Origin of the sequence: Salinisphaera sp. G21_0, assembly GCF_017744115.1 — a bacterium.
GTDB lineage: Bacteria > Pseudomonadota > Gammaproteobacteria > Pseudomonadales > Endozoicomonadaceae > Endozoicomonas.
Map to the genome: position 1 here is coordinate 1 of NZ_JAGHQW010000032.1, position 57,671 is coordinate 57,671.

Sequence of the window (57,671 nt, forward strand, 5' to 3'; positions counted from 1 at the left end):
AAATCATCAATATCACAGAATACACTAGTCATAGACATGGAGCCTCCGGTTAGCTGTCTATGGACTGGTATCCGAAAGATAGCTATTGATCAGGGGCTCCTTGTCTTTTTTGCATCGAACTCACGTTACATTACAGGGCATCCCAAATTTCCGCTGGATTGTTGTCAGATGCGCTATCTCAGATGATAGTGAAACTCACTCTCTGAATATAAAGTAATTTATCGATTTATAATTCAAATAAGGAGTTATCTTATGATTAATGTAAATGGAGCCCGTCATCCTGCTGTTGACCAAAGCGCACAAGCAGAACCAAACAGGGAGGCAAGTCTTGGCCGATTCCTGAAGAGGTCCGTAACAAGAATACATGTCAGCAACATTTTCTGGGATGTTGATACTTATAAACAAGAATCTTCATTAAGTAAGTCTTTTTCATTATTTAATATGAGGATAGGACTTGCATTTGCTGTTTCCGCTATCTCTTATCGTGTTGCGAAATCTATGTTAGATAGTAATGCAGATATTGCGTGCGCAACCCTGGCTGGGTTGTTTGTTGGCAGTCAGATGGGTTTATCGACCGCAAAAGCGTTTTTTGAGGAATATGATCGATTAGAGGCTGAAGCAGCGAAGCGAATGCAGTAGTGACTTCTCAGCCTCTTCGGGACTCTATCGAGGGTTCAAATATCTCCAGTAACGATAAAAACGTAGGGAATCCTCCACAAACAGATGAACAATGTGTGCCTGATAACACTGTTCGCCAAAGAGCAAATCACCCTGGTGGGGTTCAAACAACCTGACAATCAATAGTGTCTGGAAAAACTGTTGAGCTATCGAATGAAATGGGTGTCTCATACTGGGCACAACTAAAGACTTTGGAGCATAGGATTTACGTCCCGGAGCCAAAATACCCAAACAAGAAAGGCGACCAAACGCAGCTATGATTTCCATGTGACAAAAGAATCACCTGAAGTACGTAGAGCATTTGTCAAAAAGTCTTCTCATCGGCTCCGGAGTGATTGAAGCAGCATGTAAAACACTGGTTACTCAGCGCATGAAATGTTCGGGAATGCGGTGGAGAAATCCGGGAGGCCAGGTGATTCTGACACTCAGGTCTTTAATCCAGGGCGACTGGTTTGATAAGGGCTGGCAGCTTCTGTCGGTCACCTATCGAGCCAAGATCAGCGGTCATAACGACAATGTCATCCCATTTCCTAATAAAATAGATCCAAAGTAATTTTTAGTATGAGACTTTCACCCAATCTTTTGAAAATGCCCAGTCTATTGCCGGTGTTTTGCCGGTCACTATAACGCAATAACCGCAGAACTTATTTAACCAAGCCCTGCGCATCCAATAAGAAGCATTTCTATGGTTTTCAGGGGCATCTACTGGTTGAGGCACGAGGCATTCCTGTTGGTTTTACGCTGACTGCTGCTAATATAGATGAGCGTGATGCGGCGTATGACATGATGGAGATCATTGCAGGTCTCTTGCTGGGTGATAATGGATATATACGGCCTGAGTTCAAGAATGATTGCCAGGAAGTGGGTATCGACTTGCAGACGCCACTACGCAAAAACATGAAAGATGAAAGACCGAAGTCGTTTGTGAAATTGATCATGCGAGTGCGACGCAGGATTGAAACCGTTATTGGCCAGCTTGCAGAACGATTTGAGATGGAAAAATGCCGCTGTCGTGATATGTGGCATATGACATCACGTATAGCCAGAAAGCTGCTGGCCCATAATATTGGGTCATATCTCAATATCAGTGCAGGTAAAGCGCCTATTCAGTTCGAGAACCTGATAGCTGCAGCTTAAAAAATAGTGAAATTTTGTTTTTGTGCTACTTTCGATATTTATATTGGACTTACCCCCATCCAAGGATGAAAACCGTTAAGTCGAACATCGCGTTAAAATGAATAAAATTAGTCGTATCTTCGAATTAGTGAATGATCATAAAGAACTCTTACTCGTATTTTACGTATTAAGACAGCGGAGTATTACACTATGAATAACGTTTCTTCCGCTCAACCTGCCACCTTTAATAGCCTCAGTGAAGATCCTGCCATTATTTATTTTGACAAATCTGTCCCCGGTGCCTGTTTGGTAGAGACCAGGTGCGGGCACATCTTTGAGCAGAAAAACATTTTCAAATCGTTTGATGGCAAGACACTTGAAGACAGGGTTTGTGCTGTATGCAATAATAAAAACCCTCTTCCCCTCAAGGTAATTCTCGGTCGTTGCGATGATGCTGACCGTTACTGCCGAAACCCCGCCCTGGAGGCTGCCTGTACAGGTAATACAACAGACCTTGAGGCAATACTGACTGACGACCCTGAGGCCGTGCGGAAAAAATTCAATGATCCTGAGTATGGCCACGAGGTTACCTTGCTGCACGCTGCCGTCGATTCTATACAGCTCTCTGTGGTCAAACTCCTGTTGAGGTTTAAGGCAGATGTCAATGCCTACATTCAATACAAGCCGGAATTACGGGGCTTCACCCCCCTGATGCTCGCTATTGAAAATGGTAATGAGCATACGGAAATAGTTGATCTGCTGGTACAGCGGGGGGCTGACGTCAATGCAATAATGAGCGATTCCGGTGAGATGCTAACCGAGCCACCCATACTTAATGCTATCCAGATGGGAGACATCGAAACTGTTAAATTTTTGGTGAGCAATGGGGCGAAGGTTGATGGAGACCTGAGCGGTGATAAATTTAACGGCTTTACACCCCTGATGATGGCTGCCCAGGAAGGCCACGTCGACATCGTTAAATATCTGTTGAAGAAGGGATCAAACGCCAATGAAGCCCAATACGATGCGGGCGAAAACGATGGCCGTACCCCCTTGCTGATGGCCGCCATATATGGACACACCAATGTCGGAAAAATTCTGGTAGAGCATGGGGCTGATGTTGATGCTGTCATAAGTGGAGCTGGTGATATACAGGGAGGCACATCCCTGATAACTGCTGCCTGCTGTGGCAATGAAGAGTTTGTCAAATTTCTGCTAGATAAAAAAGCCAACCTCAATGCCGCCATGGGTGCCGAAGCAAAGAAAGGCTGTACAGCGCTGTGGTATGCCAGCCACTACGGATATAAGACGATAGTCCAAGCACTCCTGGAGGCCGGCGCGGACCCCAATCCTGTTGAAAAACCTGATGATGCAAGCCGCCAATGTCGTACAGCCTACATGGCGGCGATGGATAATGAGCACGAAGAAGTTGCCAAACTCCTGCTTGATCATGGGGCAACGACACTCCCTCCCAATACTCCCTCCCAATAACAGTTATAATCCTACGCCGCACCCGCATGATTAATTTTACAAACGATTTGGGTCTTTCATATTTTTTCTCAGTGGTGTCTGTAAGTCGATCCCCAGTTCCCGGCAATCTTCCTTAAACGGTGGTCATCTTATCACCCAACAAGAGACCAGCAATAATTTCCATCATGTCATACGCAGCATCGCGCTCATCGACATTGGCCGCAGTAAGAGGGAATCCTCTGGGATGCCCCGTGCTTCAACCAGCAATTGCCCCTGAAAGCCATAGAAGTGCTTTTTCTTGGAAGCGCAGTAACCATCGTCCGCTTCTCTTTTGAAGACTTTACTCCTGGGAGCCCTTGTACGAACAACTACTTAAATACCCTTCAAAAAGCACAAAGATAAAGTAATAAGTGTTTTTGCTCTCGTTGGGAATTCAAATCGATAAGGGTGAACTGAAAAACTATCCTGACGAAAAATCTCAACGGGTGTAAATCTGATGAATCGTTTATCAGAAACGGGTAGCTTGTCAGGTTCTGGTCACTGTGCTGATGAGGCAACAGCGATAGCAGTCAATCAGAAAGGTATCCTGTCAAAGTTTAAAGTTTCAGACGCAGGTAAAGATATTCTCGATGCCATTTTGCATTTCAAGCATAACAAGGCGGATATTCCTGCAGTTGCTGCTGTAGATGCCTATAAATCACTGAGTGATCGAGAAGTTGGGTTATTTGAAAATGTATTAGACAACTACCTGCCCCATTTTTTAAGTAAGCAAGACAATACCGTGACTCAACATCAACAGAGTTTTTTTGTGAATTTTTCCCAGTATCAGTTGCTTTTGAAGTTAGAAAACATGGTGTAGATAACCATTATCGACTGGCCGGGCGTGGAAATGCTTTTGGACTCGATCCCCCGGACAGTCTTAAGTCTGACAGTCTCCAGCAGACTCTTGGGTAGACATTCCGCGAGGTCGGTAAAATTGAACTAATTCTGGTCTGACTGGTCAAAAGAAGGAAATAACAATTAATATAAAGGATTATATTATGAACCCGTCCACTTCCGTCCAGCTGAGCTGGCTAGAAAACATTCAGTACAACTACAAAACTTCAGGATTGTGTAAAGCCCTGTTCGCTGTCTTCTGCTTCTCCGGCTGCTCCAGAACCATCTCAGAGGCCGCGGCCCGGAATTACATCAACGCTTTTCCTGATTCCGGGCTGAAACTGGTTCTAATCAGAAAAATTGCCAGCAGGACTGTGACTCTTAGTCCTGCAGGCAACTTGCATGTCCCGGTCAAGTCACAGTCTTTGGTCAACAGAGGTCAGCTATCAGAACAGCAGAGGCTGGATCAATTGCAGGAGAACATGGTAAAACTTGAGGAGTTGGCAACAGACTATCTTGAACTCGTCCGTAATGTATCTGAAATCCCATTATACTCTGAAATTGTAGCCGAAGAACTATCAGCTATTGATAATGGCCATAATGTCCCCTCTGCCGAAAAAATCATCAGCGATTTGAAATCCTGGAGTGAGGTGTTGAAATTAGGATCTGACAACAATGTTATTGACTCATCACAAGTGATCACTGATGAATTAGCAGCACAGGCCCTGACCCAATTCAGATCCAGATTTAAAAAATTGAAATTCCAACCGAAAGCAGGTGAAATCCTGAAAAATCTCAATCATCAAGTTGCCGGGTTGATGCCTCACATCAGATCGAATACCAAAGCTTATCAAAACACAAAATGTATTTCTCATGCTGAGGAGAGAGTCATTGCTACGGGTAAAGAATTAAAGCAGCTAATAGACGATGGCCATTACGTTCTTGACAGGGTACTTTCCATGACACAAGGCAATGAAGATTATCAGGAATTAAAAAAGAAATTGGACTCCCGAATACAAAATATTTTGTCTATGCAAAGTTAAACAGCAGGCTTGCTCTTTTAATGCCATATCATGCTGGAAGATTCTCCGGAACAGAATGTTCCGGAGAATTTTCCAGTTTGATAGGGCAAGGATGTTATTCGTATTACTACTGAAGCTACACCATCCCATGGTCATTACGTATCCGCTCAGAAGCATATTTGATAACTTTCGGATCAATATCCATCGCCATTTTAAAAAAAGCTGTGTCATCTTTCAGGGTGTCAGAGAGAGCTTCAGACATGTAATAAGATTCACCACATTTTACCAACCCAAGCATTATTGTCGGATCATCACCGTAAGGCCGCCAATCTAAAAACGAAAGGTAACGCATGTTTAAATCCAATAGTTGTAACATGGCATTTCTGAGTATTTTTTTGCCACTCATGGCCTGAACCATGTTGAAAAATAGTTCTTGGCAGGCGTTAGCCGCGGCCCTGAGCACTTCAGGATCATCCCAGAACTTCTCATCGGCATGCTGTAATGCCTCCGGGGTGTGGGTAGCAGCATTCAAAACAACCTCTTTGTCCTGCTTTAGTTCACTGGGCAAATATTCAAGCAACAGTCCATTTAATTTGACCAGTGGTAACATCAGTTGCTTATCACTCAGCCAGTCCGTCTTTGCTTTGACCAGGGGGATCATTACTTGCGGACGTAAAATAAGAAGAAGCTTGATGCATTCCTGATTATGGGTGAAATCATCATCAGAAAGTTCAGGCAACTCATGGCTAAACTGAGGCACGCGGGTGGCAGCAAACCTGATGAGTTTGCTTTGTGGCCCCTCACCCAAAAGCGTGCACAGTAGATCAGGTATATCCTTACCCTCGCATGAAAACCCGATACTAAAAAGGCTGCACTTTAAAATCCACTGACTATCGACTTTATCCAGACTATCTATATGAAACTTAATCCCGGTAAAGTTATCAAAAGATGGCATGCCAGGCGTTGGTCTGTAAAAACGTATATCTTCATTATTACTGTTATTTAACAGGTTTATTGCCATGAGCAATTGATCCCGCAGCCGGTTTATAGAGGGCACCCTGTTAATTTCACAGACGATTTCTCCAATTGATTCATTAATTGCAATATTGCAGCTTTGCCCGGGATGTGAGCTTGCCACTGCATTCATCAGTAACGCCAGATTAAAAAAACGCTTGCATTTCCCATCCCGCCCTTTGGGGTTCGAGGATGTTACCCACCTGGAGTTGAAGTCATCAACCATCCTGACCTTCAGGGTTCTGCCTTTGCCACCGGGTCCATCCGCCATTACCTCAATGACCCCTTTATGATAATTAATTTGGGTATTGATAATGCACACACCGTCCATATTCAACACAGTATTGTCCGAGCCAAATCCCTCAAGAGCTGCTGCACATTCATCTGTGAATATGTCAACGCTGTTCGGTGACGGGAAATGAACCATGGTCAACTTTTTGGATTTTTTAATTGTTTCTCCCTGCCCGGAAGCTACGGCAATATCACCGAGCATATCCACAAACCATTGGTGAATCAGAAAGACGATATCGTGAATGGAATCCACTTCATCCGCTTGCCTTGGCAAACTCAGCTGCAGCAACGAATCCCGTAATGCCACGCAGTCCATTCGCCACTGACGGAAACAGACCGGGTCAGGCAGCAGTTCCTGCGCGGTAGTCAGCCCAGCGGTTACTGCTACCAGTTGTGTTGCCACACGTTGCTGTATTTGGTTAACCCGACCTTTCAATACCTCCAGGCTGTCCAGGGCAGTAGTGATTTTATCGGTGGCATCTTCCCCTTTTGCGCCGGTGAGCAGATATTGTTCATAACCGAGCAACAACGCGTTAGTATCTGCCAGTAAATGGGCAATCTCTTCTTCCAGCTTCAGCAATACCTCTGCCCGCTGGGGCGACATGCTTAACAGCAGATTATTATCCGGTGACAGACACTGGTTCAACAGACGATCACGGCTGAAATAGTGGAGTAACAGGCCATTTAACCGGTTCAACTCCCGGAATTGCTCATCAACCCTCATTGGACTGTGCTCTGCTGGCTGCCATTGGTCGGTATAGGCGATAGCGGTACTGAAATCACCGCTGACTGCCGGCAACATACTCTCTGCAAACTGTTCATACTGGCTGCCGGCCAGTAAAAAAGCGCCGGGCTGTTGGTCAAACTGGCCACAAACCAGAGTCACTTGCTGTCCCTCAAGACCTTCACCCGCAGCCTCGTCAGTACCGGTAATAACACAGGGTTTACCGGCCTGGAGCAGGCTAATGGCCACATGGTCGCCACTGCCTCCCTGCTGGAAAACAAAGCCGCCTGCCTTAGCCAGAACCTCTGGTGCCAGCATCCACAGTTCACAGTGTGGTGCCATAATAATGGCTCCCTGGGGGATGTGACGGCTGGACTCACCGGGCTGTAACCGGATCAACGGCCCCTGGCACAGCCCTTCACTCACCAGCCTGCCAGAACAGATAAACTCCGCAGGCCTGGCGGCGGAAAATTGCCTGCCCCCGCAAAGGCGTGTCATTGGGCGAACCTGAAGGATGACCACTTCGCCCTGGTGGTTAATGGCAAACTCAACGTCCACCGGACAACCGAGCAGGTTTTCCAGCTGTTCAATATAGTTATAAAGCTGCCTAACTGAAGACTCTGGCAGTGTTTGCGACTGCCCGTCAGCAATGGGTGCCAGTCTTTCTGCAGCAGTGTTGTTGCCCTGCGGGTCCAGTACAAACGTATTGGTAACATTGCCTGCCGTGTAAACAGGGGTGATGTTATGACCACGGGATATGGTGCATCGGTGCGGGGTAATACCAAATTGACCGGCAACTGCTCCTTTGGGTTGTCCGGGCACAAACTCAATTTGTATTCTTTTATCTTTAAGGTCGGTATAGCTCATTGCCACACCGCCAAACCGGCAGTCCACACAGTGTTGCATGATCAGGGCCATCGGGGCGGGCATGGACGAGGCGCAAACCTCCGGGCGATAACCGGAAGCCAGCACCTTCAGACAGGTGCGAACAATATCATCCTCACCGTGCACCAGTGATTCGTACTTGCCGGCCTGGGCGTCACCGTAGCCATCTTCTCTGGCACCGGAACTGCGTACGATAATTTTCTGCTCCGGCTGATCCTGGCACAGCTCTTCAAACAGTTGCTGCATGCTCCTGGCCGTCGGGTGGTCCTTAACCAGCTGATAGAAGGTTTCCCCGGCAATAAAAGTCGATAATGCCGCCAGTTGTTGCTCGCGGAGTTGTTGGTCAGCAGTGGCATTAACCAGCGTTTTCAGCTCATGCAAACTGGTGGTACTGCCGGAACAGCGTGACTGAATACCCGGTATTATCCGGGCCACAGTGGCAACACTGACAGGCAGGTTTTCCAAAGCCTGTGTCTGTGCAATCTCCAGACAACGGAAATCAGGTACCGGAATACCGTGTTCCTGCATGTGTTTCAGAAACATGCCTTTGCCACCGTACCTCGCCCGGTAGCCTGGCTCAGGTTGGCTTTGCCTGCCCAAGACACTTTCTGCCCGATCGGTAGAAGCATTATCGGTATTATTGGTATCAGGCTGTGCAGAAACACTATGTTGACTCTCAGTACCTGCCGAGCTGCTTTCAGGGCTGTTTTGGACAGCTCGCTGCACAAATGCGCCATCATTTCCCGGATTATGGGTATTTGTCGCCAAAGGCTCTGGCTTTGATTTTACTGGGACAATAGTCTCTGGCTGGGTCAAAAACCGAACTTTTTTGGGGGCAGGGGCAGCCGGTTTACAGGATGATGACTGGGCTGTTACCTGAGGCATGGGTGGTGTCTGAGTGCTTTCCGGGTCAGGCCGTGGTGTTGGAGTCTGAACTTGCAAGTTGCCTGTAGGACTATGAGTCACCGTCCTGCTGGCAATTTTTCTGGTTAGAGCCGGTGTCAGCCCGGAATCAGGAAAGGTTTTGATATAATTCTGGGCCGCGTGCACTGAGATGAGATGGTTCTGGATTTTCCGGAGAAGCAGAAGACAGCGAACAGGGCGCTACACAAGCCTGCAGTGTTGTAGTTGTAACGAATGTTTTCTAGCCAGCTCAGCTGGACAGAGGAAGACGGGATCATAATAAAATCCTTTTAGTAAATTATTTTACGTATTTGACCAGTCAGACCAGAATTAGTTCATTTTTACCGACCCCAGAATTTCTACCCAAGAGTCGGCTGTACGCGGCAACGGCTCCTGTGTTGCTTTTATGCCCCGGGCTATTTCCGGTCAGCTTTCTCGCGTCCGGGGGAACGAGTCCAAAAGCATTTCCACGCTCCATCAGTTGTTAATGGTTATCTAAACCATGTTTTCTAACTTCAAAAGCAACTGATGCTGGGAAAAATTCACAAAAAAATCCTGTTGATGTTGATTCACGGTATTTTTTTGACCAACTTATCGAAACTGGGCGGATGAAGGATCCGAAAGGCTGAATGAGCGTCTTGAAATTGATGTAATCAGCACTTCCCATGACCTTGATCATTGCTGTTCAGAAATGCTCTGGTATGGTGACGGCACCATTGCCACCCAATAACCATGGGTTGCAGAGCCTGGCCCATCGCCTGCGTTGAAGTTTCTTACCATAGTTCAGGTTATAACTCGTCAATTTGCCTTGTCCCACAGGCCACAATGACTTGCCCGCACTTATTGTTAGCAGGTGGTAATGGCAAGTGGTTAACCAGATGAAATCATATTTTCCATTTGGCTAATTACTTATGAGTGTTCAAATAGAGGAGTCGTTATGAATACCCTGGATATGACACAACCCCCGGGAAGATCACCGGTACAGGGTACTGGTCCGGTGGTTACCCGCAAGCCGGTTTATCAGAATTCTTTGCCCCCGTGTAATCACACCTGCCCGGCGGGAAATGATATCCAGGGTGCTTTGGCACTGGCTCAGGAAGGGCGCTTTGAACAAGCCTGGCGTACATTCATGAACAAACAACCCGCTACCGGGAACCCATGGCCGGATCTGTTACCACCCCTGTGAAGACGGCTGCAGTCGTGTGCAAGTGGACGACGCTGTAAGTATTCATTCCATCGAGCGATTCCTGGGGGATATGGCCATTGAGCAGAACTGGCCTATGCCGACGCCCAAAAGCGAGACCGGGAAAAAGGTTCTGGTTATCGGTGCCGGTCCTTCCGGTCTGAGTGCCGCTTATCATTTGCGCCTGCTAGGAGGCTGTCCGAGAATAGACTGCCCTACTGCGGTGGCAGCAAATTGGTCTAAAAAGTCGGAAATTTTCTGCCATCCTCGCTACGGGCGCTATTCTCGGTCAGCCTCCTAGGGCATACCGTTGAAATACGTGAAGCCGCACCGATTGTCGGTGGCATGATGCAGTTTACCTGGCCATTGGTGCGCATATTGGCAAGCAGGTTGATATTCCTGCCCGTGACGCTGGCAAAGTGCTGGATGCGGTCAGCTTCCTGCGGGAAACCGGTGTGGGCGAAAAGCCTGTGCTGGGTCTCGTCGGGTAGCAGTATACGGCGGTGGTAATACGGCGATGGATGCCGCACGCGCGGTAAAAAGAATGGGTGAGGATGAGGCCATGATCATCTATCGCCGGGACCGTGATCATATGCCCGCCCACCGTTTTGAAGCGGATGAAGCCGAAGCAGAAGGTGTCAATATTCATTGGTTGCGAACCATCCAGAATATTGAAGGGAGTGAATTTAACGTTGAGATTATGGAGATAGGTGATGATGGTCGTCCACATCCAACCGGCCGCTTTGAAACGCTGGCGGTGGATTCCCTGATTCTGGCCCTGGGTCAGGATGTGGAAAGAGATGCTGGACAGAGTACCCGGTCTGGAATTTGATCGCTGGGGCTCACTGACCGTTGATGAGCAAATGATGACCGGCTGTGCAGGTATTTTTGCCGGTGGTGATATGGTGCCGTCTGATCGTACTGCCACCATTGCGGTGGGGCATGGCAAGAAAGCCGCCCGCTTTATGGATAGCTGGCTAACCGGTAAAAAAGTGAATGAGATCACCGTAAAACACCTGGTGGACTTTGACGGATTGCATCTCTGGTACCTACCCGGGCCGATCATCAGCATGAGCATGCGCTCAGCGTGGCGCAGCGTAATGACTTCAGTGAAGTGGGTCATGGTCTCAGTGAGGCCCAGGTTCGTTTCGAGGCCAGTCGCTGTTTCTCCTGCGGTAACTGCTTTGAGTGTGATGGCTGTTTCGGGGCCTGCCCGGAAGGTGCCATTACCAGGCTGGGTAATGGTGAGGGCTACCAGGTTAACCATGAACTCTGTACCGGCTGCATGGCCTGCTACCGTCAGTGTCCATGCCATGCCATCGAGATGCAGGCCATGCCACAAAACGTCTTACAGCCCGACATGGCAACTCAAATGGAGGTACGGTAATGTCTCAGCCTAAAGAACAGCCTGTTCGTGTCACCATTGATGGTAATGAGGCGGCTGCTTATGTTGCGTATCGGACCAACGAAGTCTGTGCCATCTATCCTATTACTCCGTCGTCCAATATGGCGGAGCAGGCGATGCTGGAGCTGGAGTCTTTCCGGGAACTGCTGGGTGCTGATCTTGTGGATGCCATCATCCATGCACCTCAGTTGAATGACACTGATGTACAAAATAAGCGTGAGCGACTGCAGGACTGCAGCAGGTGCGGGAAAAACTTGTAGAAGTAAAAACACCAGCAGCACAAAGCCTCAAGGTTGTGCTCGACCGTTTGTTGAAACGTGTCGTCTGGATTGTTGGCGGTGACGGCTGGGCTTACGACATTGGCTCTGGCGGCCTTGATCATGTGCTGGCCAGTGGCCGTAATGTCAATGTGCTGGTAATGGACACCGAAGTCTATTCCAATACTGGCGGTCAGGCGTCAAAATCCACGCCGATGGGTGCAGTGGCAAAATTTGCGGTGGCAGGTAAACGGTCCGCCAAGAAAGATGTTGCGCTGCAGGCCATTGCCTATGGCAATGTTTATGTGGCCCGGATTGCCATGGGGGCCAGCCCGCAGCAGACACTGCAGGCCATTCGTGAGGCTGAAGCCTGGCCCGGGCCTTCACTGGTGATCGCCTATTCGCACTGTATTGCCCATGGCATTAACATGACCCACGGTATGGAGCAGCAGCGACTGGCCGTACGCTCTGGCCATTGGCCTCTGTTCCGTTACAACCCTGGTCGTACAGAGCACCATGAGAACCCGTTTGAACTGGACTCGCTCAGGCCCAGTGTGCCTCTGACGGATTATATCCGTGGTGAGGTTCGCTATCGGGCCCTGAATATTGCCTGCCCGGATGAAGCGGAGGCGATTCTTGACGAGGCCCAGAAAGTGATCAACCGGAAGTGGGGCGTCTATGAGGAAATGGCAACACACAATGCCATGGACTTTGTCCCTGAGAAGGCGTCGGCTGTTCATTAATAGAGTGACCACAGAGACACAGAGTTAATCCATCGTTCCTTCTGGAACGAGGCTCAGGGTGCAGAAATAGCACCCGGTAGTCTGATGTCTCTGTGGTGATTGAGGAGAAAAGATGATGGATTTGACCACCAACTATATGGGGTTAAGCCTTAAAAATCCGTTAATAGCGGCAGCTAGTCCATTGACGTCTACATTGAAAAGCATCCAGCGTCTGGAAAAGGCCGGTATTGCTGCTGTGGTTCTGCCTTCCCTGTTTGAAGAGCAGATTCGCCGGGAACAGGAAGAGGAAGAACGGATTGCCCTGTCCAGGGATGACCTGTTTCCGGAAGTCACCTCTTTTCTGCCTGCAGGCCTGACCCTGGAACGTGGTTCGCAGGCATATCTGGACACCATTCATAAAGTTAAGGCAGAGGTGGGTATCCCGGTGATTGCCAGCCTGAATGGTTGCTCGGAGGGCGGTTGGATGGATTATGCCCGACAGATTGAGCAGGCTGGAGCGGATGGTATTGAGCTGCATATTTATTACAATCCACCCTCGCTGGAGATCACCGGACGTCAGGTTGAGGACGTCTATCTGGACGTCGTAAGAAGTGTAAAAAACAGTGTCACGATTCCGGTTGCCCTGAAAATTGACCCATTCTTCAGTGCCTTCGGCAATATGGCCAGACAGTTTGATGAGATTGGCGTTGATGCCCTGGTGATGTTCAACCGGATGCTGCAGCCGGACTTTAATCTCAACAATATGCAGGTTGAAACCAGCTGGCCTATCAGCAAAGCCGGAGAGATCGGTATTCCACTGCGCTGGATCAGTGTGCTGCACGGCAAGATCAATGCCTCTCTGGCGGCCACATCCGGGGCCTACGACCATGAAGACATTATCAAATATCTGCTCGGTGGTGCGGATACGGTGATGCTGGCTTCTGCACTGATCCGCAATGGGGCGGACTATGTGTCTGTGCTGTTAAAAGGCCTGGAAGTGTGGCTGAAACAGCGGGATTTTGTCGGGCTGAATGACATGCGCGGACTGATGAGCCAGTGCTCTGTGGCCAACCCGGAAGCCTTTGAACGGGCCAACTACATTCGTACCGTGGATGGAGCGAGGAAGCACTGACCTGTTGCCTCGTTCCCATGCTTTGATGGTGTTGCAATAGGTGTAATAAGCTCTGAACCACAAAAGGGTGCCTTTATTGATTTGCCTGGCATTGCTCAGGCAAGCTCAGAAAAAGCCTTGAACCTTTGTGGTTCCTTTATTAAGTAGTTAACCAAATTAAAATAGCCAGATAATCCACAGGCTAAATGCTGGATATAACATATACTGAACAGACCTCAATGCTCAATAGGTTGTAGTTTATGATCTGGAAGACTCTGTTTCCCATATTCATAATGAGCTGTGCGCTGTTGGATGTTAATTGTCTGGCTGCTGAGCCAATTAATGATAATAAATCAGATGATTGCTTTTTGAAAAACAAGGTCTTTAACATTGTTGTTGGTGAAGAGTACAGTGTACCCATTCGATTCGGTACATTGGAAGCTAACAACATTAAGAGAGACTCTGTGCATTTCGGAATGAAGGGCAACGATTTGCACTATGCCTTCACTCTTACCCTTAACCTGACAGATCCTGAACACTCAAAAAGGCTGTACTATGAGGTAAAAAACCTGATTCCCGCAGTCAGCAAAACGTTGCCCGAACCCAGGTTTACCAGAAATAGTGTTGATATCATTGGGTCCTGTGATCAAGAGCATTTTGTGATTGTAATGCCCCAGGCAGGCAATGAATTTTCTTTTCTCAGGAAAGCGCAGGAAATGAGTACGCCTCATGGTTCAGGGCTTATGGTGGAAGGGCATCTTGTTTCACCGCACGTTCCCGACGATTCTTCTGGATCTCCGGATAAAAAATTAAGAGTAAGCTTCAGCTCTTTTGCTGACAGGCTGATGGAAAAAAAGCTGAGTCACCTGGAAGAGCAGCCTGAGGTTCCTGCGGTTATTGTTGAGCTCGAGGAGGGTGAGTTGGCTCAGGAATTATTGGATATGAAAAGTGATGAATATTATCACTCCGCAAAAATGTATGAAGAGACCTATGCAAAAGTCACCAGGAAAGATCATCAAGGGTTAAAGGGTATTGACAGGCAAATTAACGATTTGGAAAAGGCGCATATCAACCTTTACAAACAGATTGAAGATATATTGAGGGATTTTCAAAACCAGATAGAGCAGATCAGGTTAAGATGATCAACCTGGCGCTTCATGGCATGGACAGTGACAATCGCTGGTCTTTCCTTCGCCAATCAGGCCTTCGATAATGACCTTCAGTTGTTCCATTGCCGCTGCTTCATCGCTCCCTTCAATGGTCAAAGTGATCATGTCGTTTTTGGTGATACCGGCAGACATGAGCTTCATCAGGCTTTTGGCATCAGCCTTGTGTCCCTTGTTATCAACGGTGACCGTACTGGCAAACCCTTGGCACGCTTTGACAAATACAGCGCCAGGGCGAGTGTGCAGGCCGTTTTCATTAGTTACTATGATTTGCGCAGTTTGCATGGTTTCCGGCAAAAATATCAGCTTGAGTGAGTTTGACCCGATGCATCTATCGAAAGAGGCTAACTGCTTAATGCTCCCATAAAATAGTTTTCATGTTAATGATCCCTGTCATTTTTGATGAATATGCTGGTGGTAAAACTGAGTGTTTTATGGCAAGTCCAAAACCATCTGCTACGCTCTCTATTCCAATAACAACAGGTGGATATATGGCTCATAACAGACATAGTGATGATCTATGGGACGCATGGAAATCAGTGTCAGGAATACACAAGACGGCATTCAAAGGCTGTTCCTGCACAGCGTTAAACATGAACAAGCCATTGAATCGCTTCGGCAAGATGTCAGCTCACTTCGGCAAGATGTCAGTTCACTTCAGCAGGATGTCAGTTCACTTCAGCAGGATGTCAGTTCACTTCAGCAGGATGTCAGTTCACTTCAGCAGGATGTCAGCTCACTTCAGCAGGATGTCAGCTCACTTCAGCAGGATGTCAGCTCACTTCAGCAGGATGTCAGCTCACTTCAGCAGGATGTTGGAACGTTACGCCAAGAAACCCGTGAACGCTTTGACAAGATAGAAGACACTCTTGCCATCATTGTGAACCACCTGCAGAAGTAACAGACACATAACGATGGCTTCCACAGGGCCCTGCCTGTAATGAAGCTACCGCCAAATTAGCTTGTTTGAATAAGTGGTTAAGCAGTTTTTCATCCTTGTGGGAGATGACATTAACTGTTGCAGGATCTTTCCCGGGCCGGGCTCCTGCTTTGTGCAATGTTTCGATTAAGGAATCCATACTTGTTTGATCGAGCTTTTGAAGCTAAAGCCATAGGCACCGTTACTGTCCGGCTGTCCGAGAAAAGCCAGCCCTTGTTTCATCGGTGCAGGTAACGACGAATCGGGTGACATTTTTCCGGTAAAGGTATAACGGCCATTGGTACTCAGCTTAAAATCGCCATAGCTGTTCATGATGGATGATTTCTGTGTCACCCTGGCGATCAGGTTTCGGTTCTGGCAGCTTAATTGTGCGGTTGAGTTCCCCAGATCAAACTGGCCAAAGGGCGAGGTTAACCCACTGTTTGTGAGTGCTGCATTACCATTAATATTCACACACCCTTTGTCGTTTAAAATAAGCTCATCCAGTTCCAGCAGGACATTTCCTTGTAATTCACCGGGAATGTTGCCGCCTGTCGTGTATTGTAAAGATGCGACTAGCCACGGCGCAGTGGTATCCAGTACGACATTATTCAGTGTCAGCGTCTGTCGGTTAATCACAACCGTTCCCTGGCCTTCAACAGGGGATGCTGCATTGCCCAGCTCCACCGAAACCTGAACCTCACCTTTCAGGAGCGAGACGGGTTCAATCTGCCAGCGGATGGCTGGCAGCGCCAGCGGTTTTCGAGACACCGCCAGCGTGACACTTTCGGCGGCTCCAGACCATGGAGTACCGGTAATTCCAGACATGTTGACGGGGAGTTGCCTGGTTGGCAGGTACTGCCAAACGGCTGCCGCCGACATATTGGCGATCAGAAAGCCGCTGTAGCTGACCAGACCAAGCGTCGAAAGCAGTATAACCTTACCTGTTTTTCCCTGTTTCATATTCTGCTCAACCACGTTCAAGTTGCAGGCGACGTACTTCAACAAAACCACTGGTATCCGTGGCTTCCAGTTGTATGCTGGCCACCTTGATCCGGTGCTGTTGTTCCAATGTTGTCAGCCAGCCTATCAGTTTATCGAAGCGGGCATTGGCCAGATCAATATCCAGCGTTTCGTCCTGGCCGTTGGCTCGCTGAACCCGCTGGATTACCAGCTGATATCTGCCCGCCAATTGATGGACGGTCTGGTCCATGGGCATATTGCTGACAGGGCGGGCAGTGGCACCTGAAGCTCTCAAGCTGAGGACCTGCTCCGCCTGCTGTTGTATCTGCGTCAGCTGTGCGCGGCTGGCAGCCACTTTCTTCTCTGCCAGTGCCTGTTGTTCAGCAAGCGGTGTCATCAGGCCCTGCCAGATCAGCCAGATAAACAATGTGACCAGGGCTGTGGCGGTGAGCCACTGCTCCCGCCGGGAGAGTTGCCGCCAGCGGCCAATCATGCTTTGCCAGAAAGGGCTGGCGCTGTTGATGGTATTGGTAAGGAAGCTCATCAGGACACACCTCCTGAAATAACCAGCATGCCAGTCACTTCATCTCCGGTACGTTCAAGGGCTTCTATGGCAATGGTCAGCCCTTCGCCCCGGTTAAGATCTTGTTCAAACTGTTCCCGGAAACGGGTGAAAACCTCAAAGTCACCGGCTTGCGCCTGAATACGCAGGCTTTGTCGTGCACCTTCTCTGGTGTTGACAGAGAAAGTCATGGAACTGGCTTGCAGCTCGGGGAATGCATTAAGCACCGGGGTAATCCGGGCCAGCATGGCCAGCATACTCTGTGATGTTTCTTCCGGTTGTTGTAACGCTGCCAGCTTTTGTCGCATCTGGGATTGCAGCCTGACAACCCGCTCGCCCGGAAACAGCTGCTGGTAAATACTGTTGGCCTGCTGTTGATAAGATGCCGCAGTTTGATCCAGTTGATGGGTTTCCAGCACCGAGTGAGCGGTTACCAGTATAAGAAACAGGCAGGCCATCAGAGCGGTGGACCACCAGGGCAGTAGTCGTTGGCGCCAGGGTGAGGCAGGTTGCCATTTTCCCTGCAGCAGGTTGAGTGGTGTATTACCGGCCTGAGGGGCCAGCAGTGTTAATGGCGATGAGAAATGCTGCTCTGTTTCCAAAAACGTCAGTTCAGGATGCTCCTTTTTCAGGCCATCCATAAACAACGTTAACCACTGTGACTCACAGACGGCTGTCTGCCACTGGCCATATCGGGCAATGGTCAAATCATCAATCTGCAATAAACGGCACTGATTTTCTTCGATGGGCAGCATCAGGGCATCGGGTACCCAGCGTTTGGTGATCACTCCGGCATCGGTCAGCCAGCCTTGCCACTGTGTCATATCGGCCTGTTTGATGACGGCCAGATGAGCCTGACTGTCCCCATGTTGGAGAACAGCAACATGCAGGTCTTCAACATCATCACCCAGCTCTTCTTCCAGTCGCCAGGGAAGGGACTGGCGAACAGCGGGGGTCAGTCGTCCCTGAATAGTCAGAGTATGCAGCGTCACCCGGGATGATGGCACCAGAATGGTAACGGCCATCGTAGCAATTGGCTGACCGGAAAATGTCCCGCTGCTGACGGTTGTGTCGGCATATTGTGCAATAAAATCCGATACTGTTGGCCAGAAACCATGGGCAATGCGGTATTGTTCAGGGTTGTCCTGAAGCGTTTCAGTGGCGATAGCCAGGCAAAGCTGCCAATAAACCGGTTGGTCGTGATGCTCCGGTAACCTCAATAGCAGGTGAGGATTCATTAAACTCCTCCAAATTTACGGCGAATGACCGTTAATTGGTTGTCTTTGGAACGAGCCAGAAGACTGTTAAGTCTGACTTCGCTTGCGCCGTAATTGGCTGTTGCATGCATTTCGAAATAGTAGCTGACGATGGTCAGACGCTTGTCTGCGCCAGTACTGCTGAAATTGGCCAGCAATGGCTGGCTGGTGAAATCAGCCACCGCATCCCATCCTTCCCGTGGCCTGGTTTCCAGAATAGTGCGTGCCTGATCAACGGGCAGCTGATCAATATAGAGCGCGGCCAGTATTTCCGGTTGGTCAACAGGAATGGTATTCACATTGATGGTCAGCTCGGTACTGGGCAGGGCACAGAGGTAAGGCATAACTTTTTGGGCGACTGACGATGATACTCCGGCCACGGCGCGCCATTCACTGATATCGCGCATCAGGGTTTTGCTGCTTAAATAAGGGAGTGGCCGGGCGAGGTAATCCGGGTCACTTTCACCTTCGGGAAGATCTTCGTTGCTGACCCAGTTTCGGGTTGCCCGGGTAATCCTGTCTGACTCCCACTGTGGTATTTCCAGGTATTGCAGCAGGGCAAAAAATACCTGACTTTCAGGCGACCTCTGTAAGGTGTCGTTCGTTTCTTTGAACGGCTTTGCCAGGGCATTGATATTAAAACAGGACTGTGAGTCTTTCAGTTGACCGGCAATCTGGCCACCTTCAACCGGTAATACTACATTGGCGGTGGCCCAGTATTGCCCGAGATGGGTGATGTCCGGATCATCTTCGAAGTTCTGTTTCAGCGTTTTAATCGCCAGGCTTTCCCCGGAAAAGGCATACCAGCGCGCCTGCTCCCGTTGCTGCATGGATTGGGTTCTGGTCAACTGGGTGCGAAAGGAGAGTGTTAACTCATTGGCCAGTAAAACCAGCAGGGTCAGTATCAGCAATACGCTCAGCAGGGCAATGCCTTGCTGGCGATCAGGGTAATGGGCTTTGCTACCATTGGGCTTGTAAAAGACATTGCCACGGAGGCACAGAGACACGGAGAAAAGAAAGTCTTTCTCTGTGTCTCTGTGTCTCTGTGGTGAATCATTATTATTTAGACCCGTCATAATGCAGGCTGCCAGGGTGCTGGCAGTATATAGCGGCGCTCTATACGTCCAAAGTCGTTCATATCAAACTCAATTTTCAGTCCTTCCGGTAAAGAGCCTTCAGCCAATAATAAAGAGTCCCGCCACTGACCATTGATGTAAAAACTGAATTTCAGTGAGTTGATATCGGTTAATAAGATCTGGGTAACCGGCTCGACATTGATGGATGCAGGATCGAGAACATGATGATACTGGCGCTCCAGACGGTTATCACGGAGTCGGTAAAAGACCCGTTGCAATTCCGGCCTGGGTAACCGGTAGTCCGGGTTGTGCCAGCCATGGCGCACCAGTGCCAGTGCTTCATCGTCACTGTCCAGCATCTGCGAGTCGCTGAACAGGCTTTGCGCCGTGACCCGGTTATCTACCCGGGTTCCCCGGTCGGCAATTTGTTGCAGGTCCTGGTCAATCAGCAACAGCGTGTATTGCAGTTGTCGCAGGCGCTCATTTTTAGTCAGCACAACATCATGGGCGGTCATCACGCCCTGAAAAATCTGCCAGGCACTGAGGCTGATGATGCTGAAAATAGCGATGGCCGCCAGCATTTCCAACAGGGTAAAGCCCTTTTGCTGTCGTTTGATCTGCATCATCCCTGTTTGACCATATAGCTTCTCAGTGTCGCCAGTACCGGACTTTGTTCGCCCTGTTCACCGCGTACTTCAACATCAATCGCCCGGAAATCGTTATCAGCGGTTTTGATACTGCGAAAACGGACAAACCATTGCTGTCCAGCCAGTTCATGCTCTGCCCATTGCCAGCTGAGTGTTGGCCACTGCTGTGTCAGATGAATGTCTGTCATCTGATTATCAGCCACCAGTCTTGCCAGGGTGCGTTGTTCCAGTATCGGCGTGTTGCGCACACTTTCGCCACTCATGGACAGTACCGACATCCCGGCAATGGCCAGCAGTGCAAGGGCCAGCAGTACTTCCAGTAAAGTAAAACCCTGTGCCGCAGAGACTCTGGAAGGCATCACCGTTGGACTCCTTCCATCAGGGCGATTTCGCCATGTTCTTCGATATTGATAGACAGGGCGTGCCTGGGGTCATCCGCAGAAAAGAGTTTTAACTCCGCCGGTGAAATCTCTCCGGAGGCCCAGAAGAACAGATCTGGTTCAGCCTTAAGTTCGGAGTCTGATAAAGACGCTTTATCGTCAGTGTCAAAGGTAAAACCTTGATCCTGTTCCAGAGTGTCTCGCCAAACCGACTCCCCGGGCAAAATGGCCAACCGCAGGGCCTTATTCAAGGCAACCGGCGAAAGAGTCCGGTCCTGGCTGACTGGCTGCCATTTCCCCTGCTGATAAACCAGAAATTGGTAGCCTTCGGTTGTCTGTTGCAGCCCCATATCCATACCATGGAGCAGTGCTTTCTCCTGCGAGGTCTGAGCCAGCATGATCAGACGTCGGGCCTCTTTCTGCATAAGTAAACCACTGTCGTCAGGCATCAGTGATGGAAGAATGGCGGATATGGCTAACCCCAGGAGTACCATCACCAGCATGATTTCCAGCAGTGTGAAACCGTGCTGGTTTACTCGCTGTCCTGTTTCGGAGTGTGTAACGTTGTTAGCCATTGAGCGTGGTTAGCTATCCAGGTTCCAGTTACCGGTATCATCATCGGTGCCTGGCTGACCATCAGGGCCAGCGGAGAAAATATCCACAGGACCATGTTCCCCCGGGCTCAGCATCAGATAATCGTTACCCCACGGGTCTTTTGGCAGACGACGAATGTAGCCATTGTCACGGTACGATCTTGGCTCCGGACTGCCAGACGGTTTGCTGACCAGCGCTGCCAGTCCCTGCTGGGTGGAGGGGTAGTTGTTATTTTCCAGCTTGTACATATCCAGTGCATTTTCCAGGGCAACGATATCACTCACCGCTTTTTGCAGATCTGCCTTATCTTTATTGCCGATAATGTTGGGGGCAACCATACTGGCCAGTACGCCAAGAATGACAATCACCACCATGATTTCCAGCAGGGTAAAACCTGACTGCTTCTGTCTTTTATTAAGAGGATTCATTGGGTTTTCCTAATGGTCTGATACTGGTTTTTTACCACAAATACTCATGACGATTGTTCGTCACCCTCTGGTATGAAAGATTTGCCACGGAGGCACGGAGACACAGAGGTAAAACTTTATCTTGTCTCCGTGCCTCTGTGTCTCCGTGGCAATTTTTCTTTCACGGCAAAGTTTACTCTGAAGTCTGGCAACAGAATGTAAGTACGATATGCATTCCCACGGGACCATGGACACAGACATCAACCGCCCACCAGTGAGTTCAGGTCCAGCATTGGCGTCAAAATGGCCATAACAATAAAAAGTACGACACCGGCCATGGTAACAATCAGCAATGGGCCAAAAATGCCCAGTGCGATATTTACCTGGGATTCAAATTGCTGATCCTGATTATCTGCCGCCCTGGCCAGCATGCCGGTCAGTTCACCGGACTTTTCACCGCTGGCAATGATGTAAAGCATCATGGGGGAGAACAGTTCGGTCTGCTCCAGCGACTGCCAGAGGGAAGAACCCTCCCTGACCCGTTCAGCGGCGTTAAGCAATGACGCCTGCATGTGTTGATTCACCAGCACCTTTGCCGCAATTCCCATACCTTCCAGTAATGGCACGGTACTGCTGGTCAGTATGCTCAGGGTTCTGGCAAAACGGGCACCATCGACCCCGCTGAGAACACTGCCAATCAGCGGCAATTTTAGTAGCCAGCGGTCGTGTACCAGTCGGCAGGTTCGGCTTCGCTGCAGGATCTGTTGGCGTATTACCAGGGTGACAAGCAGCGCCATGGCGATGCCCGGTCCATAGGCACGAACAAAGTCACTGATGCTGATCAGAGTGAGCGTCATGGTTGGCAGCTGCTGCCCCATATGGGCAAACTGTTCAACCACCGTGGGGACCACGGTCACCAGCAGCGCTGCCACAACACAAATGGCAACCAGTGTCAGGATGGCCGGGTAGATCATGGCCTGAATCAGTTGCCCTTTGATTTTCTGGCGATGCTCGGTAAAGTCGGCCAGCCTTTCCAGCACGCCATCCAGGTGGCCTGATTTTTCCCCTGCCGCCACCATGGAACGGTAAAGCCGGTCAAAGGTTTTCGGGTAGCAGGCCAGGCTGTCTGCCAGCGATTGCCCTTCAAGAATTTTTGAACGAACCGTGGTGACGATGGATTTCAGGTGTGGTTTGCGCAGCTGTCTTACCAGTGCCTGTAGACACTCTTCCAGGGGAATGCCTGCAGCAACCAGCGTCGCCAGTTGCCGTGTCAGTAGTGCGACTTCCGCATCAGTTGCCTTTCTTTGATAAAGAGAGCGAAACAGGCTGCCCGATGATGAACGTTTATTTTGGGTCGTATCCGACGTTTCCTGGCCAGTGGCTGCACTGACGGCGATGGCATTGAGTCCGGAAATCCGCAGCTTTTGCCGCACCTGACGAGGCGAGTCGGCTTCTATGACGCCTTTACTTTTTTTCCCTTTGGCATCCAGGGCTTCGTAAGCAAATACGCTCATAGGCTGTTATTCCCTGGTGACACGCATCACCTCTTCCAGAGAGGTGATGCCGCTGAGAATTTTTCTGAAACCATCCGTTTGAATACTATTCGACGAATGACGTATTTCCTGTTCAATGACTTGTTCACCGGCACCATCATGAATCAGCTGGCGCACCCGGTCATTGACCAGAAACAGTTCATGGATGCCGGTTCGGCCACGGTAACCCGTGTTATGACACACCTCACAACCGGTGGATTGCCACAGCAAATGGTTTGCCGAAAGCCCCATCAGGCTGATTTCAAGGTCGGTAGCAGGGCGTTGTTGTCGGCAGTCCGGGCAGAGTGTTCTGACCAGGCGCTGGGCCAGTACTCCCAGCAGGCTTGAGGCCAGCAGGAAGGGCTCTACCCCCATATCCCTGAGGCGGGTGACGGCACCGACGGCGGTATTGGTGTGCAGTGTGCTGAGTACCAGGTGTCCGGTTAACGACGCCTGTACGGCAATTTCGGCGGTTTCCAGGTCACGGATCTCACCGATCATGACCACATCCGGGTCCTGTCGTAGAATTGCCCGCAGCCCACGGGCAAAGGTCATATCTACCTTTGGATTAACCTGGGTCTGGCCAATCCCCTCCAGTTCGTACTCCACCGGGTCTTCAACCGTGAGAATGTTGCGCTCACTGTTGTTAATAACACTCAGCCCCGCATAGAGCGTGGTACTCTTGCCGGAACCGGTAGGGCCGGTAACCAGAAGGATGCCATGGGGTTTATGCAACTGCTCCCGAAACTGTTGGCAAAGTATGCCTTCCATACCAAGACTGGCCAGATCCAGCCGGACACTGTTGCGATCCAGCAGACGCATAACGATACGTTCACCGTGGCGAGAAGGCAGGGTTGAGACACGAACATCGACGGCACGGCCACCAAGACGAAGGGATATACGACCATCCTGGGGGATACGCTTCTCCGCGATGTCCAGTCTGGCCATGACTTTTACCCGAGACACCAGCACGGCTGCCAGCTTGCGCTGGGGACGGAGGATCTCCCGTAAAACACCATCAACACGAAAACGAACGGTCAGGTTTCGCTCAAAGGTTTCAATATGGATATCAGAGGCACCTTCCTTGATGGCCTCGCTGAGCATGGCATTGATCAGGCGGATAATCGGTGCACCGTCGTCGGCTTCCAGCAGGTCTTCATCTTCTGGCAGTTCTTCTGCCAGGGCCTGAAGACCTTCATCATTACCGATATCGTTCATGAGTTGTCGTGCAACTGAGGAGTCCTGTTGATAATGGTTGGCCAGTTTCTGCTCAAACTCATCGTCGTCCAGGGCTATCAGGGTCAGTGATACGCCAGCGAAACGTCTGACCTCCTGCAGTGCAGCAGTAGACGGCAGCCCTTTGTACCAGACCTGAGCCTTGCCCTGGTCATTGTATGCGAGCAGCAAGTTAAAGCGACGGGCGAAAGAGAACGGTAAGTTGCGTTTTCTTTCCGGGCTGACAGACTCTGGCCCGGCGATCACCGAATCCCTCATCCGTTTCTCAATGGTCAGGGCCAGCGCTTCACTCAGGGCTTGCTCTTCCCGTTGGGATGTTCCATGGCTTAAAGCTGTATCAGGGCTCAAGGCTGCTTCGGTCATTACCTTTCCCCGCCGGTACGACGAACTGGTTTTATGGATGCCTGGGTTGAAGCTTTTTCCAGTTCCACAGCCTTTTCGGCTTCTGCAGACTCTTCATCCATCTGTCGTCTTAGTTCATCAAGGAAATCCCGGGCCGTTGGCTGTTCCGGGAGCACCGGGGTGTCGAAACCAGGCATCAGCGAAATACCCCGGGCCTGCCTGTCCAGCTGGTAAGCACGGATAAGGTCGTACTTCTGGCCGCTGATGGCGTTCATGGTCAGATCATCCCGAATGATGGTCGGACGAAGGAAGACCATCAGGTTCTTCTTCACCTTTTTACTGGAGGTCGAACGGAACAGATGACCAAGGACGGGTATATCACCCAGCAGCGGTACTTTGGAAACACTTTCCTGGACGTTTTCATCCAGCAGTCCGCCTATAACAACGGTATCTCCGGTTTTCACCATCACCGATGTTTTTACCTTGCGGGTAGCAAAGGTTACATCAACGGGAGTTCGGCCATTAACGCTGGAGACTTCCTGCTCAATGGTCAGTTTAACGGCATCTCCGGCATTGATCTGTGGCGTGACCGTCAGTTTGACACCCACTTCTTTACGTTCAATGGTCTGATAAGGGTTATCGTTACCGGAGCTGGGCGTGGAGCCAGTGAGTGTGGGCACTTCATCACCGACAATAAAGGAGGCTTCTTCATTATCCAGGGTCAGCAGGCTTGGCGTCGCCAGCACATTGGACTGGCTGGATGTGGTGACGGCCTGAAGCAGTGCAGTCCAGTCACCGGAGGTGATACTGAAGGCTGCGCCGGAGACTTTTGCCAGTGCTGCGGCAAGGGCGGTGTAATCTCCATCTTTATCCGGGTTTGTGGTAGTGATTAATTGGCCTGTATTGGGATCAGTCGTGACCACGGTTGATCCTTTCTCACCTTCAGCCTCTTTCATCCCCATCAGAATTTCCCCGATAGGAACGCTTGAACCATCCTGGAACTGCATCAGGCTGGTGCCATCTGCATTGGCCAGCTGGAATGACAGGTTAATGCCATCCCCATCCGCCACTTCAACAATAATGGCTTCCACCATCACCTGGGCGCGGCGGATATCCAGCTGTTCAATCACAGATTCCATGGCCTGCATCACATCAGGGCGTGCGGTGACCACCAGTGCGTTGGTCTGCTCATGGACTTCAATGCTGTAATCACCGGATGCGCTTTTACTGCGATTACCAGAGGCAATCAGCATTTTACCAACGCCGTCCAGTACCTTTTTCAGGTCTTCTGCTTTGGCATAGTGGAGATAGAAGACACGGATATTGCCAGTAGACTTACGCTCGGCATCCATCTGCAGCAACAGGCTTTTCATGCGTTGCAGGGTCTGGGTATCGGCAGAGAGAATGATCTGGTTGCTGGCCTCGTTGCTGACAATGACGGGGGGCATACCGTTGGCTTTCTGGCCCTGTCCGGCGTAGATCGACATAAGAATCCGCTCCATCTCACTGGCGGAGGCATGGAACAGCTGGACAATCTGAATATTGCGCATCCCTGCCTGATCAACACGACGAACCACCTCGGCAACACGCTCAAGGTTATTGGCCCGGCCACTGAGAATCAGAATATTCGACGGGTCGTAATGTACGACACTGCCTGAATTATCAACCAGTTGTCGGAGAATAGGTGACAACTCACGGACAGGTACGTGGTTTACCGGCAGTACCCAGGTGACCATCTCATCACCACCATGGGCGACCTGTTCGCCCAGCTTTTTACCGGCCACCACCGGGATGGACGAGGTGCGGGCATTTTTGTCCGGTATGATTTTGACCAGACCATTTTCATCTTCAACCGCCGCGAACCCATGAACGGACAGTACTGACAGAAACATCTGATAGTACTGCTGCCGGTTCAGTTGCTCATAAGCCCGGATAGTCACCTCACCCCGAACGGCGGGATCAATAATGATGGTGCGGTTGAGGTTGGCACTGACCGTGCGGATAAACTCTTTGATATCCGCCTTATCGAAACTGGCGGAATACAGGGAATGGGCGGATGCATAACTGCCCGTTCCCATAGAGTTATAGTTCGGTGCAGAAGAACTGCTGGCCAGTGCAGCGGGTGATAAAGGCAACGCCAGCGCAAACGGTATGGCTGTTAATAGCGCCTGCGGCCAGCGCAGGGATAAAAAACGTGTCCTGGATATCAGTGCACGGATTTCCCCTGCGCACACCGACGATGAAAACATAGCGGTACCTTTGGTTATCTTAATAATCAGGAAGACAGGTCAATCTCAAAACGCTGGCCATCCCTCTCAATGGTTAATGAGAGCTGAGTCATTGAAGACAGTTGTCCAATGACTTTCATGGCTTCACTGGTGTCTGTCAGGTCATAACCGTTGATAGCCACAGCCATATCGTTGGCTTTAAGGCCAAGCTGAGAAAAATAGTCCGGATATTTGGCCGGATTGACCCGGTATCCCTGTAATTTCCCGTCTCTGCGCACGGGTGAAATGGTCACGATCTCTGCCCAGGACTCCGGTTTGTCCTGAAGCTTTCGGCGAATATCGGCAACAGCACGGCTTTTGGGGCGGTTTGCTGAGGTTGTTTGAATAGCAGGGCTTTTTCTGTTTTCATCCGGGTACATCAGCAGTGATTCATACCGCTCGCCATTACGAATGATGACCCGGTCAGCGTAAATCGTGTCCACTTTTGCCTGTGTCCCTTTCAGCGTGTCGCCGGGCCGATAGGTGGTATCAGAAGACCCGGAACGAATAATGACCAGGGATTCATCCGGGTTACTGCTGGCAACCAGGCCAGTGATGCGCACCGCCAGGCGTGAAACGGGGACATCCTCCGGAACAGGAGTTTGCTGTGGGGCGGGTGGTTTACCAAACAGCTGCAGGTTCTCCAGCGAAGAAAGCGGATTGTTGCTGGCCGTAGTTTGGGCTGCCGGGATCTGTGCCTTGATACTTTGGACTGCTGAGTGCCCGGTCGGGTTATCTGGCAGAAGCTGCCATGTGATCATGGCCAGCTGTCTGGCAAGCAGGATAATCAGAATAGCCTGGCAGAGTGTTCTGAGGTGATTGAGCCTGAAAAATCCGGAGGACGTCAGTTGGCGGGCAATAACGCTTCCATGGCTAATTATTGTGTTATTCAGTGACGTCACAGCTTGCTCTCGTTTACATCAACTCAGTCAGAGTCGTTTACCAGGTTGTGCTGGTCTTTGGCTTGTTTAATGGTTTGACAATATAACAAAAAAGATTGTCAGCGTCTTTTAGGTATAAAACCTAAGTTTTCTGTTTATTTCTCAGCCGTTGATTTTTTTAGTTCCTGCAACTGGATTTGGATATTTTATAACCTGAACGATTAGCTTTGTCAGCAGTGAAAAAAATTGAACTTATGCACGAACATCCAGTCAAAAAAGTTGTAACTCTGTATGCCAATCAAATAACGTGAATGACAGGAGCGCCGACAACGATGAATCCTTTAGCACCTGATACTCTTGTGTTGGCTCAGCCAACACCCTGGAAACATGCACAAACGCCAGGACAGGCGACAAACAATGGGAAACTGGAGTTTTACTATGATGCATCCTGGCTTGGCTTTGAAGAAGAAATGTGCCTGGAGGAGTTGCAGGCAAAAGTTGTTACTACTCAATTACATGCCGCAATTATCAACTATGAATTATTTCAGAATGTTCTTTTGAACAAATACGACCTGTCAGATTGTGCTGTTGATGACAGGTCAAAAAAATTCATCATTAACCTGATGATCGCCGATTTGATCAATGTCCGTATGGCAAATGGGCGAACAGGCATAAAAGCGTCCTACGACCGCATTCAAAGTGTGGGAGATTGTATCAAAAGCCTGGAAAAGCTGGTTACAGAGGGTTGGGACGACGAGTCAGCAAAAAACCTGGCCAGTAATCTCGCATTTGAGCGTCGGGATCTGGCGATTACCATGCCAGAAGGATATGATCACTACCGGGGGATAACGATCAAGGTGGGCACAAAACAACTCTCGTCGTTCAGATGCAGGGCGCGCGACACCTACATTCGGGAAAACTCAGCATTATTTGCCCACGATGGAGCAGCAGAGAAAATAATCAATGCCCTGACGAAGTTTGGCCAGCAAATAGCTAATGCATACGCTCCGGGATTGTTTCCCCTGCAACCACAAAAATTCAACCTGGCTAATCAGAAGACCATTATTGAGATTGAGGCTAACAGAATGCTGCCCGGTGATGAGTACGCACTGTGTGCAGAGCGAGACAGACTGCAACAAAGTATGTCCTGGGCCCTGAAGCAGATGACCTCCCCAAACTCCGGGCTGGTTAACATGATATTGACGTCCCCATGGGCTGCCGGTTTTCTGGCTGAGCCTCAAAAAGAGATTCTCAGAAAAAGCTTGACCAGAGAGGATAAAAACCTGCCAATCCCCTGTTATCAGGCCTGTCTTTTGTACTACTTGATCAAAAGAGACTCCCATTTCCGGCGGGGGATGATGCAAGCAGGGATTGACCCCAAGGCATTAGATTCAACAGCAAAGGGATGCATGAATATCCATCATCTGGCAAAAGCCCGGCAGGGTATTGATGGTGCCACAGGACAGTTGCCCACAGAAATAGAGATCAGCAGTGATGCGTTATATGAGGCTCACATGCAAAGCCTGAGTGATGTGAACTGGCTGGCCGCTTTTGTATACTCCTCGGAAGCTGAAGATATACGACACTTTCTCCAGAATAAGTTTATTTTTTTACCCTGGAGCGATTTCCTCTGCATACTCAACCTGCCGGATTACCTTGAAGCGCTTGGTATCAAACCGGAATATGTTAATCCGCACAAGCGCTGAAGTATAAAAGTACTCAATGGATATATCGGGGGGATATGCAGTAGTGCAGTCTATTCTCGTTCAGCCTCCTGGGAGGCCTATTGTTCATAGCGTAAAAAAAGTTTCCGGAAAATCCTGGATATATAAATTCTAGGCTACCAGTTGCTTATAATTTGCCCATTGCTTTTTATTTAAAGTCAGTTTGGCAGCTTTCAGATTAATGTTGACCTTAGGGTGTGCAAGCAAAAGCTTGAAACAAAGCGTATGCTTTCCAATTGCCGCCAGCATCAAAGCCGTATAGCCTGCATGCTGTTTTGCATTGATCGGCGGATCATTCTGGGCAAGCAACTCCTGAACGCAGTCATCATGACCGTTTCTTGCTGACGCCATTAATGGCGTCCAGCCACGTTTGTTAGTCAGGTTTGCATTGCCTTGTCGTTTCAGAAGCGCCTTCAGACACGCCGTTTTCCCATTATTTGCTGCGTACATTAATGCGGTAAAACCTGCATTGTTCTGCGCATTCAGTTCGATATCTTTCCTTTGCAGAAGCTTTTCCAGGCACTTCGTTTTCCCATTTTTTGCAGCCAGCATGAGTGCGGTATTGCCAGCAGTATCCCGTTTATTCACATTGATTTCATTGTGTGCGAGAAGTTCTTTCAGGACCTCCGTTTGCCCATTTTTTGCAGCCAGCATGAGTGCGGTATTGCCATTAGTGTCCCGTTTGTTCACATTAATTTCATTGTGAGCCAGAAGTTCTTTCACGATCTCCGTTTGCCCATTTTCTGCAGCCAGCATGAGTGGCGTAGTTCCGTTATTGTTACTCTCGTTCACGTTAATAACTTTCTCCGCCAGAATTGCTTTCAGGCAATCAACATGGCCACTTTTTGCGGCCAACATTGCCAGCGTTAACCCTTGTTTATCGCGAACATGGATCAATGCTTTGGCAGAATTTAGCAGTTCAGTCAGTAATGCCGCATTACCACTGTCTGCTGCAACCCAGATTTGTTGTAATAGTTTCAATGAGTACTGCTCTGATGCACTGCCGGACGTCGCATAGAGCCACGCAGTTTTACCGGATATATCGGTTTTATTAATGTCAATATTGGGTTGTTGGAGTAATAACGTGGCACAACATTCATTCCCTCCAATTGCCGCCAGCATTAAAGCCGTACGGCCCATCTTGTCTTGTGCATTGATCACTTCATGGTCATGCTCAAGTAACGCCTGAACACAGTTTTCATGACCGTGTTTTGCTGCCAGCATTAATGGTGTACAGCCACGGTAGTCAGGCCGGTTTGCTTTAATTCCTTGCCGTTTCAGAAGCGCTTGCAGACACTCCGTTTTCCCATATCTTGCTGCGTACATTAATGCGGTCCAACCGTGACCGTCCTGCTTATTCAGTCCGATTTCTTCCTGTTCCAGAAGCTCTTTCAGGCACTCTGTTTGCCCATTTTTTGCAGCCTGCATCAGTGCAGTAACGCCATATTTGCCACACTTATTCGCATTAATTTCTTTGTGTGCCAGAAGTTCTTTCAGGCACTCCGTTTGCCCATTTGCTGCAGCCAGCATGAGTACAGTATTGCCATCAGTGTCCAGCCTTTTCAGATTGATTGCTTTTTGTTTCAGAAGCACCTTCAGACATTCCGTTTGCCCATTCATTGCAGCCAGCATGAGTGCAGTTTTACCGTTATTATTTGTTTTATGGATGTCAATATCATTTTGTTGGAGTAATAACGATAGACAACCTGCATCCCCTCCAATGGCCGCCAGCATCAACGCCGTATTGCCGTATTTACTTCTTGCACTGATCAACGGCACGTCATGCTCAAGCAACACCTTAACGCAGTCCTCATGACCGTTTCTTGCTGCCCCCATTAATGGTGTCCAGCCACACTTGTTACGTAGATTTACTTTAATTTCTTTTTGTTTCAGAAGCGCGTTCAGAGACTCCGTTTGTCCGCTTATTGCAGCCAGCATGAGTGCGGTATTGTCATTTTTGTTCTGGTTATTTATACGAATTTTTTTGTGTTTCAGAAGTTCTTTCAGATCCTCGGTTCGCCCAATTTTTGCAGCCAGCATGAGTGCAGTATTGCCATTATTGTCCCGCTTATTTACATCAATTTCTTTGTGTGCCAGAAGTTCTTTCAGGAACTCCGTTTGCCCATATTTTACTGCTGCAATTAACAGCGTTTCACCTTGTTCATTCTTTGAGTTGATGTCAATAAGAGAGTATTTGTAGAGTGTTTTAAATTTTTCTAAGTCAGAACGTAACGCTGAAAACAAAGCTCTTTGATATTCAACTTTGCTCACTTTAGTTAAATCTTTGCGCAGGCCATATTTAAATAAACAGTCAATTACACCAGTCTGTTTCAGTTTAAATGCCTGACATATTAAGTCGTTGAAGAACTGACTGGCATACTCTTTAAGATGTCTCACCGATAGACTGTTTAAGCGTTTGGTTAACTCCCGGACAACGGTTTCACCATCGTTACCATCGTTCATAGCATGAAAAAGTTTTTCTAACATGGTTTCCTTTAATCGAGGGTCGGATTCAACCATTTTAAACCATTCTTTGGATATGGTTTTATTAAAGAAAAAGTCGAAAAAGTCACCTGGTTTGGAGTTGTTCAAGGCATGATAAAGAAGATTGAAACGTATTTCTTTTGGTAAGCTATAAAAATCGACTGTTATTAAATGACCCAGAGTCAGTGCTTGATGGTTAACCCAGTCCAGTTTGCAGTTTGCACCTTGCATAAGAGGAATCTCTGATTCAAAGACCCAAAAATAAAGATTATCCTTCGAGCCAATGTGGAAAAATGGTGCTTTATCTTCATGTTTATCTGTCTTCGAAAGATCTCGCAAAGAGGATGTGTTATTTTCCTTGCCAATAATGGTGAATACGTTCGCGGTAGGGGCATTATTCAAAAAATTATCGATTAACCATACCTGGAGCCGCTCCCGACTCTCTGAAAATTCATAGCCTCCATGATCGCACTGTTTGATGATTGTCTGTAGATCAAGCTGGCTTGCATTATCGGTTTTGAACCGAAGATTTATTGGAGTTATAAACTCATCTTTAATTCCATCAATGATTTCACTCTTTAATTCTTCGATGGAAACCGGATGGGTTAGCCAGCCTTCTTTATTTCGCTTTTTTAAAGCGAATACTAAATCTTGATAAAACAATTCGGTCAGTTTATTGAGTATTTCGAATTCTGGCATCAGGGATGGCAGGATGCGTTCAAGTCGGCCAATAATTTTTGTATTGTTACCCAGTGTTGCTCCCGGATCAATAAGGGGCTCCAAACCAAACCGATCACAGGCGATATTGTAAAGCGCATTGTACCAGTGCACTTCATCTCCAAAACCATATGTAGCCCTGCCACTGGCACGCTCTTTTGCCAGAAATGATTTAACGCCATATTCCAGTAACCCGTGTCTGATTTTTAACAGCTCCCTTTGTGGGTTACGGGAGTTCTCGAGACTGATAAATGCACCTTGAATACGGCTGTTACTGCCATTAAGGCAATTTTCTATCCCTGAAAGAAAGTCAACAAAATAAGCACAAAAACCGTCTCTATTGAAAGCAAATTTATCAGTCTGATCAGGGTTTTGCGCTTCCAGCTCAAGAAACCTCTCGGTTCGATTAACGATGTTATGGAGATAATAACGAGTATTCTGGAATGCTATCAGGCTGGAAATTTGTTTATCATAGACTTTCAGATCATTTATTACCTTTTTTCGAAAAAGATCAATGTCTTTATCACATTCAGCACTAACGATTAAACGTTGTGACAATAATTTCAGCCTGTCAATATCAACCATAAATTGATCTTTCATGCGGATGTACTCGACAGGCACACACGATTTAACAGCTTCAAGCGTTTTAAAATTCCCCTTAGGAAAAGGAACATAATCCTTGTTATAATCCTCTGGTTTTTCAGCAAGCTCTGAGGAAGATGGCTTCTGGAATAAAATAGGGTGATTTATTGGTATCATTTATTAATTTCTCTTGATTATTTAATGTGGTTATTCAGTACCAGAAAGAGTATTTTTGTTATAACGCTTTACAATAAGAAATCCTGTAAATGAAGTTCTATATTTGTCATAAAGCTGAGCCAAGTGTTCCTGCTGCTGTGTTATAAAGGCAGATATGTCTTCGATAGAAAGGCTATCTGACAATTTATTTATGCGTCTGGAAGTTTGACATTAGAGAAGGGTATTTACCTTAAAATATTCGTTTTTAAGTGAATATTTTCCCAGATTTGTTGGCAGCTAACTGTAATAAATAGTTTTGACTACTTTTGAGTCAAATAGTTCCCTATTATTCTTTAAATTAGTTTCAGTGAATCCTGTAAAAGTTGTATATAACCCCCGCTACGGCAAAAACATGATCAAAAATTGATCAGATCAGGAACCTTCATCATAAGTATTCAGAAAATACGATTTCATTTGGTTAACTACTTATAGTCTTCGTCCCATCCACAGTTTTTCCGCTTGTTCTTGATGCCTGCCTTCGGGACTATCCGGGAAATCCTTAACCACCCATCCGGTGTGAACTGCTGGCCATTCAATGGCAGGTCCCTCAGACAACACAGATCCTCCCTTATCCATTTTGCCGTGCGTGAGATTCGGGGCAGTTTATGAAATACCCGGGCCAGGAGGGTGACTGAGAATAGCGCCCGTCCAGGCGACCCCGTAGCGAGGATGGCAGCAAACTGGTCTAAGCAGAGGTAGTACAGAATTTACCATTAACAACCGTTGATGCGGCTTCATCCAACGGCTTCAGGCTGGATAATGGTAAGTGAAGCAGCATTGCAGAAAGCCGGTTACTGCTATGAACTCCTTAATGTCTGCTGTAAGAAGTATCCACAGGGAACCAAAGCCAAATAAAAATGTCTTACTGGCTTGGAGCTGAACAAAAAATAATTAGGCAGGTCGGTTTTGATATGGTCGGTTTTGATAAAGGAAGCGCTAACGGCGCTAATGGTTTTCAATGTGTAATATGTCGTGGCTCAATATGTTATGACTCAGCAGAAGATAAAACCATTAATTTGAAATGCAGACATGCTTTTGGTAGATCATGCATGCGGAAATGGGTGGAAAGTTCTAAACAAAAAAAATGCCTTCTCTGTACACATCAATTAACTGTTAATGAGCTAAAAAAGATCAAAGATATTCCATTGCAAGAGCGTTTGGTAATTACTTTGGAAAAAACTTATACACTTTTTGGCCGAACTATTTTGAACTGTGCTACCGGGACTGCCACCACGCAAGCTGTCTTGGCTGCCGGCGTTGTTGCCGCGGTTGTTGCCGCGGTTGTTGCTGTCGGGGCTGCTGTAGGCGTTGCTGCCGCGGCTACCGGTTTTTTCGGAAACGTCGGGCCTGCTACCGGGGCTGCTTGCGGGGTTACCGGGGCTGCTGTAGGCGCTGCTGTCATGTTTTCCTCTATTGTTGCCGCGGTTGCTGCCGGGGCTGCCGGGGCTGCCAGCGAGGTTGACAGGAGTGCTGCCAGAACTATCGGGGCTGCTGTCGGGACTGCTGTCGGGGCTGCTGTCGGGGCTGCTGTCGGGGCTGCTGTCGGGTCTATTGCAGAGGATTCTGCCGGGGATTTCGGGTTGACTGTCACGGCTATCGGGTTTGCTGCCGGTGCGCTTGCCGGAGCCATCGTAGCGGATGCCGCATATGACGAACAGGAAATGAATCCAGTAGTTCTGTGAAAAAAACTGCTGCTTACGGTTAAAAAAGGCCGTTACCGGCTTCACCCCACACAGACCAGCCTGATTGAAGATAAAAAGCTTGACCAAAGAGGATAAAAACCTGCCAATCCCCTGTTATCAGGCATGTCTTTTGTACTACTTGATCAAAAGAGACTCCCATTTCCGGCGGGGGATGATTGAAGCAGGGATTGACCCCAAGGCATTAGAGTCAACAGCAAAGGGATGCATGGGTATCCATAATCTGGCAAAAGCCCGGCAGGGCATTGATGGTGCCACAGGACAGTTGCCCACAGAAATAGAGATCAGCAGTGATGCGTTATATGAGGCTCATATGCAAAGCCTGAGTGATGTGAACAGGCTGGCAGCTTTTCTATACTCCACGGAAGCTCGTGATATACGACACCTTCTCCAGAATAAGTTTACTTTTTTACCCCGGACCGATTTCCTCTGCATACTCAACCTGCCAGATTACCTTGAAGCACTTGGCACCAAACCGGAATATGCTAAACCACTCAAGCGCTGATGGGCGTTGGCAGTGCTCTTAAGAGTCTGGCAAGGGGTATAGCATAGCCGTGTATAAATAGTGCCTGTCAGAAAACCCATCTAATTTAACTATCAGCTTCGCCACATTACTTCCGGTGGCTAAATTTCATACAGCTGGTCAAGCATGTTGACTGTGTTTTTGATTATATGTTCATAAAATAGTCAAATTTCTCATCTGATATATATGCAAAAGCCTCATGGCCTGCATGATCGTAAAAACCAATACAGCGTTCTATCCAGGCTTGGGCTATTGCCTGTCACGTTAGCAATATCTTTCCAAGGCGCTTCAGGTTACTGGCAACAACAGCCAAAGCAACATAGCGCTTGAAGGCATCCAACCCTCTATCCGGACACTTGTCCAGTCCATTTGACTCCAGAACCCTTTGTCATAACTGACCTGACTCAGGGCAGGAAAGCGTTTCTTCGCCCCTTCCGCTAGAGGAACTGTAACCTGGTCGTCTGTTTGCTTTTGCATGACAAGGTGATGGAGGGTAAAACCGAACTGACCCTGTAGTACACAAACCCGTAACCCCAGCTCCACCGGAACTCCGGCTTTTCCTTTGCTGATCCATTCTGTGTGGGGGTCAAGGATCGAAAACACTTTTTCAACGTGGGGAATAACTTCCTGTTTGATAACCCTGCGATATATCAGTTGGATCTGGAGATTACCGTGAGCAATGTGATATTTGAGATTCTCAAGCCTGGGCTCAGCCGGTTGAAGCCTGATCAATTCAAGCAGAGTGTCTTCAGCTTTATGGATAATCCTGAGATGTACAACAAGATGTGCCATCTCAATATCATGTTGACGCTGGCTCTTCCGGATCTCACAGTCAGTTCCTGAAGGCGGTCATAATCACAGTTCGTCACCAGTCGAAGCGTGCCAAAGACCAGTATGTTCCATAGGCTCATGCCGGGACGACCATTGTTCCGGGATGCAGTAATCATTGTCTCAAGGACGTCAAAGACCTGCTGCCGGAGTTCCGGATGAGTATAGATGTGCTGGAAAGCCCGTAAAAGACGAGGGATGTCGTCTCTGGATTTTAGGTTGAAAGTGACAGCCGAGATATCAACCTCACCCAACTGCATTTGCGGATTGATGCATTGGCGCATAAATTTGAAAACTGCCTGTTTTTGAGAAATCTTTAGAGACTATGTTGGGCCGCAGGCATTGATTTTCAAGGGCTTAGGGTTTTCGGACAGGCACTATCTATCCATAGACTTAAGCTGACCTTATGCTATCTACTGCCCATAAATCCAAGGTAGAGAGTGGAGTCTTGCAAAACTGGAAGATGATTTTGGGTATGCCGGATAGAAACGTTACTCAGAAAAGGAATCGAGTCTTTTGTATGTGGCAGTAGCCAGAGCTATGGCAAATTTGGTTATATCAGGTTGTGAAGCACAGTAAATATTTGAATTTTTTTGCCAAAATCAAATAGAAATTGCCGATGGAGATCGAACTACCGGCAATCATTAACTTTATATATTCTTGTTGAGGCAACAAAAAAATTTCTTTATCATATCGTAGAAACAGTCGCTATCAAAACATCTGAGTAAGAACCATTTGCTGCTCTTTGCAGTGCCTCCCCTGTTATAGAAACCTTGATATAAGCCGTTTCTTGGCCGCTGCAATCATATGATGTAGTGTTCGCTCCTCTACTAGGTATATCTCGGTTTGGTGGCACATTTACCAGCTCAACCGTAGATTCTCCAGGTATGATTTGATTGTAATTTAAACTATATGGGATCGAGTCTCCGCCCGCACTGGACGACATTGCAAAAGCCCCGTCAATAAGATTGTTTGAAGAAAAAGTAATAGAGTATTGTCCGGTGTTTTGAGCATCGCTGCTGTTACTATACACGCAGAATCTTTCTTCCTTTTCTAAACCACCCAGGCTACCTGCAACATCGCTCTCTGTAAAATTAACTGCATCCAGCGCACTTATCTTAACTAGCTGTGGCATCTGGAGGATTACGGGTATCTCTCCAACCGATGATGAGCCTAACTTTCCATCAGACGCAAGATTATTGGCTGAACTATTAAACGTAAAGCTTATTCCCAAGACCAAAAAAAGAATCGTCAGGGGGGGATTTATTGTCATTATTCAATACTCAAAAAAACTAAATAAGAGCAAACACACCTTCGTTCTTATCTATCATGAAGGCGCTCCAACAATGCTTTTAGCTTACTGAGGGAAGCAGAAGAACGGTAGGTATTTTTACTTAAATCAATCAAATATTGATATATGTCAATGACGGCTATTTTCACAGTTTTGCTAAAGCCTGAATCCGCGAATTCCCAACTAAGAAATCAGCCTGAAAATCGCACACCCCAAGGCTTTTCATGTAAGGAATGAAAAAGGAAGGAATGAAAAAGATAATGAAAAAGGACACCCATTTTTTAAAATGATAGTATTGATCATTTTAAAGAAATTCTCATTCATACCAAGCAGGAAGAGTATAAAAAGTACTCAGCAACAGCTAGATAGAAGATAATATCGAGACAATATAAGAAAGAGCACTCAGAAAATTCTGGTCACATTAAAGTAAATGAAAATGCGTTGATCAGGTAGGATAGAGAACACCGCTCACAGACATCCCATGAACCCAGCATTTTCCGGTGCTTTCTGCATAAGCCTTCAGTGAAGCCAGCTTGCCGACTGCGCGGCGAAAACGATTCTTCCAGCGCATAGTCTCCAGCCATTCATTTGGGTCAATACCCAAACGCTCCAGGATAGTTGGTACACCGTCAGTTATACGACCACGTTTGCCTTTGCGGACAATTCGACCAGACCAGTCAACCAGTTCAAAGTAGCTACAGAGTGGGTATGGAATTGCCTGTTCAGGGTTTTGACCCTGAGCTTTTAACGGTTTCAAGTGCGCCTTTTGTTTTTTTCCGCTTGCGCTGTCGTATGACTCAATGCGCTCTTTAATAGAGGTATGCTCTGAGGTTTCCAGCGTTGCGGTAATTTTTGCCCGGATGGGGTTTAAGTCGACATAGGCCATGCAAGTCAGCAATGCAGCCTCATCTAACAGGGCCTGACTTTTGTAACGACCTTCCCAAAAGCGCCCTTTGCACTCATCCTCTTTATTGGCCAGCCGGGCTAAGTATTCGTTAAGGCAGCGCATGAACCAGCTGATATCCATTAAACGACCTCGATACTCTTGGGCATATTCTTCGACACGCAGCAGCTCTGCTTTGTCTGGCTGGTCCCCGGCAAGATAACGCTGAACCAGGTGCGGGCCAGAAAACAGCTGCGTCCAGCGTTGCAAGACTTCTTTGGTGTCCCATTTTTTTGCTTGCTGACTATTAATATGGAGCACCACATGATAATGATTCGACATCACCGCATAAGCACAGACTTCCAGAGCAAAAATACCAGAAAGCGCTTTCAACCGATTAACCACCCACTGCCTGCGATGCTCATAGTTTTTGCCTGAGAAATTGTCTTTGCCGCACAGGAAAGCCCTGCGAACGCAGCGCGCCATGCAGTGGTAGTAGGGCGTACTGGCTGGATCTATGATGTTTTTTCGGGCGGTCGTCATGTCATTTTTTTGGTTACTGGGTATATATCCTTAATGCCCTTAAGAGGCTCCAGAGGAAAAATAGACGGTGTGGCCGATTAGTCAAATTCTTGGGTGTCCTTTATTTTGTCCTTTATTTTGTTGTTACTTGGGTGTCCTTTATTTCTTAATTTCTTAAGAGGCTCCAGAGGAAAAATAGACGGTGTGGCCGATTAGTCAAATTCTTGGGTGTCCTTTATTTTGTTCTTGGGTGTCCTTTATTGTTTATTTTGACCTACCTGAATCCGTTACGCCGAAACAAACGGAAAAGGACAAACTGACACCTCCTGTCCACATTACTATCTATGTGGACAAAAGGGGGTAACTGTCCACATATAACTTTCCTGCCAAAATGACTGCCGATTTGTACAAAGGTCGTGACTGTACAAATCTGGCAGCTTGCCCACATTACTATCTATGTGGGCAGAACCTACCTTTTGCCCACATAGAGAAACTAAGAGCCTGATGCTATTTTCTCGGGTATTTTCGGGTATGCATTTTTAAGTATTTTTAATTTTCAATTTCGCTGGAATTGAGAATCGCAGAAAGAATGGAGTGAATAAGCAAAGGGATTTCTGTCTTGTTAGAAGAAAAGGTTTGTCCCTTACAGTTCTAATACATTCCGACAGAAAGCAGGCGCAATAGCAGGCGCAGATAAGAATTTATGGAGAGGTTGTGAGCAAGTACTTATCTTGAAAGTATCGGTGTATATGGTGGGCCCACCAGGACTTGAACCTGGGACCAACGGATTATGAGTCCGCTGCTCTAACCAACTGAGCTATAGGCCCTGAAGCGGTTGGATTATACGCATAGATTTACCCCGCCGCCAACCCTGTTATCGCCTTTTGACGGTTTTTCCTTACAGGCTCGGCTGATCACTGCCGACTCTATATAAGATCAGGAATCGGCTGGAAATATTCTGGATGCTATCCCACCTTCTTCCATTCAAATGGGGACATTGGTTCGTTGCCGTGGTGCTGGCTGGCGACCTGGTGGTGGGGAAAGCCCTGGTGGATAGTGCCCGCGAGCTTTATGGCATCGCAGCTGCTGAACGGCTGACCCATTGGCAGAATCTGATGACTTACAGCAGGAAGCTGCCAGAACCCCGGAAGCTGGTTGAAGTGAATGACTTCTTTAACCGCATGCGCTTTGTGCATGATATTGATCACTGGGGAGAAGAGGATTTCTGGGCAACCCCGGTGGAACTGCTGGCCAGCGGCGCGGGTGATTGTGAGGACTTCTCCATTGCCAAGTATTTTACCCTTCGTGAGCTTGGCGTGGCCGATGAGAAGCTGAGGATTACCTACGTAAAGGCGGTTGAGCTTGATCAGGCCCATATGGTGCTCAGTTACTTCGCCGGTCCGGGGGAAGAGCCGTTGATTCTGGACAACCTGGTCAGTGAGATTCGTCCCGCCAGTCATCGCACAGATCTGGTTCCCGTTTATAACTTTAACGGTGACGGACTCTGGCTTTCCCGTCAGCGTGGTGAAGGGGTTCGCATCGGCGAGTCCAGCAAGATAAAGACCTGGACTGAGCTGCGCCGGCGGCTGCAGAAGTCGAACAGTCAGGGACGACTGAATGACGGGAGCAGCTGATGGCTTATCCTGCTTTCCCCGGAACTGAAAACGGACAGGGATGCCACCATGACACTACTTCGTGAACTGGCACTATCTTTAACTTTGCTGTTGATTCTGTTGTTTGCTGGCAGCTTCGTGCTGTCAGTCAATGATGCCCGTCATTACCTTCAGAAACAGTTGAACTCTCACTCCCAGGATACGGCCACCTCCCTTGGTGTTGCCATTGCTTCCGCCGGGGCTGGCAATATTGCCGCTATGGATTCGATAATTGATGCGGTTTTTGATCGTGGTTACTACCGGCAGATTCGTTTTACCGATATGTCGGGCAACGTTCTGGTCAACAGTGAGCACCCGGGAACGCTGGAGGGTGTACCGGACTGGTTTGTGAAACTGATTGACCTGAAAACTCCGGCAGTCACCAGCGAGATTAACAGTGGCTGGGTGCCCATGGGGCAGCTTCTGGTAGCCAGTCATCCGGGTTATGCCTACCGCAGTCTCTGGTCCAAGGTGAACAAAGATGCGCTGCTATTTGGTGTCAGTTTGATCGTTGCCATGGTCGGATTGAATATGCTGCTGGGAGTGGTTCTCCGGCCTTTAACAAGGATGGAGCAGCAGGCGAACCGAATCTGTGACCGTCATTTTGAGATACAACCCGAGTTACCAAAAACCAGAGACTTGCGCAGAGTGGTTCAGGCCATGAACCGGATGGCAGAGAAGCTGGAAAAGGCGTTCTCTGAGCAGGTGGCTCTGACAGAAGAGCTGCGTCGCAAGTCGGTCAAGGATCCATTGACCGGATTACTCAATCGACGGGCCTTTAACCGTCGGATGAAGACCGTGTTAAGTGAAGACATCGGTGAGGCGGGTGCCAGTCTGATCATGATTCAGGTGCGAGGGCTGGAGGCATTGAACCGGTGTCATGGACAAAAGTTTGTTGATGACCTGCTGGTGACAGTTAGCTATTGGCTGGGCAAAACCCTGTTGGCCTGGCCTGAAGCTTTTTCTGGCCGCTGGAATGGATCCGGTTTTAGCGTGTGTGTGCCCGCCTGCAATGTCGATGAAATCCGTAAGGTTACGGAACGGTTATTCAAGGTTCTGGTGGCCATGGAGTTTTTCTCGTCACCGGAAGGTAGCAATAACCTGCATATTGCCGCAGTGACCCACCAGGGGCGCTGTTCCCCGGAGCTGCTGCTGGAGCATGCGGATCAGCAGCTGCTGGAACAGGAGGCCCGGGTTAAAAATTGCTGGGATGTTATGGATATCAGTGGTGAGTCTGGTTATCCGTACATGGGATGGAGTGACACTCAATGGGTCGAAGCGCTGGAAGAGGTGATGGCAAAAGGCCTTATCGAACTGTATGGCCAGCCCATTAAGGGAGTGGATGGTGAAGTAGCGTTTACGGAGGTACTGGCACGGATAAAGCTGAACGGTGAAGTGGTGTCTGCCGATGCTTTTATGCCTGTGGTTGAGCGCTATGATCTGTATGGTGCCTTTGATCGTGCGGTATTTTTTGCCCTGGCGGACTATATGGATGACCGGGATGACTATCGAACCTACAGCCTGAATATCTCACCTTACTCCCTGATGGATGATGATTTTTATCACTGGTTGCTGGATGCCCTCAGACTGCGTCAGGATCTGGCCAGGCGTCTGATTCTGGAAACGGCTGAGCGCTCCCTTATGCTGGTGGGAGAAAGGGTTGCAGAACGGGTGGATACACTGGTGGCAACCGGTTGTCAGTTTTCTATTGATCATTTTGGTGTGTCCAGCCAGGCGCTGACATTCCTGCAGATGATTAATGCCCATTACCTGAAAGTGGACGGCAGTTTTGCAAGACAGTTGACGTCCAGTTATGAGAATCAATTGTACATAAGAACCCTGTCCATGATGGCTGAGTCCCGGGATATGAGTGTTCTCGCCCAGGGCGTTGAACAGGAAGAGGCGTGGGAGGCATTAAAACAGCTGGGTGTTGCTGGTGGTCAGGGATATTATCTGGGACATCCCGAGTTACTCTGAATGGTTCAGCGGCAATGGAGGGAACCTGATCATCATTTTGAGGTCAAACGGCGGAATTTATAGTTAACGTGTGCAGGGGGGGATTCTGAAAGCAACCACATCAACCTGCTCCCACCCAAAGCCTGCCGGGGGGCAACAAGCCGGTTCAAGCAGAATTCCTGGCGGCTCCAGAAGTAAATTTAACGGCAAAAAGGTTTCAAACCACCAGTCCCGCACAGGCACAGCCATCACGCTGGATGATGGCAGGCGCATTGAGGATGCCTTTTGGAAGAAAAAACCATTACAAGGGCGTCAAATCAACACGGCTGATGTGCTTACCGCCTATGGAAAGGATAAAACATCTTTTAGAAGCGGCTTTTTCTTGCAGCAACTTTGCTTGCAGAACATTCGACATGGCAATAGCAAAGTGACCCCGGATCAGGTCATTCGGGAACTCAATCGAAAGCCAGGGCGAAATGACAAGTGCCAAATAGCGATAGCACGCTTCAAAGAGGAATGTTGTCTGACGGGGCTGAGGTTGAATGGCCGACTGGTCACACCGGAGGCGGTGATTAAGGATTTCCCGGAGAGTCGGGAAGGCAAGTTAGGGATGGCGCGCTTTAAGGAACACTGTTGCCTTAAGGGCCTGCCCTTGAGGGACCAGAAGATTTCACCGGATACGGTGGCTAAGGATTTTCAGGCAATCAACGCCACGATGGAGCTGGCGCGTTTCAAAGCGGAATGTTGTCTGAGGGGGTTGCGGCTGAATGGTCAGCCGGTCACACCGGATGAGGTGATCAGGGATTTCCCGGACAACCTGATGGGCAAACTGGGATTAGCGCGCTTTAAGGAACAATGTTGCCAGAAGGGCCTGGCATTGAATGGCCAGCAGATCACACCGGATGAAGTGGTTAAGGATTTCCCGGACAGTCTGAAGGGCCAACTGGGGCTGGCACGCTTTAAAGCGGATTGTTGCCTGAAAGGCAAGATGATGAATGGCCAGCCGGTGACACCGGATGAGGTGGTTAAGGCTTTCCCGGCCAGTCAGGAAGGCAAGCTGGGGCTGGCGATCTTCAAAGAGAAATGTTGCCTGACAGAGCTGCCGCTGAATGGCCATCAGGTCAGACCGGAGGCAGTGGCTCAGGGGTATCAGGCAGTCAACGCAAAGCTGAAACTTTCATACTTCAAAAAGGAATGTTGCCTGAGAGGTCTGACGCTGAATGGCCAGCAGGTTACGCCGGATGAGGTGGTCAGGGAGTATCAGGCAGCCAAAGCAACGATGTTGCTGGCGCACTTCAAAATGGAATGTTGCCTGAGAGGCCTGGTGTTGCACGGTCAGCAGGTCTTACCGGAGGTGGTGGTTAAGGATTATCGGGCAGCCAACGCACTACTGGGGCTGGCACGCTTTAAGGAAAAATGTTGTCTGAGAGGCCTGGCGTTAAATGGCCAGCAGATTACGCCGGATGAAGTGGTTAAGGATTATCAGGTCGCCAAAGCAGACGCGGAGCAGGCGCGCTGCAACACAGAGGCTCGCCAGGGGGGGGCGATGAATGATCAGCAGGTCGAATATCAGGCAACCAAAGCCCCACTGGAGCTGGTGCGTTTCAAAGCGGAATGTTGCCTGAGAGGGTGGTCGTTGAACGGCCAGCAGGTCATACCGGCTGCAGTGGTTAAGGGTTTTCAGGCCATCAAGGCACCTCTGGAGCTGGCGCGCTTCAAAGAGAATTGTTGCCTGAAAGCTCTGGCAGTGAATGGTCGGCCGGTCACAACAGAGGAGGTGGTTAAGGGTTATAAGGAAGCTAAAGCACCACTGGAGCTGGCACGCTTTAAAGCGGAATGTTGCCTGAAAGGTCTGGCATTGAATGGTCAGCAGGTCACAACGGATGAGGTGGTTAAGGAGTTTAAGACCGCTAAAGCACCACTGGAGCTGGCGCGCTTCAAAGCAGACTGTTGTCTGCTGGGCCTGCTGTTGCATGGCCAGCCGGTCACACCGGATGAGGTGGTCAGGGATTTCCCGGATAGTCGGGAAGGCAGACTGGGACTGGGGCGCTTCAAAGCAGACTGTTGCCTGAAAGGCCTGGTTTTGCGTGGCAGGAAGGTCACACCGGATGAGGTGGTTAAGAGCTTCCCGGATAGCCCGGAGGGCAGCCTGGCGATAGCACGCTTCAAGGAAATGTGTTGCCTGATGGAGCTGCCATTGAATGGCCAGCAGATCACGCCAGATGCGGTGGTTAAGAGTTTCCCCAGTAGTTCAGATGGCAGAATGGGGTTAGCACGCTTTAAGGAACAGTGTTGCTTGAGAGGCCTGATGTTGCAGGGGCAGCAGGTCGTACCGGATGAGGTGGCCAATGATTTTCCGGATAGTCGGGAGGGAAAACTGGCGATGGTGCGCTTTCAAGGGGAGTGTTGCCTGAAAGGCCTGGCGTTGAATCGTCGGCAGGTCACACCGGGTGCCGTAGTTAAGGATTTTGAAAGCGGTGGCTGGTTGCTCGAAAGCGCTATTTTTCAGACCCGGCTGGCATTGAATGCAAGAGAATTGAATGGCTCCTGTCTGGATAACCCGCAAGTATTAGCCGCGTTTAATGAAGCCCCCGGAGATCATTCTTCAAGGCAGGCTGAATACCTGATGCAAAGGTTGAAACAACGTCAGTGGTTCGATGAAACCAACGAGGCTCAGGCTATTATTCAACAGGCCTGGCAAATATTAAACAGCGCACCGGTAAAAAAAGATGAGCAACATCGGCTGCAATGTATCCTGAAATTCACGGCGATGCAGCATGAGTTGCTGATTGATCAGCAGCGGGTGTCAGCAGAAGAGGTACTGCAATCCATCACAACACTCAGGAACTCATTTAAGAATAAACGCACTCATTTCTTCTTCCTGGCATATTGCTATATAAATAGACAGTCTATTGATGGACAAACAATCCATAGGAGCCATGTTCTGGAGTGCCTTCAGGATTTTCCTGAAAGAAGCAAGTTGCGCCATGCTTTAGGCTACTGGTTTGAACGATTCAGCCCTGAAGCCAATATAATGAATGAATTCCTGTTCAAACAGGAACGGGCCGCTGCCCCAAGGCGCAATAGTCCCCACAGATACGCAGTCTCAGCCGGTCAAACTTGTCAGGCCGGTGAATATCGGAATGAAACAGAAAATACGTCTGCCACTCAGGCAGTTGCCAACAGTGCGGCTCAAGCGCCGAAGCAATGGTCCATTGAACCGGGTTTCCTGAACAGGCATCCGCAGTTAAATGCGCTAACACTACAAACACTGGAGCTTATTCAGGAAATCAATGGTTCTTATAGCCATCCCCCCATTTTGATTACCGGTTCCTACGCGCGCTTTTTACAGAACCGCTGCTCATCATTCAATGATATTGACATTATCTGTACGGCGGCAGAGCCTGCCAGAACACTGTTTGACCAGCTGCAGGCACTTAACACCAACAGGGCCGCGGAAATTCCCAAAAATATCGTTATCTGGTCCATCCCGGGATGTCAGGAGATTAAACTGCCAAAGGCCTACAACCTTCACCTGAAAGACGGTGATTTGGGTATGAAAGCAATGGGGATTCAGGTCAGTATTGACGTGAGAGTAACCGATGGCAATACCTCACGATGCGCCGTTCAGGTTCCTGGCGTTGAGCGGCTGGTATGGTGTCTGTCGTTTGCCGAAGAAACCCGATTACTGAACAACACCCTGGAATATCTCGCAAAAAATATTGATCCACTGACCAGGCAATTACAAAAAGGAGAGTTTTTTTACCTGCCACGAACCATTCTTTTTAACACTCCCCAAAACATCGGGGAACGTATTTATGGTTTGCTTATGCGATCGCTGCTTACTCTGCATAAAGCCAGGCAGTTTATCGATCTGCACTCTGAAGACAAACCCGGAACACCGGACTTCCAGACTAACCTGCTGCAAGAACAACGACAACGGCTGTATATACTGACGGCAAATCTGCAAACAAAATTGTCTGGCCATGTTTGTCGTAGTGATTTTGAGCACAGAGTGAATAACTGGCTATCAACCGCCCATCATGTTAATGAATACGAGTTCAAAAGAAGGGACTTTATTAAGGCACTGCTGGCGATGATGCAGCCAGAATAAGAATGGTGTGAACCTGATCATCATTTTGAGGTCAAACGGCGGTATTTATAGTCAAAGTTTGCAGGGCTCCATTCTGAAAGCAACCTCATCAACCTGCTCCTACCCAAAGCCTGCCGGGCGGGCTGGCCAACAAGCCCGTTCAAGCGGAATCCGTGACCGCGCAGGAAGTTCATTTACTGGTAAAAAAGTCATAAACCATCCGTCTCATAGAGATAGAGCTACCACCCTGGATAAAGGCAAATGTACTGAGGATGCCTTTTGGCAAAAAAAAACATTTCAAGGACGCCAAATCACCTCGGCTGCGGTGCTCTGCACCTATGGGAATGAAACAACATCTCTGAGAAGCGGCTTCTTCCTGCAAAAGCTCTGCCTGCAGAACATCTTGCATGGCACCAGAAAAGTGACCGCAGACCAGGTTATTCAGGAATTCAACCGGCTGCCGGATCGGAATAATAAGTACAAATTAGCGATAGCGCGTTTCAAAGCAGAATGTTGCCTGAGAGGTCTGGTGCTCAAAGGCCAGAGGGTGGCACCGGATGCGGTGGTCAGGGATTTTGAGGCTATCAAAGTAACGCTGGAGCTGGCGCGCTTCAAAGCGGAATGTTGCCTGAGAAGTTTGCCGTTGAAAGGTCGGAAGGTCATACCGGATGGGGTGATTACGGAGTACCCGGATACTCCGGAAGGCAAACTGGGAATAGCGCGTTTCAAAGCGGAATGTTGCCTGAGGCGTCTGCCATTGAAGGGCCAACAAATCACACCGGATGAGGTGGTTAAGGAGTACCCGGATACTCCGGAAGGCAAACTGGGGATAGTGCGCTTCAAAGCGGCATGTTGCCTGAGGGGGCTGTTATTGAATGGCCGACCAATCAATGCAGATTTTCTGGTTAGGGATTATCAGGCAATCAAGGCAACACTGGAACTGGCACGTTTCAGAGCGGAATGTTGCCTGAAGGGGGTGCCGTTGAATGGCCAGCCGGTTATACCGGATGCGGTGGTCAAGGGCTATCAGGCAGTCGGGGCAACACTGGAACTGGCACACTTCAAAGTGGAATGTTGCCTGAGGAGCATGCCATTGAATGGCCGGCAGGTGACACCGGAGGAGGTGGTCAGGGATTTGCAGTCCACCAAAACAACCCTTGAGCTGGCGCGCTTTAAAGAACAATGTTGCCTGAGGGGGATGTTGCTGCATGGTCGACAGGTGACACCGGATTCTGTGTTCAGGGAGTTTCCGGATACTCCGGAAGGCAGGCTGGGGATAGCGCGCTTTAAACAGGAATGCTGCCTGAAAGGGCTGGTGTTGCACGGCCAGCCGGTCACACCGGAGGCGGTGTTGAATAGCTTCCCGGACAGTTCAGAAGGCAAGCTGGGGATAGCGCGCTTTAAACAGGAATGTTGCTTCAGGGGGATGCGGTTACATGGCCAGCCGGTCACACCCGAAGAGGTGGTTAAAATTTTCCCGGGTAATCCAGAAGGCATACTGGCGATAGTGCGCTTCAAAGTGAAATGCTGCCTGAGGGGCCTGTCATTGTACGGCCAGCAGATCACACCGGATGCAGTGCTAATGAATTTTCCGGATAGTCCGGAAGGCAAACTGGGGATAGCGCGCTTTAAGGAGCAATGTTGCCTGAAGGGGCTGCTGTCCAATGGCAAGCAGTTCACCCCGGATGCGGTGGTCAGGGATTTTCGGGCCGCCAAAGCACCACTGGAGCTGGCACACTTTAAAGAACAATGTTGCCTGAGGGGGCTGGCGTTAAATGGTCGGATGGTCACACCGGATGAAGTGTTAAGGGATTTCCCGGATAGTCCGGAAGGCAGACTGGGAGCTGTGCGCTTCAAGCAACAATGTTGTCTGAGGAGTTTGCTGTTGAATGGCCAGCAGGTCACACCGGATGAAGTCGTTAAGGGTTTCCCGAATAGCCCGGAAGGCAAAGTGGCGATAGCGCGCTTCAAGGCGGAGTGTTGCCTGATGGGCCTGATGTTGAATGGTCGGCAGGTCACACCGGATGAGCTGGTTAACGATTTTCAGGCAGCCAGGGCACCACTGGCGCTGGCTCGCTTTAAAGCCGAATGTTGCCTGAGGGGGCTGCTGTTGAATGGTCAGCAGGTCACACCGGAAGAGGTGATTAAGGATTACGAACGCTGTGGCGGGTTACTCGAAGTCGCTATTTTTTATTCTCAGCTGGCATTGAATGCCAGGAAATTGAATGGCAACTATCTGGACAACAAGGATGTATTGGCAGCATTTAATCAAGTTCCCGGGGATCATTCCTCAAGGCAAACCAGGTATCTGATGCAAAGGCTGCAGCAAACTCAGCAGTGCGATGATATCAACGAAGCTCAGGGTACACTGCAAGAGGCCTTGCAAATATTAAACAACGTACCGGTTAAAGATGAGCAACACCGACTGCAATGTCTCTTGAAATTTATGGCTATGCAGCAAGAATTGACCATTGATCATCAGGGCGTTTCGGCAGAACAGGTACTGCAATCCATCAATGCACTGAGGAGTTCATTTCAGAACTCACGCCTGCATTTTTTCTTTCTGGCACACTGCTACATCACCAGGCAGCCTATTGATGGACAGGAAATCCATCAATACCAGGTACTGGAATGCCTTCAGAGTTTTCCTGAAGGAAGTAAGCTGCGCCACGCTTTAGGCCGCTGGTTTGAAGAGTGCAGCTCCGAGGCTTGGGTAATGGATGGTTTACTGTTACGGGAAAATGCCGTGGACTCATGGTGGAACAGTGACAGCTTTAATGGGTACGAACCCTCAGCCAGTCAACATAAGGCTTCTGTTGTCGTCAGTTGCGAGTACCCCGTATCGAAACAACAGGGTACATACAAACCCCGGTCTGGCAGTTTACCCCGGGATGCAACAGAAAATACGTTCACTACCGGGGCAATGACCGCCAGCGTGGCGCAAACTCTCAGGCAATGGTCAGGCAGACCGGTTTTCCCGCAAAAGCCGGTTATGCGGTTAAATGCGCTAACGCTGAAAACACTGGAGATTATTCAGGAAATCAATGTTTCCTGTACGCATCCCCCCATTCTGATTACTGGTTCTTACGCCCGTTTTTTACAGAACATCTGCCAGGTATTTAATGACATTGACATTATCTGTACGACAGAAAAAACGGCCAGACTGCTTTTTGATAAGCTGCAGACGCTGAACACCGACAGGGGCTCTGAAATTCTCAAAAGTATCATCATCTCGCCAATCCGGGGATGTCAGGAGATTAAACTGCCAAGCGCCTACAATATTCATCTTAAAGACGGGGATTTTGGGATAAAAGTAATGGGACTTCAGGTCAGTATTGATGACAGGGTAGTCTATGGAAATGCCGCACAATTAGCCGTTCACGTCCCCGGCGTTGAGAGGCCGGTATGGTGTTTGTCGTTTGCTGAGGAAACCAGGTTACTGAACGATACGCTGGAATACCTCGCTGAGAACCTGGACCCGCTGACTGAGCAATTGCAAAACGGGCCGGTATTTGACGTACCTCGAACCCTTCTGTTTAACAACCCCCAAAATACCGGGGAACGTATTTATGGCTTGCTGTTTCGCTGCCTGCTTACCCTGAATAAAGCCAGCAAGTTTATCGCTCTGTATTCTGAAGACAATCCCGGCAAACCTGACCGATGGAGTCATCAGCTGCAAAAAGAGCAACAACGCCTTTATGCACTGACTGAAAACCTGCAAATGAAATTGGGCCGACATATTTGTTTTCATGATTTTGAACACTGGGTTAACGACTGGCTGGCAACCACTCATTATGTGAGTGATCACCAGATCAAGAAGAAGGAGTTTGTTAAAACACTGTTTGCCATGATGCGCCCTGAAGAAGATCGGGTGAACTCAACTCAGTGAATTCTTAAGTAGTTGGCCAAATATGATTTCATTTGGTTAACTGCTTATCACTGCGCTCGCAACAAAACCTCAACAGGCTCTAACAGAAACTCGCACAACCACAATTATTAGAGGATAATGGCCGCTTGGAAGCGCATCCATATTGGAACGCCATATTCAGGATAAATGTCTGAGCGGTGACGAACGGGGAAATTATGGCGCTGGAAAAGATTAAATCGGCTTTTCAGTCGGGTATGCAGAAAATGTCGGGTCTTATCTATGGTAAAGCCCTGGCCGTTGGCACTGGCGTATTGATTCTACTTCTATCACTTGTTGGCTGGTACTGGAGTCAGGAGCCAGACCTGTTCTCAGTAAAGGCCAATGCCGAAAAGCTGGCCACTGACAATGCTCAGAATGTCGTCGCTGGTTACACCACAACAGCAACACTCTATACCCTGGCGAGTACGCTGCTGAATAAGCCGGGTGGTTTCCTGCGCAATGACATCATGCCACCGGGCGTACTGATGGATAATATGCCCAATTGGGAAGTGGGTGTTCTGATTCAGGTGCGTGATATGGCCCGGGCTCTGCGCAAGGACTTCAGTCGTTCCCAGTCGCAGTCAAGGGAAGACCAGGACCTTGCGGTGGCCGAGCCGCAGTTTAATTTTGATGCCAGAAGCTGGATTCTGCCTTCCAGTGAGCGGGAATACCAGAGGGGCATTGATAAGCTGAACAGCTACATGGCCCGTTTGTCCGATCCCAATGACTCGGCGCAATTTTATGCCCGGGCCGATAATCTGACGCGCTGGCTGGGGGATGTAGAGACGCGCCTCGGCAGCCTTTCCCAACGTCTGAGTGCCAGTGTTGGTAAACCGCGTTTGAATACCGACCTTTCCGGCGTGGCGGCTCAATCCACGGACAATGCTGTATTGATTGATGTAAAAACACCCTGGTCACAGATTGATGATGTTTTCTATGAGGCCCGAGGCACTTCCTGGGCTCTGATACATCTTCTCAGGGCGGTGGAAGTGGACTTTGCTGACGTTCTGGACAAGAAAAATGCCACGGTCAGTGTCCGACAGATTATCCGCGAGCTGGAGGCCACCCAGGATGCGGTTTGGAGCCCGATGATACTGAATGGTTCCGGTTTTGGCTTGCTGGCTAACCACTCCCTGGTTATGGCTAATTATGTCTCCCGTGCGAATGCGGCGATTATTGATCTGCGGCGTTTACTGGAACAAGGTTAATGATGGGGGAATTAAATCCCCCCTGCTTTTGTTTCAATTCTGAATCCATCGTTTAGTGGTATCAAACAGCTTTACGGTCATATCAGTGACAGGCTTATAGGGTTTGGTCGCCTGGTAAGTTGCCTGGCAAATGTTTTCATAAACATGAATGGAGAGCTGTTTTCCCGGAATAGTCACCGTTTCCACAATAAAAAGCGCGACACTGGCTATCGCCGGAAATATTGAACCCTTAAACGTTTCTGGCAATGTCTCATAGGGCAGAGCCAGCCATTTAAAGACTTTTTGTGCATGACTGACGGTGTATTCTTTAAATGATTTTTCTGCCGGGCAGGGTCTGATACTTGCTTTTATTGCTGCTGCTACCCCCGTCATCGCCCCGGTTAGCGCTCCAATTCCGGTAATGGTCATTACTGTGACGTAATAACCGGCAAAAATGCCCGCATGTAATAAAGTAGTGCAGACTTTCAGTGGGGTGCACAGAGCCCCGGGCACTTTTGACAGCAAGCATTTACCATGACGTTTTACCCTGGAAATAAATGTTTCTGTTTCTTCGATAACCTCACACGTTCTAACGGCTAGCCCATCACTTTTTCCTGAAGGTGCGTTACTTTGAGAGCAAGCTTCAGTGGTGGTATTCGGGTACTCTTCAGATGGTTCATCGTTGTGATAGACATGCTCAGGAGGGAGGCTGTGAGCAAAGAGAGTGCTGCTTACTGCAATAGATGGGTTCATCGGGCATACCAGGTGGTTAATTCGACTATGTTTTGAGTGTTCTGCCGGTTTTGCTCAATGACCAGCTTATTTTTTAACTTATTGATTTTAAAAACGATATTTAGTTGCTGGCTTAGTGTTCTGTTAGGATTTATATTCTTAGATGCAATATTAGCAATATGGTTCAAAATTTATGTCTGTTATTTCCTCAAGGCTTGGGCAGCAACTGGATTTTATTAAGGAGCTGGATAAACTCAAGGCGGTTTATCGAAAAACCATGGTAAAGCCTGATAACAGCCGACAGGAGAACAGTGCCGAACATAGCTGGCATATTGCAGTGCAGGCGATGACCCTGCAAGAGTACGCTGAAGAGCCGGTTGATATTAGCCGGGTGATTAAGATGCTGCTGCTCCACGATATTGTGGAAATTGATGCCGGAGATACCTTTGCGTTTGCCGGGACTACCGAGCTGGCTGGTCAGGCAACTAAAGAAATGGCGGCGGCAGAGCGCCTGTTCGGGCTGCTGCCACAGGAGCAGGCCGATGAGTTCAGGGCGCTCTGGCTTGAATTTGAGCAGGTTCACAGCCCGGATGCCCGCTTCGCCAAAGCCATGGACTGCCTGTTACCCGTGATCCAGAATATGGACAGTGAGGGTGGTACCTGGGCAAAGTATCAGGTTACCCGCAGTCAGGTGTTGAGACGGAACCAGTATCTGGAGCACCTGGCTCCCAAACTGTGGCGTTACGTTCTTGAACAGATTGATCACTCTGTCCGTAATGGCTGGCTTCAGGATTGTTGATCTAGCAAGGTATTTACCGACTGACGCAGTGCAACAAAAGTGACATACTGCCGCGCTTTCCTGCTTTAGCAAGTTAACTATGCAATCGTCTTTCACCAGCAACTACCTTCCCAAAAACCGGTTCAAGACAGGCCTGGGACACTTTGTCCTGTGGTTACTTGGCGGATGGAAAATTGAGGGAAACCTGCCGGAACACCTCAATAAATACGTGATCATCGTCGCTCATCACACATCAAACTGGGATTTTGTTATCGGCGTTGCGGTTAAGCTGGTAACCCGTATACGTGTCCGGTTTTTTGCCAAGCACTCGCTGTTTTTCTGGCCACTGAGTGTGTTGATGCGTCGGCTTGGCGGTATTCCCATTGAGCGTGATAAATCCATCAACCGGGTTGATCAGGCCATCATAGAGATCAACAGCAGTGACCACTTCGTGCTGGCTATCGCACCTGAGGGCACCCGGTCAAAAGTGCAAAAGTGGAAAACCGGCTTTTATCATATAGCGAATGGTGCCAACGTTCCGGTTGTACCCATTGCCTTCGACTTTCAGCAGCGAAAGGTCATTATGGGCGCACCTATGTCTATGTCTGGAGATATTCCCTCTGACTTTGCCAGAATGCATGAGTTCTTTCTCTCTCATCCGGGCAAGCATCCTGAGCTTGGCTGTGATGGACCCTTTGAAACGCCCGATATATACAACAAATAATGACCGGGCTGTCTGTCCAACAGACAGTGTCTTACTTTTCTTTCCAAGGTGAGTCCGATAGAGTGAAACAGCAATAAAAAGACAATAAAGAAAGACAATAAAGGACTCCCATGCCTCTGATTCAGTTTGTTACTCATGACGGCAACCAGTATGAAGCCGACATCGACTCAGGTAGTACTTTGATGCAGGGTGCCGTTGATAACATGATCGATGGCATCCTCGCAGAGTGTGGTGGTGCCTGCTCCTGTGCCACCTGCCACTGTTATATTGATGAAGGCTGGGCTGAAATTGTCGGACCTGCTGAAGGCATGGAGCAGGAAATGCTGGATGTTGTCCGTGAGCCGAGAGAAACCAGCAGGCTGAGCTGCCAGATTGTCGTCACTGATGAGATGGACGGCATGGTGGTTCATTTGCCTGAATCTCAATATTAAATGCCTGTACCCTTAGGGCCTGTTGACATAAGGATGCTGACTCAGCGCAAAACCAGGTCTGGTCGAAAAAGTATTCTTGCCAGCCCTCCTTCAGGAAAGACGACAGTAAATTATTACTATTTTGTCGTATTGGATTTTATCAACTATGTTATTGCAGCAGAGCGTTGTTCCAGAAAGGTTTTAATTCCCCGGTGTCTTTCCCTATGTTTAAGAATCTGATCATCAGTTTTGTCCTGATCACCGTTGTGATTATACAAGAACCTCTGGTGGCCGACGATGTTGGCACCCATGCAGGCAACACTGCGCAGGAAAATCCCTATCTCAATTTTTTAAACATCTGGGGCGGGAATTCACTGAAAATTCTCTTTAATTTAAGCACCATGAAGATTGAGGCCACTGCAGAGTCCGGTAACTTTAGCAACGTTAACGATAATTTCTCCTTCAAGGTCATAGACCAGCATACCGGTAACGCCTTTTTACAGGCAAATGCAGACAGTCTTTACGTAAACCGATTTGTGCGAAAAATTAATGGCTCGGGCTTCAGCTATGGCGATGTAGTGGCCCTGAACATTGACCCCGGGTCTGGCTTGAAAAATCCAACTCTGTACGGCAATAGCAGTAGCGGGCCAGTAGACTGCATTGGTAAGTACCAGTACTTTGCCATCACCCCTGATGGTCTGACGCCTTATACTCCGGGTTTCCGGGTGCAGCCCATACAGATTCTTGGTGCCGGCACGGTAAACGACGCTGTAATATCAGGTACTGCGCCGGCAAACAGTAAAATTTCCGCCGTTGTCAACGGCAGGATGTTTTCTGGTAGCGTGGACAGTAGCGGGAATTTTTCCTTTCCGATTACCGACCATGACGGGTTTACCGCAGCAACGCCTATTGTCATTAACTGGGGGGCATTTTCAGAGACGATAAGCCCAACACTGTTGCCGAAAAATAACCTGCCCCAGGAAACGGTGACCGGGTATAACTACATGCTCAATGCCGGACTGGATTATCTGACGGCTCCTTTTCCTCATGAGATTGTATACTCCACCAAACTGTTGACCCCTGATGCAGTAAAAGCTTGGGATCTCGTCTACCGGCTATTGCTGGCTTACGACAACACAGGCAACAGATATCCGAGAGATGCTCAGGGCAATGTTGAACTCTATGTTGACTATGCTTCCCGCGGAATCACCATCACTGGCGAGGAAGCGGAAATGATTCAGAAATACCTGGTTCGTAACTGTCCCAGGCTGTTCCATTTGAAAGATTGGCCTGCATCGCCCAAATACAGTGGTTCAACCGTTGTCGGCCAGACGTTTTATATTGGCAATTCGGCACAGGATGGTAATGATTATGCTCAGCAGTTGCTGCAAACGGAACCGTCCGTGTCATACCTGCTGAGCCTGATTCAGCCGGATATGAGTATTTACCAGATCATTCAGGTGATTCAGGTCAACTACGAGCGCATGGTAACCTATAGGGCTGACGCTGATGGCAGCGACATCCGAGGGGCGTTTTTAACTCGTACCGCCATTTGTGGTGGTTATGCCAAAGGCTATGAGTATCTGATGCAACGCCTTGGCATCGAAACAATCTGGGTTGAAGGTCATGCCGGTGGTGGGCTGCATGCCTGGAATTTTGTCAATGTGTTCAGTCACTGGTATTTGAGCGATACCACCTGGGGGGGAAAAAACTGGTTTCTTAATGGTGCCGACAGCATCTTTACCGAGGGGCACGTGGTTGAGCAGGTGTATCGTCAAATGCCTGTGCTGGCCAACGACAGTGTACCTTGGGGGATTGGCGAGCCCGGACAGACCGTCGCCAATTTAACCGGCGTGGTTAATTACACTGATAATGACAATGGTTCGGTAACCATAACCTATGAGGATGTGGCAAACATCAACACTTCTGTGCAGATTAATCTCAGTTCCAACGGCTACGACCCGGTATCCATGATAAACAGTGGTGGGCTATGGAGTATTACCGTCCCCTGGAGTTCTGGTGAGCATGACCCCGCAGCTGCCGATGTGTCTGCAACCACGTTGGATTTTTACTTCACGGTCAATAACCAGTTCTTTACCTCAGGGAATGTGAAACGTAACAATCTGCAAAGTGACGTTTTGCCAGATGGCATGAACAATGTGGTTTTGACAATGCCCGATAGTTAGCCAATCCCGCCTTGTTACCGCAGGGATACCAGGCAGCAACGGGTTGAGGTCTGTACCAAAAACCATGATCAGACATAAATCCAGAAAGACACCTCAGAGGCTGTATGATCCCTGATCAAAGTGCAGCAGGGTGGAGCCTGCAATGTTTTGAATGATGTAGTTAGAAAACCCAATTGGTATTATACTCCCCTTTCAAAACCCGATCTTTTATAAGGTTATTGATAACTATTCGTAATCGGCCCAGGCAGCGGGTTGCGTTCACAGGCAAATCCTCAACAGCCCAAATAATTCAAATACTAAAAATGTCAGGAGACCTTATGCTCAGCCAGATCATGATCGACAAGTTGAATGAACAGATTAATCTGGAGTTTTACTCCTCAAATCTGTATCTGCAAATGGCCTCCTGGTGCGAAAGCCAGGGGCTGGAAGGGTGCAATCACTTTCTCCGCCGCCATGCCCGGGAAGAAATGGAGCACATGCAGAAGCTCTTTGACTACGTCAACGAAACGGGTGCCATGGCCATTATTGGCGGTATTGATGCGCCTCCCCATACGTTCGCGTCTGTCCGGGATGTATTCCTTGCGACCTATGAGCATGAGTGTACTGTTACTCAGAAGATCAACGCCCTGGCTCATACTGCGTTCACCGAGCAGGACTACTCCACGTTCCATTTCCTGCAGTGGTACGTTGC

Annotated in this window: 39 protein-coding genes, 1 tRNA gene and 6 pseudogenes (1 of these 46 running past the window's edge); 25 read left to right on the forward strand and 21 right to left on the reverse strand. The window is 48.8% G+C overall.

What is annotated here, in order from left to right; genetic code table 11:
* Window positions 1–252 precede the first annotated feature (252 nt).
* From J7439_RS15310 to J7439_RS15325, 4 genes and pseudogenes are all read left to right on the forward strand, one after another.
* The gene (locus J7439_RS15310) at window positions 253–639 is read left to right on the forward strand and encodes a hypothetical protein (RefSeq protein WP_209202853.1); all 387 of its coding nucleotides are present in this window, start codon (window positions 253–255) and stop codon (window positions 637–639) included.
* A gap of 340 nt (window positions 640–979) precedes the next feature.
* Window positions 980–1,231, forward strand: coding sequence for a hypothetical protein (locus J7439_RS15315; protein ID WP_209202854.1), 252 nt, complete (start codon window positions 980–982; stop codon window positions 1,229–1,231).
* A gap of 107 nt (window positions 1,232–1,338) precedes the next feature.
* Window positions 1,339–1,815: pseudogene (locus J7439_RS15320) on the forward strand (IS982 family transposase); the annotation flags it as partial.
* Between the two features lie 189 nt (window positions 1,816–2,004).
* The gene (locus J7439_RS15325) at window positions 2,005–3,285 is read left to right on the forward strand and encodes an ankyrin repeat domain-containing protein (protein WP_209202855.1); all 1,281 of its coding nucleotides are present in this window, start codon (window positions 2,005–2,007) and stop codon (window positions 3,283–3,285) included.
* On the opposite strand, the pseudogene J7439_RS27510 reads toward J7439_RS15325, so the two are convergent.
* Window positions 3,263–3,630, reverse strand: a pseudogene (locus J7439_RS27510) (transposase); the annotation flags it as partial. The gene J7439_RS15325 and the pseudogene J7439_RS27510 overlap by 23 nt on opposite strands.
* 130 nt (window positions 3,631–3,760) lie before the next feature.
* Here J7439_RS27510 and J7439_RS15330 point away from each other — a divergent pair.
* Together J7439_RS15330 and J7439_RS15335 are read left to right on the forward strand one after the other, a co-directional pair.
* The gene (locus J7439_RS15330; RefSeq protein WP_209202856.1) at window positions 3,761–4,123 is read left to right on the forward strand and encodes a hypothetical protein; all 363 of its coding nucleotides are present in this window, start codon (window positions 3,761–3,763) and stop codon (window positions 4,121–4,123) included.
* A gap of 499 nt (window positions 4,124–4,622) precedes the next feature.
* Window positions 4,623–5,183: a hypothetical protein gene (locus J7439_RS15335; RefSeq protein ID WP_209202857.1), complete on the forward strand. Its 561-nt coding sequence runs from the start codon at window positions 4,623–4,625 to the stop codon at window positions 5,181–5,183.
* A gap of 115 nt (window positions 5,184–5,298) precedes the next feature.
* Here J7439_RS15335 and J7439_RS15340 read toward each other — a convergent pair whose 3' ends face one another.
* Window positions 5,299–9,126, reverse strand: coding sequence for a PEP/pyruvate-binding domain-containing protein (locus J7439_RS15340; RefSeq protein ID WP_209202858.1), 3,828 nt, complete (start codon window positions 9,124–9,126; stop codon window positions 5,299–5,301).
* 790 nt (window positions 9,127–9,916) lie between these two features.
* Between J7439_RS15340 and J7439_RS27515 the strand changes: the two are divergent.
* From J7439_RS27515 to J7439_RS15380, 4 genes and pseudogenes are all read left to right on the forward strand, one after another.
* Window positions 9,917–11,549, forward strand: a pseudogene (locus J7439_RS27515) (NAD(P)-binding protein).
* A gap of 128 nt (window positions 11,550–11,677) precedes the next feature.
* Window positions 11,678–12,567: pseudogene (locus tag J7439_RS15370) on the forward strand (thiamine pyrophosphate-dependent enzyme); the annotation flags it as partial.
* Window positions 12,568–12,679: 112 nt separating this feature from the next.
* Window positions 12,680–13,678: a dihydroorotate dehydrogenase-like protein gene (locus J7439_RS15375; RefSeq protein WP_209202864.1), complete on the forward strand. Its 999-nt coding sequence runs from the start codon at window positions 12,680–12,682 to the stop codon at window positions 13,676–13,678.
* A gap of 239 nt (window positions 13,679–13,917) precedes the next feature.
* Window positions 13,918–14,799 (forward strand): hypothetical protein, encoded by an 882-nt coding sequence (locus tag J7439_RS15380; protein WP_209202865.1) that lies wholly within the window; start codon window positions 13,918–13,920, stop codon window positions 14,797–14,799.
* Here the strand turns inward: J7439_RS15380 and J7439_RS15385 are convergent, their stop codons facing one another.
* Complete coding sequence (locus J7439_RS15385; RefSeq protein ID WP_209202866.1) at window positions 14,800–15,108, reverse strand: HPr family phosphocarrier protein; 309 nt, start codon at window positions 15,106–15,108, stop codon at window positions 14,800–14,802.
* Between the two features lie 235 nt (window positions 15,109–15,343).
* On the opposite strand from J7439_RS15385, the gene J7439_RS15390 reads away from it, so the two are divergent.
* Entirely contained in the window at window positions 15,344–15,724 is a 381-nt protein-coding gene (locus J7439_RS15390) for a coiled-coil domain-containing protein (RefSeq protein ID WP_209202867.1), read from the forward strand.
* A 165-nt stretch (window positions 15,725–15,889) separates the two neighbouring features.
* On the opposite strand, the gene J7439_RS15395 is transcribed toward J7439_RS15390, so the two are convergent.
* The 12 genes from J7439_RS15395 to gspC form a co-directional block, all read right to left on the reverse strand.
* On the reverse strand, window positions 15,890–16,720 hold the full coding sequence (locus J7439_RS15395; protein ID WP_209202868.1) for a type II secretion system protein N: 831 nt from the start codon (window positions 16,718–16,720) through the stop codon (window positions 15,890–15,892).
* Window positions 16,713–17,249 carry a type II secretion system protein M gene (locus tag J7439_RS15400; RefSeq protein ID WP_209202869.1) on the reverse strand — a complete coding sequence of 179 codons (537 nt, stop codon included), beginning with the start codon at window positions 17,247–17,249 and terminating at the stop codon, window positions 16,713–16,715. The genes J7439_RS15395 and J7439_RS15400 overlap by 8 nt, the downstream gene beginning before the upstream one ends.
* On the reverse strand, window positions 17,249–18,505 hold the full coding sequence (gene gspL, locus J7439_RS15405) for a type II secretion system protein GspL (RefSeq protein ID WP_209202870.1): 1,257 nt from the start codon (window positions 18,503–18,505) through the stop codon (window positions 17,249–17,251). Before gspL ends, J7439_RS15400 begins: the two co-directional genes overlap by 1 nt.
* Window positions 18,505–19,599 carry a type II secretion system minor pseudopilin GspK gene (gspK, locus tag J7439_RS15410; RefSeq protein ID WP_209202871.1) on the reverse strand — a complete coding sequence of 365 codons (1,095 nt, stop codon included), beginning with the start codon at window positions 19,597–19,599 and terminating at the stop codon, window positions 18,505–18,507. Before gspK ends, gspL begins: the two co-directional genes overlap by 1 nt.
* Window positions 19,596–20,225, reverse strand: coding sequence for a type II secretion system minor pseudopilin GspJ (gene gspJ, locus J7439_RS15415; protein ID WP_209202872.1), 630 nt, complete (start codon window positions 20,223–20,225; stop codon window positions 19,596–19,598). The genes gspK and gspJ overlap by 4 nt, the downstream gene beginning before the upstream one ends.
* Window positions 20,222–20,605 (reverse strand): type II secretion system minor pseudopilin GspI, encoded by a 384-nt coding sequence (gspI, locus tag J7439_RS15420; RefSeq protein ID WP_209202873.1) that lies wholly within the window; start codon window positions 20,603–20,605, stop codon window positions 20,222–20,224. Before gspI ends, gspJ begins: the two co-directional genes overlap by 4 nt.
* Complete coding sequence (gene gspH, locus J7439_RS15425) at window positions 20,605–21,201, reverse strand: type II secretion system minor pseudopilin GspH (RefSeq protein ID WP_209202874.1); 597 nt, start codon at window positions 21,199–21,201, stop codon at window positions 20,605–20,607. The genes gspI and gspH overlap by 1 nt, the downstream gene beginning before the upstream one ends.
* 9 nt (window positions 21,202–21,210) lie before the next feature.
* A complete protein-coding gene (gspG, locus tag J7439_RS15430) occupies window positions 21,211–21,648 on the reverse strand; it encodes a type II secretion system major pseudopilin GspG (RefSeq protein WP_163372384.1) in 438 nt (145 codons plus the stop codon).
* Between the two features lie 239 nt (window positions 21,649–21,887).
* Entirely contained in the window at window positions 21,888–23,141 is a 1,254-nt protein-coding gene (gspF, locus tag J7439_RS15435; protein ID WP_209202875.1) for a type II secretion system inner membrane protein GspF, read from the reverse strand.
* Window positions 23,142–23,147: 6 nt separating this feature from the next.
* On the reverse strand, window positions 23,148–24,653 hold the full coding sequence (gene gspE / locus J7439_RS15440) for a type II secretion system ATPase GspE (RefSeq protein ID WP_209202905.1): 1,506 nt from the start codon (window positions 24,651–24,653) through the stop codon (window positions 23,148–23,150).
* A gap of 104 nt (window positions 24,654–24,757) precedes the next feature.
* A complete protein-coding gene (gspD, locus tag J7439_RS15445) occupies window positions 24,758–26,986 on the reverse strand; it encodes a type II secretion system secretin GspD (RefSeq protein WP_209202876.1) in 2,229 nt (742 codons plus the stop codon).
* A 26-nt stretch (window positions 26,987–27,012) separates the two neighbouring features.
* A complete protein-coding gene (gene gspC / locus J7439_RS15450; protein ID WP_209202877.1) occupies window positions 27,013–27,906 on the reverse strand; it encodes a type II secretion system protein GspC in 894 nt (297 codons plus the stop codon).
* A 311-nt stretch (window positions 27,907–28,217) separates the two neighbouring features.
* Here gspC and J7439_RS15455 point away from each other — a divergent pair, with 311 nt between their 5' ends.
* On the forward strand, window positions 28,218–29,591 hold the full coding sequence (locus J7439_RS15455) for a hypothetical protein (protein WP_209202878.1): 1,374 nt from the start codon (window positions 28,218–28,220) through the stop codon (window positions 29,589–29,591).
* A gap of 129 nt (window positions 29,592–29,720) precedes the next feature.
* Here J7439_RS15455 and J7439_RS15460 read toward each other — a convergent pair whose 3' ends face one another.
* A complete protein-coding gene (locus J7439_RS15460; RefSeq protein ID WP_209202879.1) occupies window positions 29,721–33,569 on the reverse strand; it encodes an ankyrin repeat domain-containing protein in 3,849 nt (1,282 codons plus the stop codon).
* A 950-nt stretch (window positions 33,570–34,519) separates the two neighbouring features.
* Between J7439_RS15460 and J7439_RS27205 the strand changes: the two are divergent.
* From J7439_RS27205 to J7439_RS15470, 3 genes and pseudogenes are all read left to right on the forward strand, one after another.
* A pseudogene (locus tag J7439_RS27205) lies at window positions 34,520–34,693 on the forward strand (RING finger domain-containing protein); the annotation flags it as partial.
* A 120-nt stretch (window positions 34,694–34,813) separates the two neighbouring features.
* Window positions 34,814–35,290, forward strand: coding sequence for a hypothetical protein (locus tag J7439_RS26560; RefSeq protein ID WP_286198376.1), 477 nt, complete (start codon window positions 34,814–34,816; stop codon window positions 35,288–35,290).
* Window positions 35,291–35,354: 64 nt separating this feature from the next.
* The gene (locus J7439_RS15470) at window positions 35,355–35,813 is read left to right on the forward strand and encodes a hypothetical protein (protein WP_209202881.1); all 459 of its coding nucleotides are present in this window, start codon (window positions 35,355–35,357) and stop codon (window positions 35,811–35,813) included.
* Window positions 35,814–36,090: 277 nt separating this feature from the next.
* Here the strand turns inward: J7439_RS15470 and J7439_RS26565 are convergent.
* From J7439_RS26565 to J7439_RS15490, 4 genes and pseudogenes are all read right to left on the reverse strand, one after another.
* Window positions 36,091–36,515, reverse strand: a pseudogene (locus tag J7439_RS26565) (ISNCY family transposase); the annotation flags it as partial.
* An 832-nt stretch (window positions 36,516–37,347) separates the two neighbouring features.
* Window positions 37,348–37,932, reverse strand: a complete 585-nt coding sequence (locus J7439_RS15480) for a hypothetical protein (protein ID WP_209202882.1) — start codon at window positions 37,930–37,932, stop codon at window positions 37,348–37,350.
* Window positions 37,933–38,395: 463 nt separating this feature from the next.
* The gene (locus tag J7439_RS15485; RefSeq protein ID WP_209202883.1) at window positions 38,396–39,376 is read right to left on the reverse strand and encodes a transposase; all 981 of its coding nucleotides are present in this window, start codon (window positions 39,374–39,376) and stop codon (window positions 38,396–38,398) included.
* 729 nt (window positions 39,377–40,105) lie between these two features.
* Window positions 40,106–40,182 (reverse strand) — tRNA-Ile (locus J7439_RS15490).
* 135 nt (window positions 40,183–40,317) lie between these two features.
* Here J7439_RS15490 and J7439_RS15495 point away from each other — a divergent pair.
* The 5 genes from J7439_RS15495 (at window position 40,318) to J7439_RS15515 (ending at window position 52,171) form a co-directional block, all read left to right on the forward strand.
* Complete coding sequence (locus tag J7439_RS15495; RefSeq protein WP_209202884.1) at window positions 40,318–40,989, forward strand: transglutaminase-like cysteine peptidase; 672 nt, start codon at window positions 40,318–40,320, stop codon at window positions 40,987–40,989.
* A 48-nt stretch (window positions 40,990–41,037) separates the two neighbouring features.
* Entirely contained in the window at window positions 41,038–42,984 is a 1,947-nt protein-coding gene (locus J7439_RS15500; RefSeq protein ID WP_209202885.1) for a bifunctional diguanylate cyclase/phosphodiesterase, read from the forward strand.
* Window positions 42,985–43,054: 70 nt separating this feature from the next.
* Window positions 43,055–47,077 carry a hypothetical protein gene (locus J7439_RS15505; RefSeq protein WP_209202886.1) on the forward strand — a complete coding sequence of 1,341 codons (4,023 nt, stop codon included), beginning with the start codon at window positions 43,055–43,057 and terminating at the stop codon, window positions 47,075–47,077.
* A 382-nt stretch (window positions 47,078–47,459) separates the two neighbouring features.
* Window positions 47,460–50,945 (forward strand): hypothetical protein, encoded by a 3,486-nt coding sequence (locus J7439_RS15510; protein WP_209202887.1) that lies wholly within the window; start codon window positions 47,460–47,462, stop codon window positions 50,943–50,945.
* A gap of 233 nt (window positions 50,946–51,178) precedes the next feature.
* Window positions 51,179–52,171: a DUF2333 family protein gene (locus J7439_RS15515; RefSeq protein ID WP_353623071.1), complete on the forward strand. Its 993-nt coding sequence runs from the start codon at window positions 51,179–51,181 to the stop codon at window positions 52,169–52,171.
* Between the two features lie 33 nt (window positions 52,172–52,204).
* On the opposite strand, the gene J7439_RS15520 is transcribed toward J7439_RS15515, so the two are convergent.
* Window positions 52,205–52,903: a hypothetical protein gene (locus J7439_RS15520; protein ID WP_209202889.1), complete on the reverse strand. Its 699-nt coding sequence runs from the start codon at window positions 52,901–52,903 to the stop codon at window positions 52,205–52,207.
* Between the two features lie 172 nt (window positions 52,904–53,075).
* Here J7439_RS15520 and J7439_RS15525 point away from each other — a divergent pair, with 172 nt between their 5' ends.
* From J7439_RS15525 to ftnA, 5 genes are all read left to right on the forward strand, one after another.
* Complete coding sequence (locus J7439_RS15525) at window positions 53,076–53,681, forward strand: HD domain-containing protein (RefSeq protein ID WP_209202890.1); 606 nt, start codon at window positions 53,076–53,078, stop codon at window positions 53,679–53,681.
* A 79-nt stretch (window positions 53,682–53,760) separates the two neighbouring features.
* The gene (locus tag J7439_RS15530; protein WP_209202891.1) at window positions 53,761–54,384 is read left to right on the forward strand and encodes a 1-acyl-sn-glycerol-3-phosphate acyltransferase; all 624 of its coding nucleotides are present in this window, start codon (window positions 53,761–53,763) and stop codon (window positions 54,382–54,384) included.
* A gap of 110 nt (window positions 54,385–54,494) precedes the next feature.
* The gene (locus J7439_RS15535; RefSeq protein WP_209202892.1) at window positions 54,495–54,815 is read left to right on the forward strand and encodes a 2Fe-2S iron-sulfur cluster-binding protein; all 321 of its coding nucleotides are present in this window, start codon (window positions 54,495–54,497) and stop codon (window positions 54,813–54,815) included.
* A 203-nt stretch (window positions 54,816–55,018) separates the two neighbouring features.
* On the forward strand, window positions 55,019–56,980 hold the full coding sequence (locus J7439_RS15540) for a hypothetical protein (RefSeq protein WP_209202893.1): 1,962 nt from the start codon (window positions 55,019–55,021) through the stop codon (window positions 56,978–56,980).
* A 317-nt stretch (window positions 56,981–57,297) separates the two neighbouring features.
* Window positions 57,298–57,671: the 5' portion of a non-heme ferritin gene (ftnA, locus tag J7439_RS15545; RefSeq protein ID WP_209202894.1), read on the forward strand. The gene runs 142 nt beyond the window's last position; only the first 374 of its 516 coding nucleotides appear in the window; it begins with the start codon at window positions 57,298–57,300; its stop codon lies off the right edge, out of view.

Coding starts and splice junctions, on each gene's coding strand:
- J7439_RS15460 (WP_209202879.1), bottom strand. CDS start 33,569: ATGATACCAATAAATCACCCTATTTTATTCCAGAAGCCATCTTCCTCA.
- J7439_RS15500 (WP_209202885.1), top strand. CDS start 41,038: ATGACACTACTTCGTGAACTGGCACTATCTTTAACTTTGCTGTTGATT.
- J7439_RS15335 (WP_209202857.1), top strand. CDS start 4,623: ATGGTAAAACTTGAGGAGTTGGCAACAGACTATCTTGAACTCGTCCGT.
- gspE (WP_209202905.1), bottom strand. CDS start 24,653: ATGAGGGATTCGGTGATCGCCGGGCCAGAGTCTGTCAGCCCGGAAAGA.
- J7439_RS15455 (WP_209202878.1), top strand. CDS start 28,218: ATGAATCCTTTAGCACCTGATACTCTTGTGTTGGCTCAGCCAACACCC.
- J7439_RS15310 (WP_209202853.1), top strand. CDS start 253: ATGATTAATGTAAATGGAGCCCGTCATCCTGCTGTTGACCAAAGCGCA.
- gspD (WP_209202876.1), bottom strand. CDS start 26,986: ATGTTTTCATCGTCGGTGTGCGCAGGGGAAATCCGTGCACTGATATCC.
- gspG (WP_163372384.1), bottom strand. CDS start 21,648: ATGAATCCTCTTAATAAAAGACAGAAGCAGTCAGGTTTTACCCTGCTG.
- gspI (WP_209202873.1), bottom strand. CDS start 20,605: ATGCCTTCCAGAGTCTCTGCGGCACAGGGTTTTACTTTACTGGAAGTA.
- J7439_RS15540 (WP_209202893.1), top strand. CDS start 55,019: ATGTTTAAGAATCTGATCATCAGTTTTGTCCTGATCACCGTTGTGATT.
- gspL (WP_209202870.1), bottom strand. CDS start 18,505: ATGAATCCTCACCTGCTATTGAGGTTACCGGAGCATCACGACCAACCG.
- J7439_RS15330 (WP_209202856.1), top strand. CDS start 3,761: ATGAATCGTTTATCAGAAACGGGTAGCTTGTCAGGTTCTGGTCACTGT.
- J7439_RS15385 (WP_209202866.1), bottom strand. CDS start 15,108: ATGCAAACTGCGCAAATCATAGTAACTAATGAAAACGGCCTGCACACT.
- J7439_RS15485 (WP_209202883.1), bottom strand. CDS start 39,376: ATGACGACCGCCCGAAAAAACATCATAGATCCAGCCAGTACGCCCTAC.
- J7439_RS15325 (WP_209202855.1), top strand. CDS start 2,005: ATGAATAACGTTTCTTCCGCTCAACCTGCCACCTTTAATAGCCTCAGT.
- gspK (WP_209202871.1), bottom strand. CDS start 19,599: ATGACGGGTCTAAATAATAATGATTCACCACAGAGACACAGAGACACA.
- J7439_RS15390 (WP_209202867.1), top strand. CDS start 15,344: ATGGGACGCATGGAAATCAGTGTCAGGAATACACAAGACGGCATTCAA.
- J7439_RS15535 (WP_209202892.1), top strand. CDS start 54,495: ATGCCTCTGATTCAGTTTGTTACTCATGACGGCAACCAGTATGAAGCC.
- J7439_RS15520 (WP_209202889.1), bottom strand. CDS start 52,903: ATGAACCCATCTATTGCAGTAAGCAGCACTCTCTTTGCTCACAGCCTC.
- J7439_RS15480 (WP_209202882.1), bottom strand. CDS start 37,932: ATGACAATAAATCCCCCCCTGACGATTCTTTTTTTGGTCTTGGGAATA.
- gspF (WP_209202875.1), bottom strand. CDS start 23,141: ATGAGCGTATTTGCTTACGAAGCCCTGGATGCCAAAGGGAAAAAAAGT.
- gspJ (WP_209202872.1), bottom strand. CDS start 20,225: ATGATGCAGATCAAACGACAGCAAAAGGGCTTTACCCTGTTGGAAATG.
- J7439_RS15400 (WP_209202869.1), bottom strand. CDS start 17,249: ATGAGCTTCCTTACCAATACCATCAACAGCGCCAGCCCTTTCTGGCAA.
- J7439_RS15515 (WP_353623071.1), top strand. CDS start 51,179: ATGCAGAAAATGTCGGGTCTTATCTATGGTAAAGCCCTGGCCGTTGGC.
- J7439_RS15495 (WP_209202884.1), top strand. CDS start 40,318: ATGCTATCCCACCTTCTTCCATTCAAATGGGGACATTGGTTCGTTGCC.
- J7439_RS15380 (WP_209202865.1), top strand. CDS start 13,918: ATGATCTGGAAGACTCTGTTTCCCATATTCATAATGAGCTGTGCGCTG.
- J7439_RS15525 (WP_209202890.1), top strand. CDS start 53,076: ATGTCTGTTATTTCCTCAAGGCTTGGGCAGCAACTGGATTTTATTAAG.
- J7439_RS15530 (WP_209202891.1), top strand. CDS start 53,761: ATGCAATCGTCTTTCACCAGCAACTACCTTCCCAAAAACCGGTTCAAG.
- gspH (WP_209202874.1), bottom strand. CDS start 21,201: ATGGCTAACAACGTTACACACTCCGAAACAGGACAGCGAGTAAACCAG.
- J7439_RS15375 (WP_209202864.1), top strand. CDS start 12,680: ATGATGGATTTGACCACCAACTATATGGGGTTAAGCCTTAAAAATCCG.